The sequence below is a fragment of the Corynebacterium silvaticum genome (genome assembly GCF_004382825.2).
GTDB lineage: Bacteria > Actinomycetota > Actinomycetes > Mycobacteriales > Mycobacteriaceae > Corynebacterium > Corynebacterium silvaticum.
In genome coordinates this window covers 230,685-286,987 of sequence record NZ_SDQO02000004.1, presented here as the reverse complement: position 1 = coordinate 286,987, position 56,303 = coordinate 230,685, and the positions used below count along the sequence as shown (strand labels likewise).

The 56,303-nt window shown below is 54.1% G+C and carries 57 protein-coding genes and 1 riboswitch (2 of these 58 cut by a window edge); of the genes, 40 read left to right on the top strand and 17 right to left on the bottom strand.

The annotated features are described in order from the left end of the window. Positions 1-365, bottom strand: the 5' portion of a protein-coding gene (gene pgi / locus ET810_RS11185) for a glucose-6-phosphate isomerase (protein ID WP_134316048.1). It extends 1,279 nt beyond the left edge of the window; the window shows 365 of its 1,644 coding nt (coding positions 1-365); it begins with the start codon at positions 363-365; its stop codon lies beyond the left edge, outside the window. A 178-nt stretch (positions 366-543) separates the two neighbouring features. Between pgi and ET810_RS11180 the strand changes: the two genes are divergently transcribed. Further along, a complete protein-coding gene (locus tag ET810_RS11180; protein ID WP_087453632.1) occupies positions 544-2,031 on the top strand; it encodes an NAD-dependent succinate-semialdehyde dehydrogenase in 1,488 nt (495 codons plus the stop codon). A 37-nt stretch (positions 2,032-2,068) separates the two neighbouring features. Here the strand turns inward: ET810_RS11180 and ET810_RS11175 are convergent, their stop codons facing one another. Then, on the bottom strand, positions 2,069-2,371 hold the full coding sequence (locus tag ET810_RS11175) for a chorismate mutase (protein ID WP_046095685.1): 303 nt from the start codon (positions 2,369-2,371) through the stop codon (positions 2,069-2,071). 353 nt (positions 2,372-2,724) lie between these two features. Between ET810_RS11175 and pcrA the strand changes: the two genes are divergently transcribed. Further along, positions 2,725-5,094: a DNA helicase PcrA gene (pcrA, locus tag ET810_RS11170; RefSeq protein WP_375167318.1), complete on the top strand. Its 2,370-nt coding sequence runs from the start codon at positions 2,725-2,727 to the stop codon at positions 5,092-5,094. 111 nt (positions 5,095-5,205) lie between these two features. Here the strand turns inward: pcrA and ET810_RS11165 are convergent, their stop codons facing one another. After that, positions 5,206-5,919, bottom strand: a complete 714-nt coding sequence (locus ET810_RS11165; protein ID WP_087453634.1) for a M23 family metallopeptidase — start codon at positions 5,917-5,919, stop codon at positions 5,206-5,208. Positions 5,920-6,177: 258 nt separating this feature from the next. On the opposite strand from ET810_RS11165, the gene ET810_RS11160 reads away from it, so the two are divergent. From ET810_RS11160 to ET810_RS11125, 8 genes are all read left to right on the top strand, one after another. Continuing rightward, a complete protein-coding gene (locus tag ET810_RS11160) occupies positions 6,178-7,884 on the top strand; it encodes a cell division protein PerM (RefSeq protein ID WP_087453635.1) in 1,707 nt (568 codons plus the stop codon). 61 nt (positions 7,885-7,945) lie between these two features. Further along, entirely contained in the window at positions 7,946-8,572 is a 627-nt protein-coding gene (purN, locus tag ET810_RS11155; protein WP_087454852.1) for a phosphoribosylglycinamide formyltransferase, read from the top strand. Further along, complete coding sequence (purH, locus tag ET810_RS11150) at positions 8,565-10,142, top strand: bifunctional phosphoribosylaminoimidazolecarboxamide formyltransferase/IMP cyclohydrolase (protein ID WP_087453636.1); 1,578 nt, start codon at positions 8,565-8,567, stop codon at positions 10,140-10,142. The genes purN and purH overlap by 8 nt, the downstream gene beginning before the upstream one ends. 292 nt (positions 10,143-10,434) lie before the next feature. Beyond that, a complete protein-coding gene (locus ET810_RS11145; RefSeq protein WP_171487374.1) occupies positions 10,435-11,163 on the top strand; it encodes an amino acid ABC transporter ATP-binding protein in 729 nt (242 codons plus the stop codon). Between the two features lie 46 nt (positions 11,164-11,209). Next, positions 11,210-12,094: a glutamate ABC transporter substrate-binding protein gene (locus tag ET810_RS11140; RefSeq protein WP_134317675.1), complete on the top strand. Its 885-nt coding sequence runs from the start codon at positions 11,210-11,212 to the stop codon at positions 12,092-12,094. A 35-nt stretch (positions 12,095-12,129) separates the two neighbouring features. Beyond that, positions 12,130-12,816, top strand: coding sequence for an amino acid ABC transporter permease (locus ET810_RS11135; protein ID WP_087453639.1), 687 nt, complete (start codon positions 12,130-12,132; stop codon positions 12,814-12,816). Then, positions 12,813-13,751: an amino acid ABC transporter permease gene (locus ET810_RS11130; RefSeq protein WP_087453640.1), complete on the top strand. Its 939-nt coding sequence runs from the start codon at positions 12,813-12,815 to the stop codon at positions 13,749-13,751. Before ET810_RS11135 ends, ET810_RS11130 begins: the two co-directional genes overlap by 4 nt. An 87-nt stretch (positions 13,752-13,838) precedes the next feature. After that, a complete protein-coding gene (locus ET810_RS11125) occupies positions 13,839-14,678 on the top strand; it encodes an HpcH/HpaI aldolase/citrate lyase family protein (RefSeq protein ID WP_166741014.1) in 840 nt (279 codons plus the stop codon). 55 nt (positions 14,679-14,733) lie between these two features. Here the strand turns inward: ET810_RS11125 and ET810_RS11120 are convergent, their stop codons facing one another. The 6 genes from ET810_RS11120 to rpmB all read right to left on the bottom strand — a co-directional run bounded on the left by ET810_RS11120 (position 14,734) and on the right by rpmB (position 17,692). Next, a complete protein-coding gene (locus ET810_RS11120) occupies positions 14,734-15,417 on the bottom strand; it encodes a TetR/AcrR family transcriptional regulator (RefSeq protein WP_087453642.1) in 684 nt (227 codons plus the stop codon). A 174-nt stretch (positions 15,418-15,591) separates the two neighbouring features. Then, positions 15,592-16,488, bottom strand: a complete 897-nt coding sequence (locus ET810_RS11115) for a putative nucleotidyltransferase substrate binding domain-containing protein (RefSeq protein ID WP_087454853.1) — start codon at positions 16,486-16,488, stop codon at positions 15,592-15,594. A gap of 227 nt (positions 16,489-16,715) precedes the next feature. Continuing rightward, on the bottom strand, positions 16,716-16,964 hold the full coding sequence (gene rpsR / locus ET810_RS11110; protein ID WP_013911083.1) for a 30S ribosomal protein S18: 249 nt from the start codon (positions 16,962-16,964) through the stop codon (positions 16,716-16,718). 14 nt (positions 16,965-16,978) lie between these two features. After that, complete coding sequence (rpsN, locus tag ET810_RS11105) at positions 16,979-17,284, bottom strand: 30S ribosomal protein S14 (RefSeq protein WP_013241512.1); 306 nt, start codon at positions 17,282-17,284, stop codon at positions 16,979-16,981. A 3-nt stretch (positions 17,285-17,287) separates the two neighbouring features. Beyond that, positions 17,288-17,452 carry a 50S ribosomal protein L33 gene (gene rpmG, locus ET810_RS11100; protein WP_003858439.1) on the bottom strand — a complete coding sequence of 55 codons (165 nt, stop codon included), beginning with the start codon at positions 17,450-17,452 and terminating at the stop codon, positions 17,288-17,290. Between the two features lie 3 nt (positions 17,453-17,455). Then, positions 17,456-17,692, bottom strand: a complete 237-nt coding sequence (gene rpmB, locus ET810_RS11095) for a 50S ribosomal protein L28 (RefSeq protein WP_013241513.1) — start codon at positions 17,690-17,692, stop codon at positions 17,456-17,458. Between the two features lie 581 nt (positions 17,693-18,273). Between rpmB and ET810_RS11090 the strand changes: the two genes are divergently transcribed. The 7 genes from ET810_RS11090 to ET810_RS13240 all read left to right on the top strand — a co-directional run bounded on the left by ET810_RS11090 (position 18,274) and on the right by ET810_RS13240 (position 23,692). Then, a complete protein-coding gene (locus ET810_RS11090) occupies positions 18,274-18,540 on the top strand; it encodes a type B 50S ribosomal protein L31 (RefSeq protein WP_087453643.1) in 267 nt (88 codons plus the stop codon). Positions 18,541-18,557: 17 nt separating this feature from the next. Then, on the top strand, positions 18,558-18,731 hold the full coding sequence (gene rpmF / locus ET810_RS11085) for a 50S ribosomal protein L32 (RefSeq protein ID WP_013911085.1): 174 nt from the start codon (positions 18,558-18,560) through the stop codon (positions 18,729-18,731). Between the two features lie 143 nt (positions 18,732-18,874). Then, the gene (locus tag ET810_RS11080) at positions 18,875-19,567 is read left to right on the top strand and encodes a response regulator transcription factor (RefSeq protein WP_013241516.1); all 693 of its coding nucleotides are present in this window, start codon (positions 18,875-18,877) and stop codon (positions 19,565-19,567) included. Beyond that, positions 19,564-21,108: a HAMP domain-containing sensor histidine kinase gene (locus tag ET810_RS11075; RefSeq protein ID WP_087453644.1), complete on the top strand. Its 1,545-nt coding sequence runs from the start codon at positions 19,564-19,566 to the stop codon at positions 21,106-21,108. The genes ET810_RS11080 and ET810_RS11075 overlap by 4 nt, the downstream gene beginning before the upstream one ends. A 200-nt stretch (positions 21,109-21,308) precedes the next feature. Then, on the top strand, positions 21,309-22,772 hold the full coding sequence (locus tag ET810_RS11070) for a S1C family serine protease (protein WP_134316045.1): 1,464 nt from the start codon (positions 21,309-21,311) through the stop codon (positions 22,770-22,772). A 98-nt stretch (positions 22,773-22,870) separates the two neighbouring features. Then, positions 22,871-23,470 (top strand): MogA/MoaB family molybdenum cofactor biosynthesis protein, encoded by a 600-nt coding sequence (locus ET810_RS11065; RefSeq protein ID WP_087454854.1) that lies wholly within the window; start codon positions 22,871-22,873, stop codon positions 23,468-23,470. Positions 23,471-23,485: 15 nt separating this feature from the next. Continuing rightward, positions 23,486-23,692 (top strand): hypothetical protein, encoded by a 207-nt coding sequence (locus tag ET810_RS13240; protein WP_087453646.1) that lies wholly within the window; start codon positions 23,486-23,488, stop codon positions 23,690-23,692. Between the two features lie 66 nt (positions 23,693-23,758). Here the strand turns inward: ET810_RS13240 and mscL are convergent, their stop codons facing one another. The 3 genes from mscL to ET810_RS11045 all read right to left on the bottom strand — a co-directional run bounded on the left by mscL (position 23,759) and on the right by ET810_RS11045 (position 25,633). Beyond that, positions 23,759-24,172 (bottom strand): large conductance mechanosensitive channel protein MscL, encoded by a 414-nt coding sequence (gene mscL, locus ET810_RS11055; RefSeq protein ID WP_087453647.1) that lies wholly within the window; start codon positions 24,170-24,172, stop codon positions 23,759-23,761. A gap of 84 nt (positions 24,173-24,256) precedes the next feature. Continuing rightward, positions 24,257-25,009, bottom strand: a complete 753-nt coding sequence (locus ET810_RS11050) for a hypothetical protein (protein WP_134316044.1) — start codon at positions 25,007-25,009, stop codon at positions 24,257-24,259. Between the two features lie 15 nt (positions 25,010-25,024). Further along, positions 25,025-25,633, bottom strand: a complete 609-nt coding sequence (locus tag ET810_RS11045) for a 5-formyltetrahydrofolate cyclo-ligase (RefSeq protein WP_087453649.1) — start codon at positions 25,631-25,633, stop codon at positions 25,025-25,027. A 130-nt stretch (positions 25,634-25,763) separates the two neighbouring features. Here ET810_RS11045 and ET810_RS11040 point away from each other — a divergent pair, with 130 nt between their 5' ends. From ET810_RS11040 to ET810_RS11015, 6 genes are all read left to right on the top strand, one after another. Beyond that, on the top strand, positions 25,764-26,693 hold the full coding sequence (locus tag ET810_RS11040; RefSeq protein ID WP_087453650.1) for a UTP--glucose-1-phosphate uridylyltransferase: 930 nt from the start codon (positions 25,764-25,766) through the stop codon (positions 26,691-26,693). Positions 26,694-26,946: 253 nt separating this feature from the next. Then, positions 26,947-28,212: a molybdotransferase-like divisome protein Glp gene (gene glp / locus ET810_RS11035; protein WP_134316043.1), complete on the top strand. Its 1,266-nt coding sequence runs from the start codon at positions 26,947-26,949 to the stop codon at positions 28,210-28,212. A gap of 19 nt (positions 28,213-28,231) precedes the next feature. Next, a complete protein-coding gene (locus ET810_RS11030) occupies positions 28,232-28,951 on the top strand; it encodes a GNAT family N-acetyltransferase (RefSeq protein ID WP_134316042.1) in 720 nt (239 codons plus the stop codon). A 161-nt stretch (positions 28,952-29,112) separates the two neighbouring features. Then, positions 29,113-30,288, top strand: a complete 1,176-nt coding sequence (sepX, locus tag ET810_RS11025; RefSeq protein ID WP_087453652.1) for a divisome protein SepX/GlpR — start codon at positions 29,113-29,115, stop codon at positions 30,286-30,288. Between the two features lie 24 nt (positions 30,289-30,312). Further along, positions 30,313-30,726, top strand: a complete 414-nt coding sequence (locus tag ET810_RS11020; RefSeq protein ID WP_087453653.1) for a DoxX family protein — start codon at positions 30,313-30,315, stop codon at positions 30,724-30,726. Continuing rightward, entirely contained in the window at positions 30,713-31,396 is a 684-nt protein-coding gene (locus ET810_RS11015) for a zf-HC2 domain-containing protein (RefSeq protein ID WP_171483252.1), read from the top strand. Before ET810_RS11020 ends, ET810_RS11015 begins: the two co-directional genes overlap by 14 nt. A 64-nt stretch (positions 31,397-31,460) precedes the next feature. On the opposite strand, the gene ET810_RS11010 is transcribed toward ET810_RS11015, so the two are convergent. After that, complete coding sequence (locus ET810_RS11010; protein ID WP_134316064.1) at positions 31,461-33,197, bottom strand: dolichyl-phosphate-mannose--protein mannosyltransferase; 1,737 nt, start codon at positions 33,195-33,197, stop codon at positions 31,461-31,463. A gap of 377 nt (positions 33,198-33,574) precedes the next feature. Here ET810_RS11010 and ET810_RS11005 point away from each other — a divergent pair, with 377 nt between their 5' ends. From ET810_RS11005 to ppk2, 16 genes are all read left to right on the top strand, one after another. Beyond that, the gene (locus ET810_RS11005) at positions 33,575-35,566 is read left to right on the top strand and encodes a BCCT family transporter (protein WP_134316041.1); all 1,992 of its coding nucleotides are present in this window, start codon (positions 33,575-33,577) and stop codon (positions 35,564-35,566) included. 152 nt (positions 35,567-35,718) lie between these two features. Then, a complete protein-coding gene (locus tag ET810_RS11000; protein ID WP_134316040.1) occupies positions 35,719-37,224 on the top strand; it encodes a YkvI family membrane protein in 1,506 nt (501 codons plus the stop codon). A 147-nt stretch (positions 37,225-37,371) separates the two neighbouring features. Then, positions 37,372-38,277, top strand: coding sequence for a 16S rRNA (cytidine(1402)-2'-O)-methyltransferase (gene rsmI / locus ET810_RS10995; protein WP_087453657.1), 906 nt, complete (start codon positions 37,372-37,374; stop codon positions 38,275-38,277). Between the two features lie 20 nt (positions 38,278-38,297). Continuing rightward, positions 38,298-40,130 (top strand): methionine--tRNA ligase, encoded by a 1,833-nt coding sequence (gene metG / locus ET810_RS10990; protein ID WP_134316039.1) that lies wholly within the window; start codon positions 38,298-38,300, stop codon positions 40,128-40,130. Between the two features lie 67 nt (positions 40,131-40,197). Further along, positions 40,198-41,040: a TatD family hydrolase gene (locus ET810_RS10985; RefSeq protein WP_087453659.1), complete on the top strand. Its 843-nt coding sequence runs from the start codon at positions 40,198-40,200 to the stop codon at positions 41,038-41,040. Between the two features lie 338 nt (positions 41,041-41,378). Continuing rightward, a complete protein-coding gene (locus tag ET810_RS10980; RefSeq protein WP_087454856.1) occupies positions 41,379-42,530 on the top strand; it encodes a resuscitation-promoting factor in 1,152 nt (383 codons plus the stop codon). A 191-nt stretch (positions 42,531-42,721) separates the two neighbouring features. Then, on the top strand, positions 42,722-43,594 hold the full coding sequence (rsmA, locus tag ET810_RS10975) for a 16S rRNA (adenine(1518)-N(6)/adenine(1519)-N(6))-dimethyltransferase RsmA (protein ID WP_087453660.1): 873 nt from the start codon (positions 42,722-42,724) through the stop codon (positions 43,592-43,594). A gap of 8 nt (positions 43,595-43,602) precedes the next feature. Further along, complete coding sequence (locus ET810_RS10970; protein WP_087453661.1) at positions 43,603-44,562, top strand: 4-(cytidine 5'-diphospho)-2-C-methyl-D-erythritol kinase; 960 nt, start codon at positions 43,603-43,605, stop codon at positions 44,560-44,562. A 13-nt stretch (positions 44,563-44,575) separates the two neighbouring features. After that, positions 44,576-46,390 (top strand): ABC-F family ATP-binding cassette domain-containing protein, encoded by a 1,815-nt coding sequence (locus tag ET810_RS10965; RefSeq protein ID WP_134316038.1) that lies wholly within the window; start codon positions 44,576-44,578, stop codon positions 46,388-46,390. Positions 46,391-46,438: 48 nt separating this feature from the next. Continuing rightward, entirely contained in the window at positions 46,439-46,762 is a 324-nt protein-coding gene (locus tag ET810_RS10960; RefSeq protein WP_087453663.1) for a putative quinol monooxygenase, read from the top strand. 156 nt (positions 46,763-46,918) lie between these two features. Beyond that, a complete protein-coding gene (locus tag ET810_RS10955; RefSeq protein WP_134316037.1) occupies positions 46,919-47,356 on the top strand; it encodes a hypothetical protein in 438 nt (145 codons plus the stop codon). A gap of 157 nt (positions 47,357-47,513) precedes the next feature. Beyond that, positions 47,514-47,840 (top strand): RNA polymerase sigma factor, encoded by a 327-nt coding sequence (locus tag ET810_RS12865; RefSeq protein ID WP_225870113.1) that lies wholly within the window; start codon positions 47,514-47,516, stop codon positions 47,838-47,840. Then, the gene (locus tag ET810_RS12860) at positions 47,798-48,028 is read left to right on the top strand and encodes an RNA polymerase sigma factor (protein ID WP_225870114.1); all 231 of its coding nucleotides are present in this window, start codon (positions 47,798-47,800) and stop codon (positions 48,026-48,028) included. Before ET810_RS12865 ends, ET810_RS12860 begins: the two co-directional genes overlap by 43 nt. Next, positions 48,012-48,977 (top strand): hypothetical protein, encoded by a 966-nt coding sequence (locus ET810_RS10945; RefSeq protein ID WP_225870115.1) that lies wholly within the window; start codon positions 48,012-48,014, stop codon positions 48,975-48,977. The genes ET810_RS12860 and ET810_RS10945 overlap by 17 nt, the downstream gene beginning before the upstream one ends. Before the next feature lie 121 nt (positions 48,978-49,098). Continuing rightward, positions 49,099-49,254, top strand: a complete 156-nt coding sequence (locus ET810_RS12855; protein WP_225870116.1) for a hypothetical protein — start codon at positions 49,099-49,101, stop codon at positions 49,252-49,254. A 45-nt stretch (positions 49,255-49,299) separates the two neighbouring features. Further along, positions 49,300-50,163 carry a polyphosphate kinase 2 gene (gene ppk2 / locus ET810_RS10940; protein WP_087453665.1) on the top strand — a complete coding sequence of 288 codons (864 nt, stop codon included), beginning with the start codon at positions 49,300-49,302 and terminating at the stop codon, positions 50,161-50,163. A gap of 84 nt (positions 50,164-50,247) precedes the next feature. On the opposite strand, the gene ET810_RS10935 is transcribed toward ppk2, so the two are convergent. Continuing rightward, entirely contained in the window at positions 50,248-50,958 is a 711-nt protein-coding gene (locus tag ET810_RS10935) for a nicotinamide mononucleotide transporter family protein (protein WP_087453666.1), read from the bottom strand. Positions 50,959-50,985: 27 nt separating this feature from the next. Beyond that, positions 50,986-51,810 (bottom strand): Cof-type HAD-IIB family hydrolase, encoded by an 825-nt coding sequence (locus ET810_RS10930; protein ID WP_087453667.1) that lies wholly within the window; start codon positions 51,808-51,810, stop codon positions 50,986-50,988. A gap of 185 nt (positions 51,811-51,995) precedes the next feature. Here ET810_RS10930 and ET810_RS10925 point away from each other — a divergent pair, with 185 nt between their 5' ends. Next, positions 51,996-53,066 (top strand): enoyl-CoA hydratase/isomerase family protein, encoded by a 1,071-nt coding sequence (locus ET810_RS10925; protein ID WP_134316036.1) that lies wholly within the window; start codon positions 51,996-51,998, stop codon positions 53,064-53,066. Here ET810_RS10925 and ET810_RS10920 read toward each other — a convergent pair. Then, positions 53,063-54,313: a DUF6882 domain-containing protein gene (locus tag ET810_RS10920; RefSeq protein ID WP_087453669.1), complete on the bottom strand. Its 1,251-nt coding sequence runs from the start codon at positions 54,311-54,313 to the stop codon at positions 53,063-53,065. The genes ET810_RS10925 and ET810_RS10920 overlap by 4 nt on opposite strands. Positions 54,314-54,663: 350 nt before the next feature. Further along, positions 54,664-54,830: riboswitch (cobalamin riboswitch) on the top strand. 552 nt (positions 54,831-55,382) lie between these two features. After that, a protein-coding gene (locus ET810_RS10910; RefSeq protein ID WP_087453670.1) for a glyceraldehyde-3-phosphate dehydrogenase crosses the window boundary here: on the bottom strand, positions 55,383-56,303 show its 3' portion. 510 nt of this gene lie beyond the right edge of the window; 921 of the gene's 1,431 nt are visible here — the last part of the coding sequence; its start codon lies beyond the right edge, outside the window — the gene reads right to left on this strand; it ends in the stop codon at positions 55,383-55,385.

Sequence of the window (56,303 nt, the reverse complement as noted above, 5' to 3'; positions counted from 1 at the left end):
AGCACCTCGTAGACGTCGGCTGCCACGTCTTGGTCGTCGACAACTAAATCGGCCTCGACAGGAATCCTCAGCGCAGTATGGAGGACTGCTCGGTCTTCCGTGTTGTTTATGTGCTCTCCAGAGAACATGGCTTTAATGCGCTCGTGCAGATGCGCAGCCTTGGCGGTTTTTACAAATGCCTCGACGGTGTTGTCGTCTAGGAAGTTTTTGGAAAGGTCAACATGCAAACCGGCGGCGTCGAAGCTAAATTTCCGTGCACGGTCTGCGTCGGCAGCAAAAAGCTCTCGCAGCGACGTGGAAGCCGCTGTTTTATGGCATTGGGAAAGCTCGGTCCACTCTGGGGTAGCGGTGATATCGAAGGACATGGTTTGCTCCGTTCTTTTGGCTTTATACGAGACCGTGACCGAGTGGGCAGTAATCTGTGCCCGCTCGGAAAGTTACACACACTCAACGGTATCTAAACTACCCCGAACATGTCTTCTGCCTTAGGGCAGCGTTGGTCACATCATGGCGAGAACGTCTGAACGAGCGCATAGTGGAGGCATGAGTGATGGTTCAAAAGAGAAAAAGACTATGCAGATGACGCTGCCAGAGGGCGTACCCACGCAGCTCTTTCTCGGCGGCGAGTTCACCGATGGGCACGAAGGCAAAACCTTTGAGGTCCTCAATCCGTCCGATGGAAGCATCTTGGCGCGGGTGGCGTCGGCAAGCAAACACGATGCGGAGGCAGCCCTGGATAAAGCAGCAGCGGCGCAACCGCTGTGGGCCGCAACCTCGGCGCGCGAACGCTCAGACATCTTGTGGAACGCCTACAAAGCCCTCCTGGACAATTCGGAAAAACTAGCTGTGATTCAATCGCTGGAGCTAGGCCGTGCATTGCCTGACTCTCGCGCGGAGGTCACGTACGCTGCGGAGTTTTTCCGATGGTTCGCAGAGGAAGCTGTGAGGGTACGCGGAGATTATCGGCATAATCCCACGGGAAATGCCCGATTGATTGTGCATCAACAACCGGTGGGTGTGTCTTTGGCAATCACGCCGTGGAATTTCCCCTTGGCAATGGGAACCCGCAAGCTGGGATCCGCGTTGGCAGCCGGATGCACAATGATTCTCAAGCCCGCGTCTAAGACTCCTTTGACCATGCTGTATCTTGCGCACCTCCTCAAAGAAGCAGGGCTGCCGGAGGGCGTGGTCTCTGTCTTGCCTACAGCGGATTCTTCGGTGATCTCAGATATGTTGGACGATCCGCGGGTGCGCAAGCTCACATTCACAGGCTCGACTGAGGTCGGACAAAAACTCGCGGCACGCGCTGCTCGGCACTCCATGAAAGTATCCCTGGAGCTTGGCGGAAATGCGCCGTATGTGGTGCTGGCAGATGCAGACGTTACTGTTGCTGCTCAAGCGGTAGCGACGGCTAAGATGCGCGGTGCTGGGCAAGTATGCATCGCTGCCAACAGGTTCCTGGTGCATGAGTCGATTAAAGACGAGTTCCTGCACCGAGTTGTTGACATCATGAAGTCCTTTACCCAAGGGCCCGCAACACAAGAAGGCGTGGATTTTGGTGCTCTTTCCGGCGCAGATCAGCTAGAAAAGGTCACGATGCTTGTCGACGACGCCCTCGCCCACGGCGCCACTCGGGTCCTAGGGGACTCACTGCCGACAGGGCTCCCGGAGGATGGCTTCTACTATCCAGCGACGGTGCTAGATAATATTCCTCCGGACGCTCGTATCGCCCATGAAGAAATATTTGGCCCTGTGGTTGCCGTCTCCACGTTCCAGGATGATGAAGAAGCCATAGCGATGGCCAACGACACTCCCTTCGGGCTAGCCGCATACGTATTCAGCGAACAGATAACGCATGCGTTGAGTATCGCTGAGCGCATTGAAGCCGGCATGGTGGGCGTTAACAAAGGCGGGATCTCAGACCCATCAGCGCCCTTTGGCGGAGTCAAAGAATCCGGTATAGGAAGAGAAGGCGGTTTTGAAGGAATCCACGAATTCCTTGAGCCAAAGTTAATTGCCCTGCCGCTTTAACCTCGTAGTAATGACTCCAGCGTGCTCCTGCTCAGGCCTAGCCGAGTCTGCCTCGGCCGAGCCTGAGCAGGATAGCGGCGAGAGCTGGCCCTTCCTCGCCGATTTCCTCACGGAATTGGTTAATGATGGCTACCTCCCTGGTATGCACAAGCCGGGTGCCTCCAGAACCCATGCGGGTCTTTCCGATAGCTCGGGAGATTTCTGTGCGGCGTTTAACCGCTGCAAGAATCTCTTTGTCTAAGCGATCGATCTCCGTGCGATATTGCTGGATTTCCGCATCAGAAAGGGGATCGTCGGTGCCCGTGGGGGTTCGTACCTTAAAGTTTTTCTCAGAATTCATGGAGATATTGTGCCACGGATGCGCGTACTGGGGATAGAAAAACCAGAGAAAAACAAGAAAAGGATGATTTTCCCTGCTAGCAACTCCGAAAACAGTCACCTCAGTGGCGATGTCACAGCAACGTTGTAGGTTTGATAGCGATGAATAACTCGGACAATTTTCCTACCCAACAAGGTTTTGACTTCGGCGATTGGGCCGGTGAGCGGGCCACCGCCACAAAGACACCAGCTGAGCCTTCTCCGTTTAGTGCTCAAGCCCAGAGTCCTGCAACAGGCCAGACCCCGGCTCACGTAACGGACAAGCCTGCTGCTGGTGTGCCTGCCACCAGTGTGCCTACGACCACCGTGCCTGCGATGGCTGATGGCCTCGTACAGGGGCTTAATCCGCAGCAACAGCAAGCAGTAGAGCACAGCGGCTCACCGCTTCTTATCGTGGCTGGTGCGGGTTCTGGCAAGACGGCAGTGCTCACACGCCGTATTGCTTATCTCATGTGCATACGGGGTGTGCAGCCAGGGCAGATCCTAGCTATCACATTTACCAATAAAGCTGCGGCCGAGATGCGAGAGCGCGTGGCTCACCTTGTGGGGCCAATCGCCAGCAGAATGTGGGTGTCTACCTTCCACTCCACCTGCGTGCGCATCTTGCGGGAACAAGCCCAGCTGGTCGCTGGATTAAACACCAACTTCACTATCTATGACTCGGATGATTCAAAGCGTTTGCTTGCGATGATTTCTAAGGACATGAACTTAGACATCAAAAAGTTCACGCCGCGGTTGTTAGGGGCGGGAATCTCCAACCTCAAAAATGAGCTGATTTCTCCCGACACCGCAGTCGCAGAAGCTGAAAGTACAAAGAACCCGTATGAGACGACGGTAGCTGCCGTATACGTCGAGTATCAACGACGTTTAAGGCAAGCAAATGCCGTCGATTTTGATGACCTCATTGGAGAAACAGTCCGTATTTTCCAAGAACACCCACAGGTGACCGAGTACTACAGACGCAGATTCCGCCATGTGCTTATCGACGAATACCAGGACACCAACCACGCGCAATACGCGCTCATTCATGAGCTGGTAGGAAAAGGCCCAACAGCCAGCGAACTCTGCGTTGTTGGCGACTCAGATCAGTCCATTTACGCCTTCCGCGGCGCGACTATCCGCAATATTGAGGAATTTGAGCGGGATTATCCCGATGCCACGACCGTCCTCTTGGAACAGAACTACCGGTCGACGCAGACGATTCTTAATGCAGCTAACTCGGTGATCTCCCAAAACGAGAACCGAAGAAAAAAGAAACTGTGGACAGCACTAGGCAGCGGAGAACCCATCGCTGGGTATGTTGCAGATAACGAGCATGATGAGGCTCGTTTTATTGCCCAAGAAATAGACGCGCTCGCGGATAAAGGCGTGGATTACAGCGACATGGCCATCATGTATCGCACAAATAACTCATCTCGCGCAGTGGAAGACGTATTTATGCGTTCTGGTATTCCCTATAAAATCGTGGGAGGAACCCGCTTCTACGAGCGCAAGGAGATTCGGGACGTCATCGCCTATCTCCGGTTGTTGGATAACCCGGAAGACACAGTTTCTCTCCGCAGGATTATCAACACTCCGCGCCGGGGCATCGGCGACAAAGCCGTAGCGTTTCTCACTCTGCATTCAGAGAACCAGGGAGTGAGCTTCCAACAAGCGCTTATCGACGCCGCCGCAGGGCAGGTGAGCCTTTTAGGAGCACGCGGGCGCAACGCGATTTCCGGGTTCGTGGACATGATGGCTGGGTTGCGGGCTGGCGCCGCCGAATCCGTCAACGAGATCACCGGGATGCCGGATATTGGCGATGTGATTTCTCAAATACTTGATATCACGGGATATAAAGCGGAGCTGGAAAAGAGCAACGACCCACAAGACGGCGCACGGTTGGACAACCTTAACGAGCTTGTCTCCGTTGCACGAGAATTTTCCTCGGAAGCAGCTAACCAGGTGGCCTATGCCAAGATGGACAGCGGCGAACTTGAGGACCTAGGGGGCCAAGGTGAACCAGAACCTGGTAGTTTGCAGGCTTTCCTAGAGCGAGTCTCCCTTGTAGCTGATGCCGACCAAATTCCTGATAATGAGCAGGGCCTGGTCACCCTTATGACTCTGCATACAGCCAAGGGACTGGAGTTTCCGGTGGTCTTCCTCATGGGATGGGAAGATGGCCAATTTCCGCATCTGCGTGCGCTTGGGGACCCCAAAGAGCTCGCGGAGGAACGCCGGCTCGCCTATGTGGGAATAACGCGAGCGCGCAAGACCCTCTACATCACCCGGGCTATGCTGCGTTCTTCTTGGGGAAATCCCGTAACTAACCCGGCATCAAGGTTCCTTACGGAAATCCCCGAGGAGCTTCTCGACTGGCGGCGCGAAGAACCAGAAAGCTCTTTCGACTCATGGGGACAGCCTTCCTGGGGAAGGAACACAGGTTTTGGTTCTTCACGCGGCGACTCGTGGGGATCACCGCGTTATGGCGCTACCCCGAAGCCTAAGAAAACAATGCCAAGCTATACAAAGAACAGTGATCTTTCGTTGGTTGTTGGAGACCGGGTGAATCACGATAAATATGGCCTGGGCACCGTGACCAAGGTGGATAAAGGTAGCCCGGCGGATTCCGTAACTATTGATTTTGGTTCTTCCGGAACCGTACGGCTTATGCTGATCGGCTCAGTACCGATGGAAAAGCTGTAAAGATTAATAAAACGCCAGCCTCTGAAGTTCCAGTGGCTGGCGTTTTATAGGTCTTGGGGGCACAAAAGATAAAACAAAACCGGATAGGAGAAAACTCCTATCCGGGGACTTTTATACGCTTATGCCTTTTTCGTTGAGCCAAGGTACTGGGTCTACGGCAGCGCCACCGCCAGGGTGAACTTCAAAGTGGAGGTGCACACCGGTGGAGAAACCACGGTTACCCATACCTGCGATCTGATCGCCAGCTGCGACAGTCTGACCGGTAAAGACGTTGATGGTCTCTACGTGTCCGTAAACAGTGACTGTGCCGTCATCATGGCGTACTCGAACCCACTGCCCGTAGCCGGATGCTGGGCCCGCATCAATAACCACACCGTCCATGATCGAGTAGATCGGGGTGTGCATTGCATTGGCAATATCGATACCTGCGTGGAGGGTTCCCCAGCGCATGCCGTAAGGAGACGTGAGTGTTCCGACGGCAGGGGTGTGAACAACGATTTTAGGTTTGCGTGCCTCTTCGTCGGCAAGCGCGCGCTCTTCGTTGTAGTTGATAGCCTTTGTTAGCTGATCGGAGAGATTGGTATTTGGCTTGAACTCTTGGATCGCCAGGATCTGAGGAGCGGAATCGCCAACCTTAGCGGAAGCGTCTGCGGTGAGCTTGAAATCAGCAGTGTCATTGTGGGAAGTGGTGTGAGCTAATGCTGCACCAGTAGCGCCGGCGGTGGAGACAGCACCGGTGGCCAATGCGACGAAAGCAACTCGACCTTTTGCCTGAGAAGTTTGCTTGCGATGCTTGCCACTGACAACGTGCTGTGTCTGCTGCATGAGGCTTACTCCCTTTGACTATGTTTCTGAAGTTCATCTCGCCGCCGAATCGTTACTTCGGTAACGCTTTTGTGATCAACTTGTTATGTTCCGAGGGGTAACGATAGCGGTTTATAACAGTACGGGCAAGCTGTTTGGTCAAGATTGGGTATAAATCATGAAAAGAAGTTGCTCTAACGCCTCGTCAATTGACTTAAGTAACACTAATTAACAGGAGATGATGAGGGTTATTAACGTCGTGCCAAGCCCAAAAGTGAGATGTTACGTGGCACAGTTAATGGAATGAGTAAGAAGACGAGTCCTAACGCGGGTCCATCACGGCGACCTCGTCCGCGCCCTGTCTCTATAGGCGGCAGAGGAGATGAGCGAGGCGGGCAGGCATCCCGTGGTGCTCAACGCAAAGTGTCTGACGCCACTTCTGCGCCGGAGAGAGCAACCTTGGCAGCGAGCCTTCGCTCGCTGCTGCCAACTGTGCTCGTTCCCAACGCGATAGTGCTTATTGCGATTATCATCTTTTCTTTGATCGTGCTCATCGCAACCTCTACGCCTATGGCAGCGATGCCCGCTACGGTAGCTGAGACGTGGCTGGCACTTAACCTGGCCCCGGTATCTGGCCGAGGAATCTCTGTAGCGTTGCTTCCCATGCTCCCGGCGATTGGAGTGGTGGCGCTGGTCGCTCGACGCATCTATAAAGCCGTTAAAGATCGGATTAGCCTGCATGATCTACTAATCCTTCTTTGTGGAGCGCTGGGAATACCTACCCTTATCACCCTTACGGCCTGTGCAATGCTGTGGGATGCCTCCTCGGTTTTTGATGTGGCTTCGCCCAACGTTTTTGCGGCCGTAGGAACAGTTATTCTGTTGCATGCGTGTGCGTTCATGATCGGCATGGGAACGCGGCTCTGGAGGGCGCTGGTGCGCCGCTATGGGGTGCCCTCGTGGGTCGTCGATTCGGTGCTGCTGGCGGTGCGTGCCGTGGGCTACCTGCTGTTAGCTGCATTTATTGTCTTCCTCATCTCATTGGCTGTGCATTATCGAGCGTTTGCAGAATCGCTACAGGGGTATTCGTCGGCAGGCATTGTGGGGGTGATGGTTGTTTCCCTGGCGTATCTTCCTAATGCGGTCGTCGCTTCTTTGGCCGTTATCGTTGGTTCTTCGTTAGAGCTAGGGCAAGGTTCTGTATCTCTTTTTGCTGCAACCCTTGTTCCTACTCCGCCGGTGCCGGTGTTTGCGGCTTTGCCGACGTCGATGGTGCCTGCTGTTATGACAGTTGTGCTTGTCCCGGTTGTGGCGGTTTCCCTAGCGTTGTGGAACCGCGTCAGCGATTTCTTGAGCGCAGCGGCCACGACGGTTGCTGCGGGCATCGGAACTTTAATTCTTTCCTTTTTCGCCGGCGGATGCCTGGGTGTTTACGGCTATGTGGGGCCGCTGATGTGGCTGACTCCGCTGATGGTCATGCTGATGGTTGGTGTGGTGTCCCTGACTGCAGTGACTTTCGCGCGGTATAGAGAAGGTCGTAATATCGCCAAGCTTCTTGGTGATGCACATTCTGTTGCAGACCCGGATTTTGCAGCACCTGCAGCAGCCGCTAGTGCTCTAGGACAAACAGACGAGGGCGAGCACGAGGGTGCAGCAGATGACGGTGAAGAGGCCACAACAACGGAAAATGATCAGGTAGAAAGCTCTCCTGAGGAAGCCGACGATGAGCCTTATGAGCTCAGCGCAGACGGCCTCGATTCTGCTGAAATTTTGGAGGAAGCCGAGATCCGCGAAGCCGCGATGGAACTGAGCGCGGAGCAGGAGGCCGTGGTCGAGCTGGAGGAACCAGAGGTTGAGGGCGACGAAGAAACGGCGGACAGCGCCGATGCCCATGCCGTCCATGCCTCCGAGGCTCCTAGCAACACAGAGAGTACAGAGAGTACAGAAAGCGTTGAAACTGAGGCTCGATCGGAAAAAGAAGAATAAGGGTGAAGCCTAAAAACGGGGGTGTCTTCTGTTCGAGATGTTTCCGGCTAACATTGTTTCGGTGACCAATGAAACGCGTTTAAAAACTGACTATAAGTCAGCTGCTTTACCGATAGTTGTCATGGCCTCCGGCTCGGGGACGCTTTTGCAAGCGATCATCGACCATCAGGGGGCCTATGAGGTTGTGGGGGTGGTCGCAGATGTGCCGTGTCCTGCAATCACTCGTGCGGAAACCGCAGGAATTCCTGCCGAGGTGGTCTCGTATACCGCCGGAGATGACCGTGAAGAATGGAATGCGTCGCTTGCGGCGGCCGTCGAAAAGCATGCTCCGGCTATCGTTGTCTTCGCCGGGTTCATGCGGATTCTAGGGAAAACCTTTTTGGAGAAGTTTCCGGGGCGGATCATCAATACTCATCCAGCGTTATTGCCAGCTTTTCCGGGCGCCCACGCAGTGCGCGATGCACTGGCTTATGGTGTGAAAGTAACCGGTTCTACCGTGCATTTTATTGATGAAGCCGTGGATACTGGAAAGATTATTGCTCAGGTCCCCGTATCTATTGAGCCGGGGGAGAGTGAAGCCCACCTGCATGAAAGAATCAAGCATGTGGAGCGTAAACTCATCGTGTCCGTGTTGAACTCCGCCACAACGGAGAAAAAATCAGAAGAGGTTTTCTTCACATATGAGTGATGACCGCAAGCAGATCAAACGTGCTTTGATAAGTGTTTATGATAAGACTGGACTCGAAGAACTCGCCCATGCGCTGAACCAAGCCGGCGTAGAGATTGTGTCTACAGGATCGACCGCGGCCACAATCGCGAAGCAGGGAATCCCTGTCACTCCCGTGGAAGACCTCACCGGTTTCCCTGAGTGCCTTGAGGGGCGCGTTAAGACGCTTCACCCTAAAATTCATGCAGGTATCTTGGCTGATACCCGTAAAGACGACCACCTCGCCCAGCTCGATGAACTGGGCGTTTCTCTATTTCAATTGGTGGTAGTGAACCTCTATCTGTTTACCCAGACGGTAGCTTCTGGTGCTGATTTTGACGCGTGCGTGGAGCAAATCGACATCGGGGGTCCCTCGATGGTGCGCGCGGCAGCCAAGAATCACCCCTCTGTTGCCGTTGTCGTTTCTCCTGAGCGCTACGCGGCGGTAGCTGAGGCTATCCAGGCCGGCGGCTTTACTCGGGCAGAACGTACGGAGCTTGCTGTCGACGCTTTCCGACACACCGCTTCCTATGACGTTGCGGTTGCTACGTGGATGGGGGAACAAATCGCGGATGACTCGGAGGGGTACGCTCCGTGGATCGGCGCCTCCTACTCACGGGCGAATGTCTTGCGTTACGGCGAGAATCCACATCAGTCCGCGGCTCTTTATGTGGATCCGAACGCCCCTGCAGGTCTGGCTCAAGCGGAGCAGCTGCATGGCAAGGAGATGAGCTATAACAACTACACCGACTCGGATGCTGCGTGGCGTGCCGCATGGGACCATGAGCGCCCCTGCGTTGCCATTATCAAGCATGCTAACCCTTGTGGCATCGCAGTGTCGGACGCATCTATCGCAGAAGCTCACCGACTAGCCCATGCATGCGACCCGGTGTCGGCCTTCGGTGGCGTTATCGCTTCTAATCGTGAAGTATCCGTGGACATGGCGCAGCAGGTTTCGGAAATCTTCACCGAGGTGATTATTGCCCCTGCGTATGAAGAGGGGGCCGTGGAGCTTCTCTCTCAGAAGAAAAACATCCGCATTCTTGTCGCGCCAGAAACGCCGCAGGAGCAGGAAGAACAGCGTCAGATCTCCGGTGGCTTGTTGGTTCAGCGTCGAGACCTCGTGGATGCTGAGGGAGATGCCCCCGAAAAGTGGACACTTGTTGCAGGTGAAGCCGCTAGCCCTGAGCTGCTTGCAGACCTGGAATTTGCGTGGCGCACTGTTCGCACGGTCAAGTCTAACGCCATCCTCCTAGCAAAGGATGGGGCAACTGTCGGCGTGGGCATGGGTCAGGTTAACCGCGTCGATGCAGCTAAACTAGCTGTTGAGCGGGCTAATAGCTTGGCCGGAGAACAACAGCGCGCCCAGGGGGCTGTTGCTGCCTCGGATGCGTTCTTCCCCTTCACGGATGGTTTTGAAGTCCTTGCGCGCGCCGGTGTAAAAGCGGTAGTGCAGCCTGGCGGTTCCATCCGTGATGCTGAGGTTATTCAGGCTGCAGAGAAAGCCGGAGTGACAATGTATGTGACGGGTGCTCGCCACTTTGCGCATTAAAAACTAGAGCGAACGCCGGTCTTGCGGGGCATCTATATGGGGGAGATAGATGTCAATGCAAGGCCGGTTTTGCGTTTGCGGATAAATGTGGGAAGCGTGAAGGGGAGTCTCTTGCACATGTGGCTACCATAACCCTTTTTAGGGTGGGTGAAAGTTTGATTCTGTGCAAGTAGTTGCAGTGTGTGGGGTTTGTTCATGTGTCCGCAAAGCTGAGAATATTCCCCTCTAGGAAAGTTGACCTAGGTCATTTACTCTTCTCGCTATGACTCGGAACACAGTCAAGCGTGGCTTGATGGTATCCATGCGGGGAGTGAACAAGTACTTTGATGACTTTCACGCTCTGCAGGACATCAATCTTGACGTGCCCAGAGGGCAAGTCGTGGTGGTCCTAGGTCCCTCAGGCTCTGGAAAATCAACGCTCTGTCGCACCATCAACCGGCTTGAAACCATCGATAGCGGAGAAATTTTTATCGATGGACACAAACTACCGGAAGAAGGAAAACAGCTCGCGAAGTTGCGCTCCGAGGTCGGAATGGTGTTCCAACAATTCAACCTTTTCCCTCACAAGACGATCCGCGAGAATGTCACGCTTGGTCCGGTCAATGTGAAAAAGATGGCTAAAAAAGACGCAAGCTCGTTGGCGATGCAGCTCTTGGAACGCGTAGGAATTGCCAACCAAGCGGATAAATTCTCGGCTCAGCTTTCTGGCGGGCAACAGCAGCGCGTCGCCATAGCCAGAGCGCTTGCGATGAAGCCAAAAGTAATGCTTTTCGACGAGCCCACTTCAGCCCTGGACCCTGAGATGGTTAACGAGGTTCTCGACGTTATGGCTGATCTTGCTCGTGAGGGGATGATGATGATCTGCGTTACCCACGAGATGGGTTTTGCCAGGAAAGCCGCAGATCGCGTGCTCTTTATGGCAGACGGTCGCATCGTGGAGGATTCAGACCCAGAATCCTTCTTTGCTTCTCCACAATCGGATCGAGCAAAAGATTTTCTTGGGGAGATCCTGTCCCACTAAACCTCGTGAGATCTTATTTATCCCTCTAGCCTTAAGGAAAGAAACAATGACACGCACGACTACTCGCATTCTTGGAACCTCCGCCGTCGCCACGCTGGCACTGACCACTCTTGCTGCATGCGGCAGCAGCGGTGAAAGCGACGGCGCAGGCCTTCTTAGTCATATTGAATCTGGGAAGGTTACGCTGGGAACCAAGTTTGATCAGCCCGGTTTGGGCATCAAAGAAGCAAGCGGGACGATGTCTGGACTCGATGTAGACATCGCCCAGTACGTGGTCAATCACATTGCTGATGCCAAAGGCTGGAAGCATCCAGACGTGGAATGGCGGGAGACTCCCTCTGCACAGCGTGAGACTCTTATCCAGAACGGGGAAGTAGATCTTATTGCGGCCACGTACTCGATTAATAAGAGCCGTGCGGAGTCCGTGAACTTTGGTGGCCCATACCTGCTTACTCACCAGGCACTGCTGGTGCGTAAAGACGACGCCGGGATTAAAGAAGTAAAAGACCTAGAACACGGCAAGATCGTCTGTTCGGTCTCGGGCTCCACGCCTGCTCAAAAGGTGAAGGAATCACTGCCGGGCGTGCAGCTCCAGGAATACAACACCTATTCTTCCTGCGTTGAGGCCTTGCGCCAGGGCAACGTGGATGCGCTGACCACTGACGCAACAATCCTCAATGGCTATTCCCAGCAAAACGAGGGGTCCTTCAAGGTCGTAGAGATGTTTAAGGACGATGGCACCCCGTATACGGACGAGCACTACGGCATCGGTCTGAAAAAAGATGATGCAGAAGCAACCAAAGCCGTGAACGAGGCTCTCGATCAACTTAATTCTTCTGGCGAATTTGACAAGCTCGTCAAGAAGAATATCGGAGATGCTGCTGCAGGTGTGACACCCGGTAAGCCTGGCGACCTCATGTTTATCAAATAACGATCCCTTTTCCTTGACCAGGAAGGCATAACCTCATGGACGCCATGTGGTCCCAGCTAGGGCCTGCTATTCTCCCCGCATTTTGGGTCACCATTAAGCTCACAGTGCTCGCAGCCATTGGAGCGATGGTGGGTGGGACCCTACTCACCGCTATGCGGGTGTCGCCCGTGCGTATTCTCCGCACGCTGGCCACACTGTACGTAAACACAGTGCGCAATACCCCTCTGACTTTGGTCGTGCTCTTCTGTTCTTTCGGGCTCTATCAAACCCTCGGCCTCTCGCTGGCTAGCAGGGGAAGTGCAACATTTTTGGCTGATAACAACTTCCGGCTAGCCACTCTGGGCTTCATTCTTTACACCTCTGCGTTTGTCTCTGAATGCTTGCGTTCGGGAATAAACACTGTCGATTTTGGACAAGCGGAGGCTGCGCGATCACTAGGGTTGAGTTTCTCCCAGACCTTTAACAAGATTGTTTTCCCGCAGGCCATCCGGGCTGCCATTGTCCCACTGGGAAACACCTTGATTGCGTTGACCAAAAACACCACGATTGCGTCGGTGATTGGGGTAGGGGAGGCCTCTCTGTTGATGAAGAAGGTCATTGAAAACCACGCAAGCCAGCTCTTTGTGATCTTTGGTTGCTTTGCTCTAGGCTTCATGGCCCTTACCTTGCCCATGGGGTACTTCCTCGGCGCGTTATCTACCCGTATGGCGGTGAAAAAATGAGTGTTCGCGCGACAGTGCTTTACGACGCCCCCGGGCCCAACGCTTTACGCAGAAACGCACTGTATACGGTTCTTACCGTCGTAGTAGCTGGTGCTCTTATCTGCTGGGTGCTGTTTGCCTTGCACTCTAAAGGGCAGCTCGATGCTGTGAAGTGGACTCCTTTTACGGATGCCAGGACGTGGAACACGTATTTGCTTCCGGGGCTTGTGGGAACGCTGAAATCGGCGTTTTCTTCCGTGATCCTCGCGGTCATTTTAGGAGTTCTCCTTGGGCTGGGAAGGCTCTCCGGAAGTAGGCTGCTCCGGTGGATATGCGCAGCGATAGTGGAATTTTTCCGAGCAGTCCCAGTGCTGTTGCTGATTATCTTTAGCTATCAAGCGCTTGCGGTATACAAAGTGGTTCCGCCGCGGGAGTTGGCGTTCACCGCAGTGGTGTTCAGCTTGACCATGTACAACGGGGCTGTCATCGCAGAGATTCTACGTGCTGGAATCCGTGCTATTCCTAGGGGCCAGACCGAGGCAGCTCAAGCGCTGGGCTTAAGCCACCGGCAGACGATGCGGAAGATTCTCTTGCCACAGGCAGTCGCTGCGATGCTTCCAGCACTTATTGCTCAAGCGGTGATCGCTCTTAAAGACTCCGCGTTGGGGTATCAGATTGGTTATGTGGAGATTGTCCGACAGGGTATTCAATCCTCGGCAACCAATAGGAATTATTTACCGTCGTTGATAGTGGTTGCGGTTCTTATGATCCTCATCAACTATTCCCTGACGGTGTTAGCAGAACGGGTTGAACGGCAACTCCGTGCTGGTAGGGCACGTCGCAATATCTTGGCTAAAGTTCCGGAACATCCATACCAGGGGCTCACAACCAAAGACAACTCCTATGTGGATTGGCACGACCCTGATCACCAGGAGATCAAGAATCCAGCCGAATAAGAGTTAGTGAAGGCGCGGAGAACTGTGCCTCATATCAATGAGCATTTGGCCAGCAAGACCTTGGGTAAGGCGGTAGCCTCAGTACTTATGCGTACTGATTCTCTCAAGCTTGCTGGCCCCGCTATTCTTTTTGCCCCGGCTGATCGTGCCGAAATTATTCCCAAGGCTGCACAACGCGCGGATTTAGTGATCCTTGATCTAGAAGACGGTGCGGGGGACGTTAACCGGGAATCTGCATACCAAAATATTAGAAACGCACACCTTGATCCCACGACCACGTTTGTTCGTGTCGTAGGGCCTTCTGATGACCACTATGACCAGGACATCGCCTTTGTCCGGGAGACGGAATATCGCAACATAATCGTGCCCAAGGTGGGGGCGCGTTTGCCTGAGAACCTAGACGGTTTTAACGTTGTCCCCATCATTGAGACCCCCGCTGCGTTGGTCAGTATTCAGCACTTTGCTGAGCATCCGCTTGTTGTGGGGCTTTATTGGGGGGCCGACGACTTAACAATAGGACTCGGGGGAGCATATTCGCGGCAGCGTAACGACGAACCCGCTCCCGGACGCTACAGAGAGACCATGGCATATGCGCGCTCGCAGACATTGATTCACGCTGCTGCTGCAGGAAAGTGGGCAATGGATGCGGTGTATCAGGATTTCTCTGACGAAGACGGGCTTTACTTAGAGGCTTTGGACTCCGCACGGATGGGCTTTACTCTCTATCCCTGTATCCACCCCCGACAGGTGGACGTAGTGCGACGGGCCTTTTATCCGGGAGAAGAACAAATCACGTGGGCCCAACGAATTGTGGAGGAGTCCAGCCGTCATTCCGGGGCGTTTAAACTCGACGGGGAAATGGTGGATACTCCGTTGATTACCTTGGCCTTTAATCTGCTTCATCGCATCAAAGGCGCTGCCTCATAGTGATAAAGGTAAAGGCGCTAGAGTTTTAAGCTCCGGCGCCTGAGGAAGAGAGTTTCTACGCTTCAGAATGCTTCTTGTCCACTGCAGCTAGGAGCTCCAGGGTACGTTCTATGCGATCTGCGGGGAGTTCGGCTCCCACGACTGCCAGGGCGGCGTCGGCAAGCATAATAGCCAAAGAGGGCAGGCTGTCGTCCTTGAGTGGTTCCGGGACGATGCCGTTGTTTGGTCGCATTTCAATGACCGACATCGCGATATGGAAGGGGAGATCAACCCGAGGATCATCGGAACCAGCGATTTCTGCAGCGATATCATGGAAGATTTGCCGCAGCTGGGTGCGCTGCGCGTGGTACTCCGAGAACTCAGGCGATGCCGCAACGGGAAGCTGATAAAGCCTGCCCACATTCCACCTTGTGGATAACAACAGGCGGCATTCGGCAGCCGTAAGCGCCCACAGGCGCAGCGGCGCGGGAACCTTGGCCTCACCTAGATCTGCGGCTAAGGCAGTGGACGGCTCAACTGTGGAGTTAAGCAGCGTGAGAAAGATTTCAGTTTTGGAAGGAAAGTGGTAATACAAAGAGGCCTGACGGATGCCAACTGCGTCTGCAATCTGGTGTGTGGAGGTCGTAGCGAATCCTTGGACAGTAAAAAGCTCCGACGATGCATCCAAAATCTCTTCGCGTGCCGTACTACCACGGCGACGCGGGCTATTTTTCCGAGGGCGTCCAACAGCTCCTGCCATGTGATTACCCACTCTCCTTCCTTTTCCCTTGGTTCTGTGTCTCTGTGGCACAGAACCAACAGGTTAGTTTATACACTAAGCCGAAAGTAAACCTAGCGGCATAACTGATTCTGGCTAGTTTATTTTTGGTAGAGGACGCTCACAGAGCTTTAAAACCTTTCTAGCATGCAAAAACTAGACTAGTTGCACATCGTGTTCTGCAGCGAGAGCGCGGGCCACGTCCGACACCATGCGAGAAGACGCCCCGAAAATGCTGCGTTGGATCGCCGGGAGGCTATCTACTGTCGCTTTGTGAGAATGTACGCGATCTGTCCACCGCCGGAACTGGAGGTCGAGGCCGCTTTCCCATGCCTGACGGAGGAAATCTGCCTGGGTTTGCGACAAGAATCCGGCTTCTACACCAGCGTTAATGCGACGGCGGGTGGAGAAATCTGTGGAGCCTGCTGCAACGCCCGCCCAACGCGCGATGGCAATGATTGGGTACAAGAGGTCTTGGCGTACGTCGACAGGCGCGTCCTTGTCAGGGAGCCCCTCGTAGAGGCGTAACGCTGGTGGGCGCTGCTTGATGGCGTCGATAAGCAAAAGCTTGTGATCTGCGTGGGCAATGACTTCCTGCAAGCACCAGGAGCCCGCGTCTGCAAAGATCGCCAGTTCTAGGCCGTCTGCCTTGGAGATCATTCCAAGCCATTCGCTCTTCGCTCGGGGCTGGATTCCAAAGCGGGTGTGTTCGGTGACCAAGCCGACATCTGTGAGTAGGGAGTCGAGTGCTGTCGTAGTGACCTCCGGGGAGCCAACAGTCAGCCACTTGATGGGGGAGGACGGCAGTGCGTCGCCGCGGCCGATAGCGCCAGTGAGAATAATCTCAGCGCCTCCAGTGATTTCTGCTATTCCCTCACTGTGAAGCACATCGGAGACAAGCCGGGAGAACCATTCGACCAGGGCTTGCGGGCGCTCACCGTGCGCGACTGCGTTACGCACCAGATCTTGACTTTCTGTTAAGACACCACGTGCTGTAGGTGCGTCAGCACATTGTGGCGCTAACTCGGAAAGCTCGGTTAATGACTCGTGCAACAAGGGGCCTCCCAACGTGTAAGAACTACACAACTAAAATACCAGCTGTAAGCTTCTCGACGTTCTCGGGCAACCCTTTCCTAGTAACAACATCGGTTTTTGCCGTGTTAGAGCTCGGTGCAAGCTATACGACGAAGCGCCCATCCGAATAAACGGACGGGCGCTTAGGCTGTCATCGCACTAGGGGAGAAAACCCCAGAGCGTGTTTGTTTGTTCTCCCAGTCGATTTAGCGGCTGGTGAACGGCAGGAGAGCCATCTCGCGGGCGTTCTTAACCGCAGTTGCAACCTGACGCTGCTGCTGCGGGGTAAGCCCGGTCACGCGACGTGAACGGATCTTGTGGCGATCAGAGATGAACTGACGAAGGGTGTTGACATCCTTGTAGTCCACCTTCTCGATGCCTGCGGCCTTGAGAGGGTTCTTCTTGGGGCGGCGGGACTGCTCCATCCGCGCCTTCTTCATGTTATTGCGCTTCATTGAAAACTCCCTGATTACCAGCTGGACTTACGGACGCCCGGAAGCTCACCGCGGTGAGCCATCTCGCGCATACGGACACGGGATACACCGAACTTACGGAGGAAGCCACGAGGACGTCCATCGCGTGAGTCGCGGTTGCGGACACGTGCTGGAGAAGCATCGCGAGGCTGACGATTCAGCTCGAACTGTGCATCCATACGGTCCTCATCAGAGGTGTTCGGGTTCTTGATGATTGCCTTGAGCTCGTTACGGCGCTCCGCGTAGCGGGCGACGATTTCCTTGCGCTGCTCGTTCTTGGCGATCTTGGACTTCTTAGCCATAGATTATCGCTCCTCGCGGAATTCGACGTGCTTGCGGACCACCGGATCGTACTTCATCAAAGAGATGCGATCGGGGTTGTTTCGCTTGTTCTTACGGGTGACATAGGTGTAACCGGTGCCAGCCGTAGACTTCAGCTTGATGATCGGACGGATATCGTTACGTGCCATCTTTTAGATCTTCTCCCCACGTGCGCGAATCTTTGCAACCACGGACTCGATGCCATCGCGGTCGATGACCTTCAGGCCCTTGGTGGAAACGTTCAGGGTGATGGTACGGCCCTCAGAGGGCAGGTAGAACTTACGACGCTGCACGTTGGGGTTCCAACGGCGAGACGTGCGTCGGTGCGAGTGCGAGACCGACTTGCCGTAACCCGGCTTGCGTCCCGTAACCTGGCAAATAGCCGACATAGGTTTCTTTCTCCTAGCCGCCCACGTTCAACCTGCGGCTGCGCCGCTCCATAAGAAATGGGGCGCTGCCAGTGCTGACGGGGCGATAAACGAACAATTTCGACAACAGCAAGAGACAACCATACCGGTCTGGGGCTGAATTACCTAATTCTCTACAGGGTGAGCAACGTGAGTCACATCTTTCATTTGGGGAGTGTCGTCTGTGGGGTGTTCTGCGTGTGATTCACTGCGGCATATCTAGGGTCTATATATATGGTCTGTTTTAGCGGGCTTTAGCTGGCGGGGTATAGCTGGGGGAGATTCCGTGGGGCGGTGTGGTCGGTGCTTTGTGTATCGACTTGGCCTTGCGTTAGGAACTGCTCCGGGATTGCTTGTGGTGGAAAATTTCCTATTTCTAGTGGTAGCGGGTACAATGTTTCAAGTTGTCCTACTCCTTTATGGAGATGGCCGATATCGCGAACCCAACTCAGGCACGATCCCTGCCGGGCGAGCCATTGTTGTAATAGGTAACAATGATGTCTCTGACCTGTGAAGATGTAGGGAACCGACCTGAAGTTTCAATCCTGAGGGAATCGAGAGCTATGAAGAAAGACATTCATCCTGACTACCACCCGGTAGTTTTCCAAGATGCAGGTACTGGTCACCAGTTCCTGACTCGTTCGACCGCTTCTAGCGACCGCACGGTTGCATGGGAAGACGGCAACGAGTACCCGCTGATCGTCGTGGACGTTACCAGCGAGTCCCACCCCTTCTGGACCGGTGCACAGCGTGTTATGGACACCGCTGGCCGCGTCGAGAAGTTCCAGCGTCGTTTCGGTGGCATGGTCCGCCGTAAGAAGAAGGCTTAAGAGGAGGGTTAGAGAAAATGGCAGTACCAAAGCGTCGTATGTCCCGCGCAAACACACGCTCTCGTCGTTCCCAGTGGAAAGCTGATAACGTTGCTCTTCAGGAAGTGAAGATCGACGGCCAGACCGTACGTATTCCACGTCGTCTGGTAAAGGCAGCTCAGCTTGGTCTCGTTGAGGTTGAGCAGTTCTAATAGAGCTGTTTGGTCAGTCTTTTGACCGCTTAGAGCCGACTCCAAGTTCCGGAAGTCGGCTCTTTTTGCATATATAAAGATTCACAGGTGGTTCTAGGTGAGGCTTAAGCATCACCCTAAGGCGGAAAGGCACAATAGGACACATGAAAATTGTTGTGGTGGATGACGAACAAGCGGTTCGTGAATCCCTGCGTCGGTCGTTGTCCTTCAACGGATACGACGTATTCCTCGCTGAAGATGGTGTTCAAGCTCTCGAAGTAATCGAGAAAGAACAACCAGAACTTGTCATTCTTGATGTCATGATGCCTCGGATGGACGGCCTCGAGGTCTGCCGCACTCTGCGTAGCGCGGGCGACGATCGTCCTATCTTGGTCCTCACTGCCCGCGACGGAGTCTCTGACCGCGTGGCTGGCCTTGACGCTGGAGCGGACGATTACCTTCCTAAGCCTTTCGCTTTGGAAGAATTGCTTGCTCGGGTCAGGTCTTTGCTGCGTCGTGCGGCTGCTGATGCCGTCGGTGGCCCCAGCCAGGGTGAGCTCACCTTCGATGATCTCAAGCTGAACCCAGATACCAGGGATGTAACTCGTGGGGGACGGCATATCAGCCTGACCCGTACAGAGTTCGCGCTGTTGCAGCTGTTGATGGCTAATGCACGTCGAGTTCTTAGCCGCTCAACAATCCTTGAAGAAGTATGGGGATACGACTTCCCAACCTCCGGGAACGCTCTTGAGGTATACATCGGTTACCTGCGTCGCAAGACTGAATCTGAGGGCGAGCCTCGCCTGATTCACACTGTGCGTGGCGTTGGCTATGTTTTGAGGGACACTGCACCGTGATCCTTCGGCGCCCCGAATTTAGCCTGGGGACCGACTCCTCAGGTATTCTGGGCGTAGATGAGCGTCCTAAGACTGTCACCGGAAGTGATACCCCGCTGAAGTGGCGGATTACTCTGCTTACAGCTTCAATGGTGGCGATTGCCGTTGGAATGATGATGATCGCCGCCTACTGGAGCGTGTCTGCGGCATTGCGTGGATCAGTAGATAACTCGTTGGATGCTAAAGCATCTGCGATGCTTGAACGCTCTACTGATCCCGCTTTCTTTAATTCTCTAGAAGCTGAAGTTGAGCGTTTCAAGGATTACAATCCAGATACTCGCATTTCTATTTCAGCTCCAGGGTGGACTCACGCAGTGGGCGATAACCTTCCCGTCCTTTCAGAAAAGGCACAGACAGAAGGCTATCGGGTCAGCACTGTGAGCGGGGAACGCGTGCTTGTTAAGCGCTCTAATATTGGCGCAACTGTGATGCTGGCGCGAGATATGACGCAGACCAACAGGATGATCACTACTTTGGGCATTGCTCTCTTGGTAGTGGCAGGTCTTGGTGTGCTCCTTGCCTTTGGCACAGGAGTAGTGGTGTCTTCGACTGTGTTTCGCCCAATTTCTCGGTTGCGTAATGCTGTTCGGTACATCACGGAAACGGATGATCTACGCCCTATCGAGGTCTCAGGTAACGATGAGATCGCACAGTTGGCCAACAATTTTAACGAGATGCTGGAAGCCTTGCGTAGGTCTAGGCAACGGCAAACCGAGTTGGTCGCAGATGCTGGGCATGAGCTCAAGACCCCGCTTACTTCCATGCGCACCAACATTGAGCTGTTGATGATGATGCAGAATTCGGATAATCACCGAATCTCTTTGGAAGATAAGCGAGCGCTCCAAGAAGACGTGATTGCCCAAATGGAGGAGCTTTCCACCCTCATTGGGGACTTGGTGGACTTGGCACGCCAAGACACGCCAGAAAAAGCCTTGGAAGAAGTGGATCTGGTTGACGTCATCGATGCCTCCCTGGTTCGTGTGCGTCGCCGTCGCTCGGATGTTGAATTCGAGATGTCCACGATTCCTTGGTACCTCGATGGTGATAGCTTCGCGCTGGGACGGGCGATCATTAATCTGCTGGATAATGCGGCTAAGTGGTCGCCTAAAGGCGGTACGGTTCGTCTGAAAATGGAGCAGTACGACGCGCATACGGTGTGCATCATGGTTGCCGATTCCGGGCCGGGAATCCCCGTGGAAGACCGCGAGAAAGTGTTCGATCGCTTCTACCGTTCAGTGCAGGCTCGATCAACTCCGGGATCCGGGCTGGGGCTGGCGATTGTCCAATCAACGATTGAGCGCCACGGCGGATCCATCGTTGCTGGGGAATCGGATGACGGCGGAGCATTGATGACGGTTCTTCTCCCAGGTTTCCCTGATGACGATGAACTCTCTGAGTGCCGCAAACAGCTGATTCAGTACTCAGGGAAAATGCCTTCGACGCTGGAAGAAATGCGCCGGTTACGGCATACAAAGCATTCAGAGCGCCGGGGGAAGTGCTGAATGAGTCGATAGATCGGCACATACATAGGGGGTGTGCAACAGGGCTTGGTTTTATAACGCCAAGCCCTGTTGTCGTATGTCCGCTGCGATTCTCTTGGAAAACGGGGCGCATTTTCTCACAGCGAACTCGCAGACTTTCTAGATTCTTTCATCAGATGGGTACCAGATACAGCGCAGTTTATGGTTGCATAGTTATCACCATGACTAATCAATTTGGCACCGATAACACCAATAACTCTGGCAAGGATTCCCACGCTGCGGCGAACAATAGCGAGCAGAATCCGCAGACTGGGCAGACTAACAGCTATCAACACAATCCTTATGTTGGAGAAACTTCAGAGACTCCAACCTCTACGCATGAGACGCGAGAGTTTGATCGAGTCCAGAACCCTTATGCCGTGAACGCTTCTTCAGCTTCGGAGGAAGCTGCTGCACGTCAGTCCGTAGCTCAGGGCGTCGCAGCGCCGGCAGGGGACCCCACTCACGCCCAGGGTGCCCCGCAGTCGGCACCGCAACACATGCTGGGTGATGAACCACCGGTGACGGAGCAGCCTGCTAAGGAGAAAAAGAAAATCGGATTGGGTGCTGCAACCGCACTTGCGCTGGTTGCTGCAGTAGCCGCTGGTTCTATTACAGGCGTTTATACCTCCAAGTTGAGCACCGGAAGCTCCAAGTCGACGGTTGTTGAATCGCTGAAGCAACCCGTCGCCGATACAACAAATAAGACTGCTCCGGCAGGCTCGGTGCAATCGGTAGCTTCTAAGGTCTTGCCTTCCGTGGTATCGATCATGGTGACAACGGAGACGGGGTCGTCGGAAGGCTCCGGCTCGATCATCTCAGAAGACGGCTACGTTATGACGAACAACCACGTGGTGGCAGAGGCCAGCTCGGGACGCGCGAAGGTATCCGTGACCATGAATGATGGTTCTACTCATGACGCTGAATTTGTTGCCGGAGACCCCAACACGGACGTGGCAGTGATAAAAATTAAGGGTGTTTCGGGTCTTCCTGTGATGAATTTCGGCGATTCAAGCAAACTGCAGGTGGGGCAACAAGTTGTTGCGATTGGTTCCCCTCTCGGATTGTCAGCCACGGTGACCTCGGGCATTGTATCGGCTCTTAACCGCCCTGTGCGCGCTGGTGGATCTGAGACCGGGCAGTCTTCGCTTATCGACGCAGTCCAAACCGACGCCGCAATTAACCCAGGCAACTCCGGTGGCCCCCTCGTGGATTCTGATGGCAACCAGATCGGCGTGAACTCCATTATTGCTTCCTTGAGCCAGCGTCAGCCACAAGCAGGTGCGCCTCGGGCAGGGTCTATTGGTTTGGGCTTTGCTATCCCCTCTAATTTTGCGCGACGCGTTGCTGCACAGTTGATTGAGACGGGTAAGGCTACTCAGCCGATGATTGGTATCCAGCTGGTCTCTAACTCTGGAGTAAAGAGCGCCGTTATCGCGGATGTGACGGAAGGCGGTCCGGGAAGCAAAGCAGGACTAAAGCCCGGAGAGATCATTACTAAGATCAACGACCGCGTTGTGGATAATGCTGATGCTCTTATCGCAGCAGTGCGGAGTAGCGACTTCGGTTCCATGATTAAGCTGACCGTGGTTAATGAAAACGGCGAGAATCCGAGAACTGTAGACGTTACGCTGACGAGTGAGTAGTTTTAAAACAAGAAGTTACAAGAGAAAAACGCCTCACTTCTTTCCCCTTACAACGCCAGATATCTGCGTTGCGTGTTTTCGCTGTAAGAAAGGCCATGATGAGCACACCTATTGATGGAATCCCCACGCCCGAGCTCATTAATCGCGATATTTTAGATATTGGCGAGCCTGATGAGGAGTTTTTTCGTGCGCACGAGGCGGAAGAGGCAGTGCTTTTCGACGCTCCCCGTCGCGCTTTAATAGTCCTAGTCAGCGACCACACGATCAGCTCGGGTGAGGATACTGATCGACTTCTGACAGAGTTGCTCACTGAGGCTAGCTTTAGCGTCGATGGAGTAGTGGAGGTGAAATCAAAGGAATCGCAAATCCGCAAGGCTATTGAGACTGGGGTAGTCGGTGGCGTCGATTTGGTGCTCACCGTGGGCGGTACTGGAGTAGGGCCTCGGGACAGAACACCCGAAGCTACGCGGGATGTATTGGATCAAAATGTCCCGGGCGTTGCTCAGGCTTTGCGTTCCTCTGGTTTGGCTTGTGGTGCGGTGGATGCGTGTGTGTCTCGAGGCATCTCTGGTGTATCGGGTTCTACGGTGATTGTGAACCTTGCGCCTTCCCGCGCAGCTATTAGGGACGGCATGGCAACCTTGTCTCCGCTTGTTCACCACCTTATTGACCAGCTACGTAGCTATTCTGTTGATTAAGCGGAAGATTTAAAGATGACGGATAGGAAACGTCGGCGGGTTTTTAAAGAGTCCTCGGCTAAAGATTACGATAGGTCCGCGGACTCAGCTCCACAGGATCTCGGAAGAACCGGGAGCGCTGACGGCGAGCGTTTTGTGGCGTTGGACGGTGAGTCCACTCCGCCTAGCCGCACTGATCTAGCTTTTTGGAAAGAACAAATGCCGCCGCATTATGGGGCGTAATAATGACAATAAAAAGTGGAGCCAACCAGTTGAGGTTGGCTCCACTTTTATACGCTCTAGATATGTTTAGAGGGTACCGTTCTTCTGGTTTTTCAGGAGATCGCGGATTTCTTCAAGTAACTCTGCCTCGATGGATACAGGAGCGTCCTCTTCTTCCTGGATGCCCTTGCGCTTAGCGGCCATCTCGTTGAGCTTGTTCATAGGAGCAACGAGGATGAAGTACACAACCGCTGCGATGATGATGAAGTTAATTGCTGCGGTAATGACGGCGCCGAAGTCCAGGAAGGTGGCTGCGTTGCCGGAACGAATGTGGAAACCGAGACCGGAAACGTCTGCACCGCCGAGGGAAGCGATCAGAGGGTTGATCAGGTGGTTGGTAAAAGCGGTAACGATTGCGGTGAACGCGGTACCAATAACGACAGCGACTGCCAGCTCGACTACGTTTCCGCGGAGAATGAAGTCTTTAAAACCTTTGAGCATAATTCCTCTTTTCAAAAATTGACTCTGCTCAGGCTAATGGAAATACCGATAGTGTTCTAGCGCATATGCTTGATGGAAACTCTTTTACCCGGTTTGAGTTCGCGTTCCGGTGATAATAACTGACATAGGTTTTATTAATGCTGCTGCCGCGACTAGCTGGGCCTCAGGTTTGGGAAAAGCAATAAGAGCGCTGTGTTCAAGATGTGTTTGTTTGTTCGAGCCTGATTCGGGAACGAATATTACTAATCCACCTGCGGCGACTAGGGAAGTGGAGTCAGGTGTGGGGTCGGAGGTGATTAAGTCTACGCGGTCTCCTGGGTGCAATAACCGGCTGAGATTCGGCTGAGCGAGTCTGACAGGGACTAAGTTAAGTCCCTCTCCCTGGGCTCCAAGTGTGTTGTTTATCACGTTCGCAATGTCTTGGGCAGGTGGCAAAAAGTCGGTGTGCACTGCAATTGCACCGCGCGGACGTGCGGAAATGGCAACTCTCCGGGTGGTTTTCTCGGCCTCTGAGGAGAAAATCTTTGGGGGTGGCGTGGGTGCCTCGTGCGATGAGGAGGGATCGGATTGGTGGGAAACTTGTGTGTTCTCCACTGGAGTTAATGCGTTCTCGGGGAGGAAGCGCGTGGGAATGGAGATGGGCTGTAGATCTTTGTGCTCAATGAGATCGCCCAGATGAATATCCCGGCTGTATCGGAACACCGTTGTGTGAGGTTCATGGTGCTGACGCACTGTTATAACAGCGGCGAGCACGCAGAGGAAACCAGCAAAGAGACGGCGTAAAAGTATGCTTCGTCGAAAACTGGGGGTGCGCAATATCGTTAAGAAGGAAGTCATATCCTCTTGGACTGTTTATTGGTGGGCGCTGGTTCCTGAGGGGGTGATGGTGAAGTCGGTGCGTGCGTCGTGAGCTTCGTAGGGGATAGTGGGGTCTACCTCCGAATCGAAGAGGAGGAGAACCGTGGGAGTGCGGGAGCCTTCTAACGCTCGGTCGTAATAACCAGCGCCTTTGCCGATCCGTATCCCCTTGGGTGTGGCCCCGAGAGCTGGAACTACGATGAGGTCCAATGTGCGTAGCACATCGTGGCTATGGCGATACGGCCCCGCAGGCTCGGGAATGCCAAAAGCGCCGGGTCTAAGTGAGTTTGGATGAGTGTAGCGCCCCCACTCCAAGATCCCTTTAGGTCGGGAGACTGGTAGCCACAGTGACACTCCGAGATTAGAAAGAGCCGAGACTAGGCCAGCGCCGCCTGGTTCCTGGTGGTCTGCGCAGTAGGCAGCAATCTTCGTGGCGCCGAGCTTCTTTATTAAAGCGGTCAGCTGCTTCACGATTGCGTCGTTAAAGCTTGCCAGTTGTTGAGGCTGGAGTTGCTGGCGGGCGTGGGAGAGCTCCCGGCGTTTCTGCTGTTTTCGGGAGCTAAGCTCTTGTGCTTGATGGGCATCGAACTGTCCAGCTGACATGGGGTACATGCTAGCACAGGGACGTCGAAAAGCTACCCGTCTTCCGCAAAACCGTGAGAATGCAAAGAAACTTCTTTATCTCAGGTGGCGGAACTAGGGAGAGATCGGTGCCGGATGTACTCTTGTCTGCATGAAGCAGCCTCAAGAAGCTCAAGACAGTACGCGCGCCGCGGTGAAGACTGTCATCGTTCCTGCTGCTGGCATGGGAACGAGATTCCTTCCGGCCACAAAAACGGTTCCTAAAGAGCTGTTACCAGTGGTGGATACCCCAGGCATTGAACTGATTGCAGAAGAAGCAGCTCAGTTGGGTGCGACTCGACTCGCAGTGATTACGGCTCCTAATAAGCAGGAAGTGATGGAGTACTTTAAGCGATTCCCCGTGCTGGAAGAGACCCTGCAAAGCCGAGGGAAAACGGAACAATACGAGAAAGTTGTCCACGCCTCTGAACTTATTGAGCCAGTTTCCGTAGTGCAGGAAAAACCACTTGGCCTCGGGCATGCTGTCGGTATGGCGGAATCAGTCCTTGATCCGGATGAAGATGCCGTAGCAGTTATGCTTCCCGACGACCTCGTGCTCCCACGTGGCGTCGTGGAAAAGATGGTTGAAGTACGTGAACAACTAGGCGGATCTGTGTTGTGCGCCTTTGAGGTTCCGGAGGAAGAAGTCTATAACTACGGTGTCTTTGAGATTGGTGAGAGCGCATACGAGGGTCCTTATCACGTCAAAAAGGTCAAAGGCATGGTGGAGAAGCCTTCTGTAGACGAGGCCCCCTCAAACTTTGTGGCAACCGGTCGCTATCTACTCGACCGCGCTATTTTTGACGCTCTACGCAGGATTACACCGGGCGCCGGCGGCGAATTGCAGCTCACGGATGCGATTGATTTGCTTATCGACGAAGGCCACTCCGTGCATATCCTCGTACATGATGGAAAGCGCCATGACCTTGGCAACCCCGGGGGCTACATACCAGCTGTTGTTGATTTCGGCCTGAGCGATCCGGTGTATGGGCCACACTTAAAGAAGGTTCTCCGAAAGATTCTGGAAGAACACGGCGCATAACCTATCAGGTAAAGCCACGCTGTTGGTGGAAAACTGATTGCCCCAGTGAAGAATCGAATTGGGGCAATCAGTGCGACTTCTTAAGCCAGCGTCAACTAAAGTTGTAAGGATGTAAAAGAATATTCCGGCTAGCTTTGCGCTTCCACACTCAGATATGCTGAAACGCTACGTCTGCGGTAAAGAACGCACATAAGCGGGTTGACGGCCACATGGTATGGGTAATATTTGCAAGTCACGGTGCTAAGGAGTAGATGTGCGCACAGTTGAGCAGCAGCTAGCCCTCGTCACGGAGGCCGCAGTTGCGCCTGAGCCGGTGCGAATTGCTATCGCTGAGGCCTTAGGGCTCATGTGCGCTGAGGAAGTGCAAGCAACTCGGGCGCTACCCAACTTCAACCAAGCAGCTATCGACGGCTATGCGGTGCGTGCCGTGGACGTCGGTGGTGAGCGCGGCCTTGGCACGCCCCCAGAGCCCAGGCCAGTGCCCACGGAAACCTCCCTTCCTGTGGTGGGTGAAGTAGCCGCAGGATCGCAGCGCCCGCTACGCCTACAACCCAAACAGGCAGTGCGGGTGCATACAGGCGCACCGCTTCCCACGCTTTCAGATGCCGTGATTCCTCTGGAATGGACTGACCGCGGCCGGAAGCGGATGATCGCTAACCGACCCGTGCGTTCGGGGGAATTTGTACGCAAAGTGGGCGACGATATCCGCCCCGGAGACGTGGCAGTAAGCTCTGGTGATATCCTTGGGCCAGCCCATATCGGTCTTCTGGCTGCCGTGGGACGCTCTAAGGTGCTCGTTTATCCGCGTCCCCGCATGTCGGTTATTTCTGTGGGCCATGAACTCGTGGATATCGATAGAGAACCTAGCCTCGGCCAGGTCTTTGATGTCAACTCGTATGCACTTGCCGCCGCAGGCCGTGACGCAGGTGCCGACGTACACCGCGTCGGCATTGCGGCAGGGGAGCCTCGACGACTGCGCGACATCGTGGAATCCCACATGATGCGCAGCGAGATCATCGTGATCTCGGGTGCAGTCGGTGGATCCGGGGCAGAGGAAATACGCCGGGTTCTCAGCGACTTAGGCGATATTGATACAACGCGAGTGGCCATGCACCCGGGTTCTGTCCAGGGGTTTGGATTGCTCGGCGACCATCAAATTCCAGTATTCCTTTTGCCCAGTAATACCGTCTCTGCTCTCGTGATTTTTGAGATGTTTATCCGCCCAGTGGTGCGGTTGAGCCTAGGCAAGCGAAATGCCCAGCGTCGGACGGTGAAGGCACGTGCGCTGAATTATGTAGGCTCAAAGCTTGGGCGCAGAGGGTTCATCAGGGCACGTCTCATGCGTGACGCAGAAACACAAGATTACCTGGTAGAAGGCCTTGGTGGTGCCGATGGTACTCCGGCGCATCTGCTTGCAGGGTTGTCTGAGGCTAATGCCATGATCAAGATTCCAGAAGGCGCAGCCGACGTGAGGCCTGGCGATATCGTTGAAGTCATCTTTCTTTCCCAGAACCGCTAAGAAATAGCAGAACCTGCCCATGTCCTTTTTGCTTAACCGCTTTGGACGCCCGCACCGTCCAGCGCACGGCCCCGTCGACCCCGTACACCCCGGCTGGGGCGAATACACCGAGACTCTTGTACTTCCCGGCACTTCTGCGACTCAAGAAAAGTCGGTGCGGCTTCGACCATTGCAGCTTAGCGACGGCGCCGCCTGGCGTATGATGCGGCTTTCCGACCGAGAGATCCTTGAGCTGGTAGAACCTACCGTTGTGGACTCGTGGGAAACCGCGCATTCGTCGCGCATGTGGCGGAGGTTTTTCTTCTCTATAAAGCAGCTTGCAGATATGGGCAGCGCGGTACCTTTTGTGATCGACGTCGAAGGAAAATTTGTAGGGCAGCTTACGCTAGGCGGGATTCAGCACGGTGCTATTTCTGAATGCTGGATAGGCTACTGGGTTCACAGCTCCTCCTACGCAGGGCAAGGAATCGCCACTGCTGCATGCGGTTTGGGAGTGGATCACGCTTTTAAACGAGTGGGCCTGCATAGAGTGACAGCTACTTTTCTGCCGGAAAACGTGGCTTCCCGCAAAATTCTTGAGGCTAACGGTTTTAGGGAAGAAGGGTATCTGCAGCGCAACTTGCATATTTTTGGTGAGTGGCGCGATCACTTTCTTGTGGCGCTTACCAATGATGAATTTCACCAGGATGCGGTTACTCGCTTGATTCACAAGCGTGGTTACCGGCGTGCCTCCTCCTAGCGACCAGATAAAGCGATACTCTGAAAGACTACAAGTTGAACGTGGGCTTACTCTGATCTGCGATCATCACACTGGTCGCTCACTCTACCGTTGAGCATTGTGCGCAGGGCGGAGAATGGCCTATCGCTGCACATCGCCCAACTCATCGAAAGGCAAACCCCGTGTCCGGAACCGTGGTCATCGTCCTCATCGTCTTGGTGTGGTTGTTTGTGCTGGCACCGTGGCTGCTTCGCGGCCAAAAACCCATTAGAAAGGCCGGCGAGGCCTTCGACGACACCCGAGTGGTTTACGAGGGGGGAAGCGAAGAGCTGCAGAGGAGACGTCGTCCCCGCGTAAAATCTAGCGACGTGCGAGCGCATCACTTTGACTCCCACGAGGAGGAAGAAAAGTACGAACTCGTTCACGCGGATGACGTCGAGGATGTCTTGACCGACGAGCCCTCCGATAAAACGCTGGGTTCTATCTTTACTAACGCTGCCGGAAAATTTTCTTCCAAACAGAACAAGACTCATACAGCGATCGTGGACGATGAGTTGGTAAAAGAAATTCCAGCCGCAGACGATTCCTCTGTTGCAGTGCCGGCAGATGAGGCGGAAGAAGTCATAGAGGATACTGATGCTGCAGATGCCTTAGCCGGCGAAGCCGCAGAAACCTCTGAGATATTCGACGATGAGAACGAGCGCTACGAGATCGATGACTCCTATTATTCTCCCGACGATCTCATGTACCCGACGGAGACACCACAGTCTGCTCCCGTTGAGGTAGAGGATGAGGAGTACTTGCTCGTTGAGCACAATACTGCGGAGACTTTCGCGGATTCCGAGGACTACTTAGCAGCTGGTGATTCTGAGCTGACTGAGGAAGAGATACAGTTTGCTGCGCATAGAAGTGCTCGCGGTGGGTGGGATCCACAGGCTGACGCTTTGAAACGTGCCGATCTCTACCGGAGGCGTCGCCGCACCGTAGGCGGACTGGGAGTTGCCCTGGTATTGGCGTTGGTCCTTTCTATCTTAGTAGGAAGGTGGGCATGGGCCGCTACTGCTGTGGTTGTCGCGCTCGCTTCCTTCTACCTTTGGGCGTTGCGGCAGCAGGTCAGGGCTGAGCAACGATTGAGGCAGCGGCGTATCCGCCAGCTGCGTAGGGCTCGACTGGGTGTTCGTAACGTTGCAGACGAGGAGCTAGGGATACCTCACCGTCTGCGCCGCCCGGGGGCTGTTGTGCTAGAAATCGATGATGATAGCCCAGATTTTGAATTCCTTGAGAGCATTCGCTCGCCCCTCAATGATTCCGATCCTTCGGGACTCAATCATTATGAGCAACCGCGCCGTGTAGGCTAATTTCATCCCAAAGGCACTCTGGTAATGGATCAACCGATAGTTAGAGATATAGCTCTTTTATTGCTAAGACTCGTGCTAGGACTCGTTTTTGTAGCCCATGGCTTTGACAAGTTTTTTCGCACGGGGATTGTAGAGACAACAGGGCAATTTAGTGCGGCCGGGGTGCCGCAGCCTAAGCTATCTGCTTATCTCACCGCGGTCAGCGAACTGGTGGGCGGCTCACTATTGGTCGTGGGTATCTTGACCACTTTTGTGGCGGGTGCTCTGGCTTTGCTGGTATGCGCCGCTATGTATTTTGTGCATCTCACCGAGGGGCTCTTCGTAGCAAGTAACGGAATAGAATATCCGCTCGTCATGATCGTGGCGCTGCTCATGATCGTCGTTTTTGGAGCTGGCCGCGCAAGCCTTGATGGGGTTTTGACCCGTGCTGACCTGTGATCACGTGCAAGCGGCGTTGTCCGCTAGGCTCGACGGCGAGCCCACGGGGATCGACGATGATGTTATCGACGCGCATCTCTCTACGTGCTTGGAATGCCGTGCGTTCTATGAGGAAGCCGCCCGGTTTAACCGCTCGCTTACTTTTGGCGATGCCACGGAACGAGAAAGCGCCCCTGACTTATCTGAAGCCATTCTGGCCGGTGTGGAGCCTATGTGGCGGCAACAAGCCGCGACGAGAGCCTGGAACCTCGCTTTAGCGCGAGTGATCATGGTGCTCTTGGGCATAGGCTGGGCGGCATGGGCCATAGTTCTGCTCATCCAGTCGGGCTCACAAGCTGCCGACGCGCTAGGAAACGTAGACACTATGCATGAAAGGCTCTTGTCGGAGGCCGCCGCTACACGTTGTGCCTTAGCCTTCGGTCTTTTCTTTGCCGCATGGCAACCCCGTATTACGGGAGGGCTGCTGCCGTTATTCGGCGCCTTGTGGACTTTCAGTTTTGGCCTGGGCGCTAAAGAGCTAATACTCGGTGAGCTTTCGGGTTCTTCCGCGTTGCAGCTGGGGCTTCTTTTCTTGTCTGTGCTGTGTTTGCTGTGGTCATGGCTATCGCATAAGGGTTGGGCGATAGTCTCGCAGGGGATACGATCGCTCACGGCTTCGCCGCATTCCTAAACAAGACCACCCGTACTTGTGGCTATGAACTAGCCAGTAGGAGTACGGGTGGTCTTTTATTGTCTTATCGCCAGCTGTTTAGCCACATGAGCTGGTTAAAGTAGCTGTCAGAGATGCGGATTCCATAGATGATAGGGGAGAAATAGCAGAACATAGCCACGGCGAGGGCTAAGTAAAGAATTACTGTGAGTGACCCGACCGTGAGACGGGGGACGCCGATGCGTTGTAGTTTTCTCCACTGAAGTTCGGCGCCACGACCATAGAGCGTGCCCAGGGTGAGGGAAATGATAACGATGGTAAAAGGTACGAGCGCTGTGGCGTAGAAGAAATACATTTGCCGGTCATAGCTTGCCACCCATGGGAGGAATCCCGCTTGGAACGCCACAAAAGGAATGAGGAAGCGCAGATCTTTGTGGATCACCATGCGCCAGAGCGCCCAACATAAAACTGGCACTGTCAGCCACCAAATCGCAGGCGTGCCAAAGAGATAGATCATCCGGCGACATGTGTTTTCTCCGCACTGAATATTTGTGGAGGAGTAATACAAGATGGGGCGCGTTGCTGCGAGCCAGGACCACGGTTTGGAATCCCAAGGGTGGCTGTGTCCGTTGGACGTGGTGAGCGAGGCATGGAACACCAGGACACTCTGGTGGTAATACAACCACCCGGCGATGGCTTCAGGAAGCTGGTGCAACCAGCTTGACGTCTCGATGGTTCCGTCGGTAGCCGCGTGCCTGTACACAGAAGTTTCGGAGGCGAACCAGGCCCTCCAGCTCCACACGTAGAGTGCAATGGGCACTATGACCAGCGATAGGAAAGATGGGAGGGCGTCGAAAAGCGTAGCTTCGCTCCAGGGGTGACGCACTCCGTAGCGGCGGCGTCGAAAAGCATCGAGGATGACTATCATGACCCCAAAAAAGGCCATGTAATACAGGCCGGACCACTTTACTGATAGCGCACAGCCTAGGAAGACTCCTGCGGCGAAGCGCCACCAGCGAAACCCCGACCGGACTCCAGGTTCGGTGAGCAACCCCGCAGACCAGGCTTGATACATGCGATCTTCCATCTGTTGATGGTCACGGATCAGCGCCCAGGCGGCAGCCACAATAAATAAGACCTGGATGATGTCGAGCATCCCAAACCGAGAGGTGACAACGAGCACGCCGTCCACAACTGCAAGGAGGCCTGCGCAAAAAGCGACAAAAGGCGAGCTGCTCAGCCGGCGCGCAATCGCCATGGTGAGAAGTACCACAGCGGTGCCGCAGAGCGCCGGGACAAGACGCCAGCCCAGGGGCGAGTAACCAAAAAGCCATTCGCCGATAGCTATTAGTTGTTTTGCTAACGGAGGATGCACTACGAGTCCGTAACCGGGGTTCGATTCGATGCCACCGGTGATGGGGTTAATCCATGATTCCACTATGTCCCAGGCCTGCGGCACGTAGTGTTTCTCATCAAACACCGGGGTATGGGAAGCCGTGGCGGTTGTGATTCCCAGAAACCGAGTCAGCAAGGCTAGAGCGGCGATGATGAGGGTAGAGACCGTGTCGACCCTGCTCCAGCGATAGCTACGCGGCTGAGAGGGCGCGGGACAATGCGTAAATCTGCCGGAAAATTTAGCTTTTCGACGCCACTCCGGGGCCTGTGAATCAGCTGCTGTTACCGGATCGTCACACAGCACTCCTGCGGCAGCCGTGTCGTGTCTACAGCCCGTATCGTTGAGGGGAGGCATTCCTGATGGAGGATGCGGTGCTGTGGAGCTGCGATCGTCTGCATTATGTCTAGGAGAGGTCACGGGGGACATTCTATTGCGCATAGGTAACAGAACTAAAGGTCGCCTGCTCAATCTAGTCTGAGATTATGTCATGTTGATGACAACGAGATAGGGGGAATGCTGGTATGCGTTCCTCGGAGTTGTGCAGCGCACATATGCGAAAAGAACTATTGGGTGGTCCCCAAAAAACGACCGAGTTTTCCCGAAAAACGGGCTTTTCTTGACACAGCCTGGAATTGTTACCATTTTGTAATCTGCGAAAATGTCATAACCGCTGATTTTTGGGTGTCTTGCTGGGGCTTTGCAGGGGTATAGAGAGAGGCCGTTTGAGGCCTATCGTTCGCATAACACTGCGTATTACGGCCCTATGCATTTGATTCAAAAAATTTAACAGACATGATGGATATATGACCGATTCCGAACATTTTGATCCAAAGGATAGCGCGGCTGATCTTGGCAGCGCACAGGGTTCTGCGCGCACTTTGGCGCAGGGCGCTGATCCAGAGGAGACATCAGGTGCTTCGGCGGATCCCTCAGATTCATCCATCACTGCTGACTCTTCCGATAAAAACCACAATGCCACGAACTCCACAACAGATGCAGTGGGAAGCGGTAACGGAAAGGACCACGTGTCGAGCTCCGCAGGCGCGACTAGTGCAACCGCGCAGCTGGCAGCGATGATCTCAGGTGAAGGCAAAATCAGCGCAGCCTCGAACTTGCCAGAAGAGAAAATCACCTTTGAGGGAGAGGACTCTGAGGCCCGCATCGATTGGAAGGTCACCATCCCGGCCTTTGTCATCGTCCTTGCCGTGGTGCTGTGGGGCATCTTTGGCACCTCAAGCTTTTCCACCTTTGCCAGCAACGCGCTGAGCTTTGTCGTGAGCGACTTTGGCTGGGCATTTATTTTCTTCACCACGGTTTTCCTCGTTTTTGCCATAGTGATCGCCGTCAGCAACTTTGGCACGATCAAGCTAGGGCGTAACGATGAAGCCCCAGAATTCTCAACCGTTTCATGGATCGCCATGATGTTTGCGGCGGGTATGGGAATCGGTCTGATGTTCTACGGGGCTTCGGAGCCTTTGGGCAATTACCTCAACGGTGTTCCTAACCACGAGCCGCGCCACGTGGGGCACGCCATGAGTACCACGTTGCTGCACTGGACTTTGCATCCTTGGGCCATCTACGGCATTTTTGGTCTGGCGATTGCTTATAGCACGTTCCGACTAGGACGTCGACAGCTGCTGAGCTCCGCTTTCACCCCGTTGATTGGCGAAAAAGGTGCAAAGGGCTGGATCGGAAGAATCGTAGATATTTTGGCGATTATCGCCACTATCTTTGGTACCGCTTGTTCACTAGGAATTGGTGCTACGCAGATCAGCGCTGGTCTAGACGCCGCGGGCGTAATCACTAATCCCGGCATGAGCACCATTATTGCTATTGTCTCCGTGCTCGCCTTGGCGTATCTGCTCTCCGCTATGTCTGGCGTGGGCAAGGGAATTCAATATATCTCCAACGCAAACATGGTGTTGGCGGCTTTGGTAGCTCTCTTTGTGTTCGTGCTCGGCCCGACTGTCACGATTCTGAACCTTATCCCTGGTTCCATTGGCGCATACCTGTCTAACTTCTTTGAGATGATCGGGCGCACCGCGGAATCTGCGGACGGCACAGCTGGTGAGTGGCTAGGATCCTGGACCATCTTCTATTGGTCCTGGTGGATCTCCTGGAGTCCGTTTGTGGGAATGTTCTTGGCTCGTATTTCTCGGGGACGCACGATTCGTGAGTTCATCTTTGGCGTCACGCTCATCCCTTCCGCGGTGTCCGTCGTCTGGTTTGCCATTTTTGGTGGCACTGCTATCCATATGGAGCAGCAGGGCAAGTCCATCTACGGTGACGGCTCTGCCGAGTATCAGCTTTTTGATCTGTTGCATTCTCTTCCTGGTGGTCAGATCGCCGGGATCATCGCAGTGATGTTGCTGGCAACTTTCTTTATTACGTCTGCGGATTCTGCCTCCACTGTGATGGGATCCATGAGCCAGAGCGGTCAGACCGATGCTAATAAGTATGTCTCTGCTGGCTGGGGCATCTTGGTTGCATTGATCGGAATGACTATGTTGATCACCGGCGGCGACGATGTGTTGAGCAATCTGCAAAACATTACGATCATTACTGCTAGCCCATTCCTGATCGTCATCGTGTTGCTTATGTTCGCGATACTTAAAGACCTGCGAAACGATGAAATTTACCTTGATTACCGTGAACAGCAGCGGTTTGCTTCGCGTCTTGCCCGCGAGCGTCGAATTCACCTTGAGCATGAGAAGAAGCGACGTGCACAGGTAAAGCGCAAGGTGCGCCACGATAAAAAACGCACATCAGCTGCCAAGTCCCCCAAAACATCATAAGAACCATTACTAGGAGGCGGCGTGGACTAACGGGTTCGCCGCCTCCCACACCTGCGCGCACATAAGGTGCCGCACTAAGAATGTATTTCCGATACTCGTGCACCATGTGAGCGGAAATTTTTATCATTGTTGAAAGGAATGAGCACTTCACCATGCTCAAAAAATCAATCACCATCGCTATGGCTTTTGTCGGCATCGTCATCGGTGCTGGATTTGCCACAGGACAGGAAGTACTCCAGTACTTTGTGGCCTTTGGAACGATGGGCATTATAGGTGCTGCACTCGCTGGCCTGATCATGGCGTTGACTGGCATGGCCTCTATCCAGCTGGGTAGTTACTTCCTTGCTAACGACCACGGCTCGGTTCTCACGAGCATTTCGCACCCTATTATCGCCCGTATCCTCGATATTTCGGTGCTTATTACGCTGTTTGCCACAGGCGTGGTGATGTTTGCAGGTTCGGGTTCAAACCTCAATCAGCAGTTTGGCCTGCCCATCTGGGTGGGAACCGTGCTGATGTTGGTATTGGTGCTGCTAGCTGGGCTTCTCGACGTTGACAAGATCACCAACGTCATCGGCGCGATTACCCCGTTGATTATTATCTTTGCGGGCATTGCCATCGTGTACGCACTGGCCACTAGCGACGCCGATACGGAGTCACTCAATGCGGCTGCTTCCACCATTAATGGCGCTACGCCGCACTGGACCTTGTCTGCTTTGAACTACGTCGGCCTAGCCCTCATGATGGGCGTCTCCATGGCCATCATCATTGGTGGCAATAGCTTTGACACCCATGCTGCCGGTCTTGGCGGCCTGCTCGGCGGTCTGGTCTTTGGAGTTATGCTGACGTTCGCTGCGCTGGCGCTGTTCCGTTCCGCCGATAAGGTTGCAGGTGACGACGTTCCTATGCTCACCATCGTCAACGAGATCCATCCGATCCTGGGCACGATTATGTCCTTCATCATCATCGGCATGATCTTTAACACCACGCTGGGCTTGTTCTATGCCTTTGCCAAACGACTCACGGCTACCAAGCAGAAGCGCTTCTACTTGTTCTATGTGTTGTCCTGCCTCGTCGGCTTCGGCATGTCCTTCCTAGGCTTTAAAAAGTTGGTTGGTTTGGTATATCCCACGCTCGGATACCTAGGAATTCTTCTTGTGGTTGTTGTTGCCGGCGCATGGATACGAGGTTTTGCCAAGATTCGTGAGGAACGTGAGCGTCGCGAGAAAATTCATGATCTATTCCGTAGGAAGATGGATCCGACTCAACGATTCAGTTCCAAGCAGGCTCGTTTGCTTGATCGCTACACCACCGAGTCCAATCTGGAACGAGAAGAACTCACAGAGAGCCTTCGTGATGAATTTGTGGATGAAGCCACGCAAGATTCCGAGGCGTCCGCAGAGAAACTGTTCGAGGAGAATAGCGAGTTTTCTTATCAACCAGTGGAGTTCACAGAATCCACCATTAGCGTTGAAGAAAGCACTCTGGGATTGCCGTCGCACGCTCGTCCTATGAGCGAGCTGGAAGACCTGAGTACTTTCCAGGAGCCAGAGCAGGAAAACGCTGAAGACGGAAAGTCGCACGCAGAAGCTCCTGTAGAAACACCCCAGGAGAAGCCAGAAACTAATACTCCGAAAACAACGTTGCCCATTGTATAAAAGCACAGCGCGTTGTAGAACAAGCAGGAGATAACGGCCTCATCTGATCGTCATGGACGAGATCAGATGAGGCCGTTGCCATGCGTGCAGGGAGTGCCTCAGTAGGAAGAAGCAGAAAAGTTTGTGGTGTGTGCGAGACTAGGAAGCATGAGTATTGAGGAACCGACTTCTCAGAGTGCGTCGAGTGCGTCAGCTGTATGGGAAGCTCTAGCACCGTTACCCCGCGGGATCATTGTGGTGGCTACTCCGCTGGGAAACATTGGGGATGCCTCATTTCGGCTTATTCAGGCGTTGGCTCAGGCCGATGTGATTGCGGCAGAAGATACCCGACGGACCCGGGCGTTAGCGGCGGCACTCGGAGTGGAGATCACTGGCAAAGTCGTGAGCAATTTTGACCACAACGAGTCCGACCGCGCTCAGTACCTTGTGGATCTAGCCCGGACGCAATCAGTAGTAGTGGTCACTGATGCGGGCATGCCTATCGTCTCAGATCCTGGTTTTCCTGTCGTGGAAGCAGCGCATGAGGCGGGGGTTCCGGTGACGTGTTTCCCGGGACCTTCGGCTGTTCCTACGGCATTAGCGTTGTCGGGGCTGCACGTAGGTCACTTTGCTTTTGATGGTTTTGCCCCACGCAAGCAAGGGCAAAGAAAAGCCTGGTTAGAGTCGCTGAAAAACGAAAAGCGATCGGTGTGTTTCTTTGAGTCCCCGCATCGCATCGCAGACACTCTCGCCGCTGCAGCAGAGATCCTTGGCGACGATCGTCGTGCAGCAGTGACACGAGAGCTGACTAAAACATATGAGGAAGTAAAAAGAGGTGGGCTAGGGGAGCTTGCGCAGTGGGCTAGCGCTGGTGTGAAGGGAGAAATCAGCGTTGTTATTGAAGGGGCGCGGCAGAAAGAGGTAACGGATGTTCGTGAGATCATAGACCTCGTAGAAAGTCTTGTTAGTGCAGGTAAACGGCTAAAAGAAGCAAGTGCAACCGTGGCGCAGGAGCATGGTGTGAGCAAGAAAGAACTCTATGATGCGGTCCTCGAATCACGCGGACGGGCATAGATAAATTAAGGTAAGTAACCATGACTAACCGTGTGCTCGTTTCTGTTGCTTGGCCTTATGCCAATGGACCTCGCCACATTGGACATGTGGCAGGGTTTGGTGTCCCTTCGGACGTTTTTGCTCGTTATCAGCGAATGTCCGGCGCGGATGTTCTCATGGTCTCGGGCACGGATGAGCACGGTACACCACTTTTGGTGCAGGCAGACAAAGAAGGAGTGTCTGTCAAAGAACTCGCTGATCGGTATAACCGACAGATTGTTGAAGACCTTGCGGGCCTGGGTCTGTCTTATGACCTCTTTACCCGCACCACCACACGGAATCATTACGCGGTTGTTCAGGAACTCTTTAAAGGACTCTATGGGAACGGCTACATGATCAAAGAGACCACCATGGGTGCGGTTTCTCCTTCTACTGGGCGTACGCTTCCTGATCGCTACATTGAGGGAACCTGTCCTATCTGTGGTGCAGACGGGGCACGCGGAGACCAGTGCGATAATTGCGGCAACCAACTGGACCCCGCAGATTTGATTAATCCGGTCTCCAAGATCAATGGTGAGACACCACAGTTTATCGAGACTGAGCACTTCCTTCTTGATCTTCCTGCGTTGGCAGATGCCCTGGCTGATTGGCTTAAAGAGCGTCAAGATTGGCGCCCGAACGTTCTCAAATTCTCATTGAACCTCTTGGAAGATCTACGTCCGCGAGCCATGAGCCGTGACATCGACTGGGGAATTCCTATCCCGGTGGAAGGATGGGAGGACAACGGCGCTAAGAAGCTCTATGTGTGGTTCGACGCGGTTGTCGGCTACCTATCTGCGTCGATTGAATGGGCTTATCGCACTGGAAATCCAGATGCGTGGAAGGCATGGTGGACTGATCCAGCAGCCTCAAGCTATTACTTCATGGGCAAAGACAACATCACTTTCCATTCCCAGATCTGGCCGGCTGAGCTTCTGGGATATCAAGGAAAGGGCGCAAGGGCCGGTAAGGTGCATGCTTTCGGGGAGCTTAACCTTCCTACGGAAGTGGTGTCTTCCGAGTTCCTCACCATGTCTGGCTCTAAGTTCTCCTCTTCTAAAGGCATTGTCATTTATGTCAAGGACTTCCTGAAAGAGTTTGGACCGGATCCGCTGAGGTATTTCATTGCTGTTGCGGGTCCAGAGAATAACGACACTGACTTCACATGGGACGAGTTTGTTCGCCGCGTCAACAACGAGCTAGCTAATGGCTGGGGCAACCTTGTTAACCGCACTGTTTCCATGGCCCATAAGAACTTCGGAGAGGTCCCAACCCCAGGTGAGCTGAGCGAGTCGGATCAACGGATCCTTAATCTTTCTGCTGAAGCCTTCGAGATCGTTGGGGAAGCACTCGCGCACTCGCGTTTCAAGCAGGGAATTACTCATGCGATGCATGTGGTGGGTGAGGCGAATGCCTATATTGCAGAACAAGAACCGTGGAAGCTGGCTAAAGATGAAACTCAGCGCGAGCGCCTAGCCACTGTTTTGTGGACAGCGCTGCAGGTGGTTTCAGACTGCAACGTGCTGTTGACCCCTTATCTGCCGCATATTTCCCAGCAGGTGCACGAGACATTGGGCCGCGACGGTGTGTGGGCAGCAAAGCCGCACATCGTAGAGGTCACCGATGACATGCCAGTGAAACCTGTTGGCGTGGGCATTCCTGCTAGCGGACAAACATATCCCGTGATTATGGGCGATTATGCGTCGCAACAAGCACAGTGGGCGCGCGTCGATGCCGTCCCAGGAACCGCGTTGCCTAAGCCGAAGCTGCTGATCGCTAAGTTGGATCCAGAGCTAGGAGAGACCGGCCCAGAATGGGCGCCGATCGCTCACTAGGCCAGTAAAGGCGCTCACCATTCGCAGAACCGCGGAAGGTGGGCGCCTTCGTCGTAGACTAGTGCGCATGGCTAAAAAGAAACCTCGTCCAATACCCGTTCCGGTGGAAGGCCTTGAGGGGCTTATCGACGCCCACACGCACCTTGCTTCCTGCGGAGCGCGCACGCCTGAGGAGGTCGATGCGATTGTGGCTCGGGCGGTGGCTGGTGGCGTCGATAAGCTATGTACCGTGGGGGATGGGCTCGCGGAGGCCGAGTTGGCGTTGAGCGCTGCGCAGTCGCATGCGCGAGTGTTTGCTGCCTGTGCGATTCATCCGACCCGCGCCAATGAACTGGATGCGGCGGCGCGCGAGCGCCTTACCCAGATGGCACAGGATCCTCGGTGCGTAGCAATTGGGGAAACTGGGATTGACACGTATTGGATAACCCATGCGTCTGAGACCACGGCAAGTCTGGAAGTACAAGAAGAGGCGTTGCGTTGGCATATTGATCTTGCGGTTTCCAGCGGTAAGGCGTTGATGATCCATAATCGGGAAGGCGATGAGGAATTGCTGCGCATCCTTGCAGACGCGCCCACTCCACACGAGACCATCTTGCATTGTTTTTCTTCGCCGCTTGCCGTGGCGCAGGAAGCAGTAGACCGGGGTTATGTTTTAAGTTTTGCGGGAAACCTGACGTTTAAACGAAACGATGAATTACGAGAAGCTGTACGACGCGCACCGTTATCGCAGATTCTCATTGAAACGGACGCGCCCTATATGACGCCAGAGCCTTTCCGAGGGGCGCGGAATGAGTCTGCGCTCATCGGGCATACGGCGCTATGTGCTGCGCAGACCAAAAACCTGAGTGTGGAGGACTTTGCGGCCGGGGTGCGGGAGACTTTCCACCGTGTCTATGGAATCCCCTCCTAGTGAGGTGCAGAACATAGCGGTGGCTTTTAAGTGAGCTAGATCTTCTGATATGGCGGGTATTGGGGTATCGATGGGGGAGGTGTGAACTATGTGGTTTGATTTTTGTGAGTTGAATCAACTAGTTCACACTTTTTTGTTGCTTTAGTTCGACAAGCTGCGTTTGTTACCGTATTGTTATTTTTCGTGTGTTGGATCGATGCTGACTGAAACGTCGCCCGATCGATGGTGCTTCGCCCCCGATGGAAAATTTCCATGCGCGTACAAAGCGTGCGGAGTACTACGCAAAGCCGGCTATGGCTGGTGCGAAATGTCGTCGAAAAGCAAAGAGAAGTGAACACGTGGGAACCCGCCAAAAGTCGAGAATTAATCGAGTCAATTCTTCGAGATCCATTCCGCTGCGCCTAGCAACGGGTGGTGTTCTGGCCTCCCTGGCAGTGGGGGGTGTCGCCGTCACTCAGGTGAAGAAGGACATCACCGTTGATGTCAATGGCGAACAGCTTTCTCTTGCCACCATGTCTGGAACGGTAGAAGAGGCGCTGGCTAAAGCCGGCGTAACCGTTGGAGACAAGGACATCGTTTATCCAGGGTTGACTGAGAAGATCAGCAATCAGGACACGATTAAGGTTCGGACGTCCAAGCAGGTCTCGGTGGCCATTGACGGCGTGGAAAAGAACCTCACCACAAACGCGACTACCGTCGAAGAGCTCTTTGAACAGCTGGACGGAGTCAATGCCGCCCTATCTTCTGCCACGCTGAACATGGACAAGGACTCCAAGATCCCTCGCGAGGGGTTGGCCCTTGACGTGGTGACCCCAAAGATCATCTCTGTGACAGAGGCAGGGAAAACGGTCTTTACTCAGATCGCGGCGGCAACCGTCAAAGACGTTCTCACAGAACGCGGCATCAAGGTTGATAACGATGACATCGTGACTCCAGCCTTGGACGCGCCCGTGACTAAAAACATGGACGTCAAAATTGACCGCGTAGATATCCAAGAAGTCGTAGCCAATGAGCCTTTCGGCGAGACTGCGAACTACGTCGAAGATGCCGAACTTCCAGAAGGGGAGGAAGCTGAGGTTTCTGCGGGAACACCGGGCGAGCGCACCGTGACCCGCAAAGTGACCAAGATCAATGGTGAGGAAACCGCCAACGAAGTCATAGATGAAAAGATCATTACCCCAGCTGTCGCAGCGACCGTTAAGCGGGGCACCAAGAAGGCAGCTTCCGCTCCTGAAGTAGCTAATGGTTCGGTGTGGGACCAGCTTGCGCAATGTGAATCCACCGGTAACTGGGCCATCAACACGGGAAACGGATTCTCTGGCGGGCTTCAGTTCACTGACTCCACATGGGCCGGTTTTGGTGGTACGGCTTATGCGCCGCGCGCACATCTTGCTACCCGTGAACAGCAGATTGCCGTTGCACAAAAAGTGCAGGCTGCTCAGGGCTGGGGTGCATGGCCTGCCTGCACTTCCAAGATGGGTCTGCGCTAAGGTAGAAAAATAGATTTTACAACGTGCACGCCACTGTGCGATTCAACGTCGTCGGTTTAGTCTTCTGATGAGAAGAACGAACCGGCGGCGTTGGTGTGTTTTCACTGGCGCGGTTTTCGCAGCAAGCGTATGCCTTGCATACAGGGAGTATTTTCCTGTGATCAAACATCGGAAGGTAAGATTGTAGGACCATGGGAGAAAACGATCACGCGCGCCTTCTCGGCCCCGCTGAAATTAGGCACTTGGCAGAGAAGCTTGATGTCACACCAACAAAAAAATTGGGGCAGAACTTTGTTCATGACCCCAATACTGTTCGGATGATCGTTTCTGCGGCGGATCTTACTGCCGATGACCACGTTGTAGAGATCGGGCCCGGCCTAGGGTCTTTGACCTTGGCATTACTCGACACTGCACGCTCTGTGACCGCCGTGGAGATAGATCCGCGCTTGGCAGAACAACTTCCGATAACCGTGGCAGAACGCGCCCCAATGTTCGCAGACCGCCTTACCCTAATGCACAAAGACGCTTTACAGATAACACCGGAAGAGATCGATCAGCCTACAGCTTTGGTGGCAAATCTTCCTTATAACGTATCTGTACCGGTGCTGCTACATTTCTTGCAGATTTTCCCATCGATTCAGCGCGTATTAGTGATGGTTCAAGCTGAGGTCGCCGATCGTCTCGCAGCACAACCCGGCACCAAGGTGTATGGCGTTCCTAGCGTGAAAGCATCGTTCTATGGTGCTGTGCGGCGCGCCGGTTCGATCGGAAAAAATGTTTTTTGGCCGGCTCCCAAAATCGAATCCGGACTCGTGCGCATTGACGTTTTTTCTCAGGACGAGCAGCCCTGGCCAGTCGGCGATGAACTGCGCTCGCAGGTCTTCCCGCTTATCGACGCCGCCTTCGCACAGCGTCGCAAGACTCTGCGGGCGGCACTCAGCGGGTATTACGGATCCGGAGTTGCGGCAGAAGAAGCCCTCCTAGGCGCTGGGATTGACCCGACTCTGCGAGGAGAGAAGCTCGATGTAGCCGATTTCGTTCGCCTAGCGCAGCGCCGAGGGTAAGGAAACCCATGGTAGAAGAGAATTCTGAGCTCACATACGGCAGGCGCATCACAGCGACAGCCCACTCAAAAGTGAACCTGCACCTTGGTGTGGGACCACTGCGCCACGATGGTTATCACGAGCTTGTCACCATTTTTCAATCCTTGAGCCTTAAAGACGAGCTGGAATGCGTAGAACTCCGAGGAACCGCTACCGATCAAACGCCCGGAATCGTAGCTGAGCTTGACGCTGGTGGAGCTGAAGGAGTTCCCACCGACGCCAGCAACCTTGCGTGGAAAGCTGCCAACATGGTCTATGCTTTCCATCGTTCTGGCGGCGGTCCGCCTCTTAACAAAGTACGGATGCATTTAAAAAAGGGGATTCCTACTGCTGGCGGTATGGCAGGTGGATCGGCCGACGCTGCTGCGGCGCTCCGGCTCATGCAGGAATACGTCACGGTAAAACCAACCGATAAGCAGCTACTTACTATGGCCAGCGCCTTAGGATCGGACGTTCCTTTTACTCTTTTAGGTGGCACACGACTAGGAACGGGGCGCGGAGAAAACCTGGTCCACGTCATGTCGCGAGGCCAGTACCATTGGGCGTTAGCTTTTTCCACGCAAGGCCTTAGCACCCCTGCGGTCTTTGCCAAGCTAGACCAGATGCAACGCACTCCGCATCTGTCCGTAGATGACTTGACTGCAGCGTTGATCAGCGGAGACCCGCATCATGTAGCCGAGCATCTGCACAACGATATGCAGCCCGCGGCACTCTCTCTTCAACCAGGTCTACGAAAAACCCTGGAGATAGGTAAAGCTTCAGGCGTATTGGCAGGGATTGTTTCTGGGTCTGGCCCCACCTGTGCCTTTCTTTGTCCAGATGCCCACAGCGCCGAGGACGTAGCTGCAGAGCTGCGCCTCGTAGGAGCATCCGCGACCGCAACCGGCCCGGCGTTAGGCGCAACCCTGTCCACCAAAACGAGCCCATAGGAAAAGGACACTAGTGGCAAACCTGATAAATCTGGAAAATGTCTCTAAATCGTTTGGACTTACCACTCTTCTCAAAGACGTGAGCCTGGGGATCCAAACCGGTGACCGCATCGGCGTTGTGGGCCTTAACGGTGGAGGAAAGACCACACTGCTGGAAGTGATCACCGGAATTGAGCCACCAGACTCCGGACGTGTGAGCCACAATTCCACTTTGCGCATGGCCGTGGTGACACAGCGGGCGGAGCTGGATCCTGAAAAAACCGTAGGCGATGTGGTTCTTGGCCCGTTGGGCCTCCAAACCTTTGAATGGGCGTCGAATGCTCAGGTGCGTGAAGTGCTCGGTGGGATTGGGGTCATCGATTTAGGCCTTGATACCCCAGTGGGGCAGCTATCAGGTGGCGAACGCCGCCGCGTGAATCTCGCAGCCGCACTCGTGCGTGACCTTGACCTCGTAGTGCTTGACGAGCCAACCAACCACCTGGACGTTGAGGGCGTTCAGTGGTTGGCAGAACATCTCCTTGCACGAAAGATAGCCATCGTCGTGGTCACCCACGACCGTTGGTTCCTGGACACCCTTGCTACTCAGACGTGGGAAGTGCATGACGGAACTGTCGATTCCTACGAGGGCGGATATAACGACTGGACCTTTGCGCGTGCAGAGCGTTCCCGCCAGGCTGATGCCATGGAGCAGCGCCGGCAGAGCCTTGCGCGGAAGGAGCTTGCCTGGCTGCGTCGAGGAGCCCCGGCGCGCACGTCAAAGCCGCGATACCGGATTGAAGCAGCTGAAGCCTTGATTGCTAACGTTCCTGAACTACGTAACAAGGTAGAGCTCATGGCGTTTGCTAAGCAGCGCCAAGGGAAAGTGGTTGTGGAGCTGGAAGATGCCACTATTGCGACGACTGATGGCAAAACCTTGGTGCAGGATCTCACATGGCGGCTCGCGCCGGGAGAACGCATCGGACTTGTGGGAGTCAACGGGTCGGGGAAGACCACCTTGTTGAGGGCGCTAGCCGGAGCCTATGAGCTCAGTGAAGGCAAACGCATCGAGGGACGCACGGTTCGGCTTGGTTGGTTGAAACAGGAGCTAGATGATCTGGACCCCACCCTGCGACTTCTCGACGCAGTGGAGGACGTAGCTTCTTATATCCAGCTGGGGAAGAAGGAGCTTTCCGCTTCTCAGCTGGCCGAGCGTCTTGGTTTTTCCGCTAAACGGCAACGAACGCCGGTGGGTGACCTTTCTGGTGGTGAACGCCGTCGTTTGCAGTTGACTCGGGTGCTCATGTCCGAGCCGAATCTCTTGCTTCTCGACGAGCCCACCAATGACTTGGACATCGACACGCTTCAGGAGCTTGAGTCGCTTCTTGATTCCTGGGCGGGCACTCTCGTGGTGATCTCTCACGATCGGTACCTTATTGAGCGCATTGCGGATTCCACGTGGGCGCTTTTTGGCGATGGAAAACTCACCAATCTCCCCGGTGGGATTGAGGAGTACTTGGAACGTCGTCAAGCTATGGCGGCTCGGGAGTCTCGCGGTGCTGTGGATCTGGGAAGCGCATCCGCTGGTTCTCAGGAAAATAAGGCCGCTCCTACGCGCACGTTGACCTCTCAGCAGGAACGGGAGATCAATAAGAAGATGGCGTCTGTTGAGCGGAAGATGTCCAAGCTTGATCCTCAGATTGAAAAGATCACAAACGCTATGGCGCTAGCCGCAGAAGCAGTGGATACTGCCAAGCTGACTGAGCTTGATTCCCAGCTGCGAGCACTCAATGAGCAGCGAGAAGAGCTGGAAATGGAGTGGATGGAGCTTGGCGAGCAGCTGGAAGCATAGTGCGGGACTTTCTGCAGACACGTGATCTGAGGGCTACACTGGGGCACCATGATTTTGATTAACGTGAAATTCCAGGTCCGCCCTGAATACGTGGATACTTTTCTTGATGAGATGCAGTGGTACACGGATGCGTGCCGTGCAGAAGAAGGAAACCTCTTTTTCGATTGGTTTAAAAACCCCGAGAAGGAAAATGAATTCTTGCTGGTAGAAGGCTTCAAAGATGGCACCGACGCTGCTCACGTGGAGTCAGATGCCTTTAAGAAGGCTTGTGAGGAGACCCCTAAGTGCCTCATTGAAACCCCGGACATTATCAATGTGCACATTGACGGCAAGACCGACTGGGACAAGATGGCGGAGTTCCGGGTGGAGTAGCCTGTGGCAGAAGCCTCCTGTTGAAGCGGTAGCTGTGGCTACCGCTTTTTTTAAAAAAAAACTGCATTGCTGTGTAATGCACAGCCGGTTGGAGTCTACAAACATAGTAGATGCGGAAAAAGGCTTCCGCAGTATTCTGTGAATGGAGAACCCACTATGTCAAAAGCTTTCCTAGGTATTGCGCTTAGTGCTGTCGTTGTAGCAGGACTATCCGGAGGTGCACTTATCTATCACAACACACAAAACTCGACTGCGGACGCCGTTGCGTATATGGATGCGCCAGCCGTGACCGCAACTTTTCCCATCACCATCGATGGGTTGTTAAAGCCCAATAGCGAGATTATGATCGCAACTCCATTCCTTCCTGGCGACACAAAAGCAACGACTAAAACTTCTTTTGGCGTAGAGACACAACTTAGCCCAGCGGCTGATATGGGCCAGCTCATCGGATATATTACGGCGCCGAACGTTATCGGTCCGGGACCGGCGGAAGGCCATCACACGGTCACCGTGACCTGTGAATCTGGGGTAAGCAGTACTGCTACTTTTCCGGAATCCGGGAACGGTGCTTCAGTGACCCCAGTTGCTCTCTAGGAGAAAATGCCCGCGTTCTGTCAAGATGCATTGGAAAGCTTGTTTATACGGTGAAACGATCCGAGGAGTTCTTTTATCCCAGCTCGTACATACATGGGGTGGCACACGTGCGATCTCAGGGACACGGTGAAGTATTGCCGTGGCCTACGGAGATGACATGACTACGCAGTACAGGCGCGAGGCTTTTAGCGCGACGTATCGCAGCTGTTATTCCGCAGTGCTGTCTTATATACGGCGGAGGACAGACGGCGACAACGCAGAAGACCTGACTGCAGAAGTGTTTACGCGAGCCTGGAATCGGTGGGACAGCAGGAAAGGTGCGGACCTACCTTGGATGTATGGAATAGCACGCAACGTGGTCTTGGAGCACTATCGCGCACGTGATAAAATGCGGCGATTGAAAAAGCTGTGCAAGAAGTTTCCTCGGGCTTTTCTACACCGATGCACGAAGTCGATGCACGTTTTACTATCTGCGCGGCTCTAGAACGTTTGAACCTATCCGATCGCGAAATACTTGCGTTGCATGCGTGGGAAAATCTGGATCCTGCGGAAATAGCTCAAGTTCTGGGAATATCCGCTAACTCTGCTCGAGTCCGGCTGCACCGTGCCCGCCATCGACTTGCGAACCTTTTATACAGTACTTCTGGTAATTCTCATGGAGAGTGCTCATGACTCGCGATTTTCATCCCCGGGGTTTCCCCGACGAACAACTGGCTCGGCAGCTCTCGGATGCTTTGAAAAAGCAGATCCTGCGCCAGACCATGGCTATCAGGCGCTTTCAGAGGCAGAAAAGGCCACCGCAGAACACAACCTTGCTCGCATCATGCAATCTGAAGGCACCGTTGGCTCCAACGTGCGTGAACTATGGGGTAACAGACAACGCAGGTTTATTGCTGTGGCAGCCGCGGTCGTTCTGATCGCTGCCGGCGGTCTATTCCTGCCCAGCCTCATCGATACCCACCCGGCGCAGGCTTCTGCCGCAGAAGTTTTAAGAACAGCCGCGGTTAGCGCAGGACAACAGCCAGAAGCTGCAGCTGTAGCAGTGACTAGTAACGATTATTTGCGTCGAGTGGACAAGAACGATTCAGGGGAAGTTGTCACTCAGTATGAGGTAGCTCCGTCAGGGGAAGTCACCCCCACAGTCACGGTTAAGGGCACTATCGACGCCGCCCTCACCGCCATTGCAGATAATCCGGCCCCGGTGGTCTCACCGGAGAGTGTTAATACTCGTCCTCTTGAGTCGTTGATTCGAGAGACTTTTGGCAGTAGCGATGGAGACAAAGTTCGTGGTGCGTTATCCCTTTTGCTAGTTCCGGGTGTACATAGTCACGTTAAGCAAAAACTTTATGAGTATTTGGCGGGTATTCCCGGTAACGAGCTCGCCCATGTTAAGTCTTCGCAGACCGGAGTGCGAGGCGACGATGAAATCGTATCGGTTATCAGAGAACACGATCAGCTGAGCTTTGACCTCCTACCGGCAACCGGTCAACTTGTTCGCGTCACTGGTTTATATGCGGGGGTGGAAACCACCGTTGATGCTGCCGGAATTCTTGATTGCGTTCGGGTGAGCGGTCTTGACGGCCCAGAACATCTGACGTTGAGCTGCGCCGACGGGAACTAACTACACGATCAATGATATTTCCTGGAATAAGTGGGGAGGAGAACAGGCGATAGGGCGCGGCACCGCGTGGGTTAATGATTGCAAAGAGACGTGTGCTGAAGGAAAGTTTCATAGTTTCCCTGTGACTCTCACTGTGCACGATAAGCGTCGGTGTGGCTACAACCTGGATGTTTATACAAAGCTGGATCTGGATTATGGAAAACAAGAATCAGCACCAGACAATGAGACTATTCCGATAACCTGCGCAGCAGATTTTATTAACCAGGAAGAACACTGATTTTTATTGCACACACTGTAGCCAGAGATCAGTATCCTGGATCACATGGCAAAAGAACGCGCAGAAGAGAAGACCACCAAAGCTCCCAGAAAACTCTCTAAGAAAGCCTACGAGAAAGAACTCAAAAAGCTGCAGGCTGAACTTGTAGATATGCAGCAATGGGTAGTGGAGACAGGCGCTCGCGTCGTAGTGATTATGGAGGGACGCGACGCCGCGGGTAAAGGATCTGCTATTAAGCGGATAACGCAATACCTGAATCCCCGCACATGCAGGATTGAGGCTCTTCCCGCGCCTAACTCGCGAGAACAAGGGCAATGGTATTTCCAGCGGTATGTAGAAAAGCTCCCCTCGGCTGGAGAAATCGTTATCTTTGATCGCTCATGGTACAACCGTGCTGGTGTGGAACGAGTTATGGGTTTTTGTGACTCACAGGAGTACCGTCGCTTTTTGCATCAAGCTCCCATCTTTGAGCGACTTCTTGTAGAAGACGGCATTATGCTGCGAAAATACTGGTTCTCCGTATCTGATGAGGAACAGATTAAGAGATTTGAATCGCGCCGTAGCGACCCACTGCGGCGATGGAAACTCTCGCCGATGGATCTGCAGTCCATCATGCGGTGGGAGGAATATTCGCGTGCCAAGGATGAGATGTTCATTCATACAGACATCCCCTCAGCGCCGTGGTACACCGTGGAATCAGAAGATAAAAAGCGCTCACGCATCAATGTGATCAGCCATCTTCTTTCCACTATTCCTTATGAAAAAATTGATCGACCGCTGCCCGATATTCCTCAACGTCCGCCGCAGGATAAAGACTATGTCCGGCCACCACGCTCCGACTTCCACTATGTCCCCGACGTAGCCGCGAAACTAGAAGAGAAAAAGACAAAGCGTAAAAAGAAGAAATAGTCTGCCTTTGTCTTTGCTAAGGCATTCGCGCTTATATCGCACCGACGGCAAGCTTCCACCAGCCGTCGGTGCTTTTTCATGGCACTAATGGATAGACGCGGGGCGGAACTGAACCTTGAGCCACACAAAGAATCCCCACAGGACAAAGGCCCCATAGACCAGATACAAGATGGCTGAAGGATAGTAGCCTGCAGCGAGTAGGAGAGGGACGCCCACAACATCGACCCCGATCCAGATAAGCCAGAATTCCGTCCAGCCGCGGGCCATCCCATACGTGGCCAGCATCGAGCCGGTGAAAATCCATGCATCGGCCCAGGGGCCCCAGGACCCAAGGGCGGTAAAGACCCACGCGAAGAAAACGGTGCCGACGACGGCTACCCCCACCATCTTCCAGCGCTCTTTGCTGCTCGCCCAACGCGGCTGAACAGCAGAAGACTCCTCGGCAGGTTCGCTCACAATGGAACGTGAGGGGTCTGTTTCGGTCGATTCACGCATGCCACGTTTTTTAGCCCGAGACCATTGCCACCACCCGTAAGTGCTCACTATGAGGAACATAATCTGGCGGCCAGCTTGCCCGTATAGGTCTAAGTTCTGTGGAGTGTGAAAGACTCCTCCCAAGAAGACCGTGAACAACAACAGATTGCCCACTATCCCAATTGGCCACGCCCAGACGACGCGTTTCATGCCCCCATATGCAGAAGCCAAGCCAAAGAGGTTACCGATGATCTCGCGCCAGAGAATGGGGACTCCGCCGATGATGAGGGTGGCGTCGAGAAGCTGTGATAGAGGGTTCATAGTAGGAGGAGGGTTCCTTGGTCTCGCCTAGGCGCTAGGGGTGCGGGCTTCCAGAGCATCGAGGATGCCCGATACCACGTGGATCACGCCCTCATCCGCATGGGAGGGGGCCACCGCATCGGAGATGCTTTTGATCGTTGGATGGGCGTTATCCATGGCGTATGAGGTGCCAGCTGCTTGTAATAGGTCAAGGTCGTTGAGGAAATCACCAAATGCGAGGGTATCGCTCATATGGGTGCCAGTAGCTTCCGCGAGGGCCTGTAAAGCGACTCCCTTGTTGGCCTCGGGGTTCATCACGTCAATCCAATGACGGCCAGAAACCACCACGTTGAGTTCTTGGGCTGCTGAGCGGATAAGCGGGGCTGCTATGGATTCCGCATCAGCCTCGGTAAAGATCGCCAGTTTAACTACGGTATCGTCAACATAAGAATGCAGGTCATCGACCTGTTCTAACCGTGCGTAGTAGCGGATGCTCTCAGCCAAAAACTGTTTGTGCTTTTTATGTTTATGCATAAAGGCGCCGTCGACGCGGCAGAGGATGAGTCCCCAGGGGAGATCCGTGGCATCCATCATTGCAATGACTGTGTGCGCCAGGTCCCGATCAATGGTGGTGACAGAAACAATGGACCCCTCGTGGTAGACAACGGTTCCATTTTCAGCGATCACGGAGAGCCGCTTGGAGCTGCGCTCAAATTGATTCAGAAGCGTATACAGTTGCCTCCCGCTTGCCGGAGCAAAAATTATCTCTTGCTCATGCATCCGTTCGAGGAGCGGCCAAAAAGACTCGGGAATTTCATGCTTGTGATTGAGCAGAGTTCCGTCCATGTCCGTGGCGATAATGCGAGGGGTCATCTGTTCCTTCTAGCGTTGTTGAACCGCATGACTGCGTCTTTGCGGGACTGCGGGCATACAACCCGCATAATGTGCGTTAATAGCCTACCACTGACTACGACCACACACATTGTCGCCGTCGGCCTGTAGCACCTGATCGGAAAAATCTGCTGCAATTATTTAAGTGATGTGCAACACTGGGGGTTATGAATGCAATGGACAGCACATACCGCAATCAGGAAGTAGTCAACGTCTACGTGGAAAACACCACGGGAATTATCGAGCTGAATCGGCCCAAAGCCCTGAACTCTTTGAACCAAGAAATGATTGATCGGATCGACCAGGCCCTAGACGCATGGTGGGATGATGATGCCGTCCATAGAGTTGTTGTGTATTCCACCTCAGAAAAGGCGTTTTGCGCTGGCGGTGACGTGCGCACCAGCAGGGAACAGATTCTCGCGGGCAAAGGGTGCGCAAGTGACCAGTTCTTCGCCGACGAATACGAAATGAATAACAACATTGCGTTGTTCCCCAAGCCCTATATTTCGCTTATCGACGGCGTAGCTATGGGCGGAGGACTCGGAGTATCCGTGCACGGCTCCCACCGCGTCATTAGCGAGAAAGCTTTTGCTGCGATGCCAGAGATGGCTATCGGATTTAACCCCGACGTGGGGGTTCCCTTTATGCTTCAGCGGATGACAGGCCTCAAGGGCTTTACCTCGCTGCCCCTAGCCAATTTCCTCGTCTTAACTGGCTGGCGCATGAGTCCCGCAGACATGATGTGGGCAGGAGTGGCGACCGACTTTGTGCCAAGCGCTGCATTTGCTGAGTTCCGCGAAATGATAATCGCTGAATCCCTGGATGAAGCTCTGGAAGCTTTTTCCACAGACGCGCCGGGAGAATCGGAACTAGAAAAGCTCTACCCCAACATTGAGAAAACCTTTAACTTTGACACCTGGCCTGAAATTGAGCATGCCCTAGGCGCACACCCTGACCGGGTATTTGCTGTTCAGGTCGCTGAATTGCTCAAAGGGGCAAACCCGGAGTCGCTTGTAGCATCCACCCTTTTGATGCGAGCATCAGCACTGTGCTCAACATTGCGGGAAGAGCTCGACCACGAAGTCGCTTTGGGTGAGCACATGCGCGCAAACCCCAATTTCGCAGAAGGGGTCCGCGCGGTGCTGGTAGATAAAGATAGAGAGCCTCATTTTGACCCCAAGGACACAGCGGCTGTTGACCCGGAGCCTTTTGAAAGAATCCTTGGGCTCTTTGACTAGTTCACCCCGACGATAGCTCCATTGGCATTGAAAGATACTAGTACGCTTCCATCCGAACAGCTGAGACGAAGCGTGTAGCCATCAAACGCCGATGGGGCGATGCCGCGGAAATGCGCATAGGTGGCAATAGCCCTCTGGGTATTCACCATGGACGCCAGCGGACAGCAGAGAGTGGCTGCGATAGAAGCTTTTGTTGCAGCTGGCAATTGGAGCCGGGGCGACTGCAATAAAAGCATGACGCGGCGACCGTCCGGCAGGGAAGCCACCGCGTGGACCCACTCTCGGAGCACGGGTTTTGCCACAGACTCAAGCGCGAGTTCTTGGGCGCGGTGCAGCGGGATGGGTTGTCCTAATAGCTCGGGTATGCCGTTGTCCATCGCGAAAGCCTTGAGGCCTAGTGCTCGCGTTACACCGGGGGAGTGCATGAGCTGTTCATCGTTCCACGCCCATGTCCAGTTGTCATCTACTACAGCCAGAATCGTGGCCTCTGCGGTCGCTGATTCTCCATAAGCAGATTTGATGGTTGCAGTAGCCGTGTGGGGATCTACGGCCACATGCGCGTCGGGATAGGTTCCCTCAAATAAAAGCTGATGTTCTGCGGAAACTAACGCTGCATCTGATTGGACGTCGGAGAGCGAGAGATTCTTGCCGTTCCATTCGGGGCAGCTTACTGTGCCTCGGGCGATATCTATGCACGCGGTCTCCCCATCGGGGGAAGAGACCTCAAGATGGCCGGAATTCTCGTGAAAACTGAGCCCTCGCTGGGCGGCGTACGCCAGGACGGCTCTTCGGAGAGCATCTGGGTCAGCTGCAAGCAGGCTGCCTAGCCCCACGGTTAATGCTGCAGGCATGGATAGATGAGGGAGAACATCGCTGAGGATGACCACATCCAACGCGCCGTCGTCGAGAGGCACTAAATATGCCGGCCCATTTCCGTTGAGGGTTCGTGCAGCTGCAACAAGCTCGTCGCTTGCCGGTTGCGTGAGGGAAAGCTCCGGGATATCAAACGTGTATTCCTGAGCCCATCTCCACTCACGCTCAGAATCAATATGGGCAGCTAGCACGCCCTCATAAGTATGTAGCCCATGCCGGGTATGAAATTGGACTTGATAACCGGTGGGCGTGGCATTGAACTCGTATTCGTGTACGTATCCGAGTAGTTGAGTGAATGCCTCAGAAATTTCAGCTTGGGAAATAACGCCGTCGACGATCACATCGTTGAAATGTGTGGGGGCAGGTAAAAACATTCGCAACAACCTTTCAAGATAGGGAGACACAGTGATGGATACGCCAAGGTGAAGCGGGGCGTTGTGCTGTCGAGAGGGATACTTCACGGGTACACAAGGGAACTACAGTGATTCAATTCTCCGCGAAAGGTGAATGATCTTTAGCTCATCCTAGCGAACCTAAGAAAAACAGGTCCGGTCAGGTAATGAAACCACTGGGGCTTGCGTACTCATGGCAGGGTAATGCGTTTACATACAGGACGTAGGGGAGCAAGAACGAACAGAAGGCACATAAACATCGGTGGGCGCTTTTAGGTGTGGTTTCCCACGATTTTTTTTAAAGTGGGTGCCCTTTGCGCGAAGCCTTGCTAGAGTGATGACTTAGCTGAAGCGATCGGGAATGCCGGTGAAAATCCGGCAGCGGACCCCGCCACTGTAACTGCACAAGAAAGCCTCGTGTTCTCACTGCGCTAAGCGGGAAGGGAACAGGAATAATGGCAGCAGTAGCCAGGAGACCGGCTTCAGCACATGTACATCAGGCTTGCGGGGATTCGAGCCCAGAGAGAAAGCAGTATGCAATTATGCGCTTTAGCGTGGTTTCTAAGGGATTGAACCGGATACGGTTCTCCCATCGATACAGTCCGCCGTGGGGACATAAGACTTTGTTGTCCGTTTCCTTATAGAACTTCCCTGGTACAAGGGGTAGCTGGTTTTAATCCCAGATGAGGTTTTGGGATATAAAGACGGCGTTCACCCGCTCCTACATTGTAGTAGGTTTCTTTTCCTAGAAGAAGGTGAAGGTCTCCCCGTAGTTGAGGTGTGGAAAGATGTCAGCTTTTCACACGTGGCACAATCTCGGCTAGGGGATCTTGGGCACCGATCTTCATTCACTCTTTTGGGAAATAACGCTATACATAGGGCAATGGGGTTGAGGGCATGTGTTCATGTCTCGCAGCAGTCCTCACTTCTCGCGTGGCCGTGGCAGTCTGCGCGTGTATTGCTTGTATAGGGGCGGGTGGCGCACCATATAATTGAAAAAGCTAAAGGTGCGGACTCCTCGAAGTCCGCACCTTTAGCGCTTGTGTGGGGCTTAAATCTGATCTGAAGGGATACGCTCTGGGAGAACCTTGGGGCGTGCACCAGCTACGTGCTCGACGATACGGATAACCTGGTTTGAATACCCGAACTCATTGTCGTACCAGACATAGAGCACAAGGTGCTTCCCATTCGCAATGGTGGCAAGGCCGTCGACGATGCCTGCATGGGTGCTGCCTACAAAGTCGGAAGATACGACTTCGGGGGAGTTGATATAGGAAATTTGCTGACGCAGATCCGAATGCAGCGCTACTTTGTCCATGAGCTCGTTGACCTCATCGCGCGAGGCTTCCTTCTCTAGGGTGAGGTTGAGCACCGCCATGGACACATCGGGGGTGGGAACGCGGATGGAGTTGCCGGTGAGCTTGCCTTCGAACTCAGGGAGAGCCTTTGACACTGCCTTTGCGGCTCCTGTTTCCGTTAACACCATGTTCAGGCCAGCAGCGCGCCCGCGACGAGCTCCCTTATGGAAGTTATCGATCAGATTTTGATCGTTAGTAAAGGAGTGCACGGTTTCTACGTGGCCGTTTTCGATGCCATAGTGATCGTTGATCACCTTGAGGGTAGGCGTGATCCCGTTGGTGGTGCAGGAAGCCGCGGTGACAATCTGATCAGAATCGGAAATGTCATTGTGGTTGATGCCATAAACAACGTTCTTGAGGTCACCCTTGCCTGGGGCGGTGAGGATGACTCGTTGGACACCTTTGGCGCTAAGGTGCTGGCTAAGACCTGCGCGATCACGCCAGACTCCGGTGTTGTCCACCACGATGGCGTTGTTGATGCCATAAGAGGTGTAATCGATGGTGGCAGGATCATTGGCATAGATCATCTTGATTGCGGTGCCGTTAGCCCAGATGACTTCATTGTCCTCATCAACCGTGATGGTGCCGTTGAATGCTCCGTGAACGGAATCGCG

Excerpts from the sequence above, each read along its gene's own strand:
- ET810_RS11180 (WP_087453632.1), top strand. The coding sequence starts at position 544 with ATGAGTGATGGTTCAAAAGAGAAAAAGACTATGCAGATGACGCTGCCA.
- ET810_RS11175 (WP_046095685.1), bottom strand. The coding sequence starts at position 2,371 with ATGAATTCTGAGAAAAACTTTAAGGTACGAACCCCCACGGGCACCGAC.
- pcrA (WP_375167318.1), top strand. The coding sequence starts at position 2,725 with ATGGCTGATGGCCTCGTACAGGGGCTTAATCCGCAGCAACAGCAAGCA.
- ET810_RS11165 (WP_087453634.1), bottom strand. The coding sequence starts at position 5,919 with ATGCAGCAGACACAGCACGTTGTCAGTGGCAAGCATCGCAAGCAAACT.
- ET810_RS11160 (WP_087453635.1), top strand. The coding sequence starts at position 6,178 with ATGTTACGTGGCACAGTTAATGGAATGAGTAAGAAGACGAGTCCTAAC.
- purH (WP_087453636.1), top strand. The coding sequence starts at position 8,565 with ATGAGTGATGACCGCAAGCAGATCAAACGTGCTTTGATAAGTGTTTAT.
- ET810_RS11145 (WP_171487374.1), top strand. The coding sequence starts at position 10,435 with ATGGTATCCATGCGGGGAGTGAACAAGTACTTTGATGACTTTCACGCT.
- ET810_RS11140 (WP_134317675.1), top strand. The coding sequence starts at position 11,210 with ATGACACGCACGACTACTCGCATTCTTGGAACCTCCGCCGTCGCCACG.
- ET810_RS11135 (WP_087453639.1), top strand. The coding sequence starts at position 12,130 with ATGGACGCCATGTGGTCCCAGCTAGGGCCTGCTATTCTCCCCGCATTT.
- ET810_RS11130 (WP_087453640.1), top strand. The coding sequence starts at position 12,813 with ATGAGTGTTCGCGCGACAGTGCTTTACGACGCCCCCGGGCCCAACGCT.
- ET810_RS11125 (WP_166741014.1), top strand. The coding sequence starts at position 13,839 with ATGCGTACTGATTCTCTCAAGCTTGCTGGCCCCGCTATTCTTTTTGCC.
- ET810_RS11120 (WP_087453642.1), bottom strand. The coding sequence starts at position 15,417 with ATGGCAGGAGCTGTTGGACGCCCTCGGAAAAATAGCCCGCGTCGCCGT.
- rpsR (WP_013911083.1), bottom strand. The coding sequence starts at position 16,964 with ATGAAGCGCAATAACATGAAGAAGGCGCGGATGGAGCAGTCCCGCCGC.
- rpsN (WP_013241512.1), bottom strand. The coding sequence starts at position 17,284 with ATGGCTAAGAAGTCCAAGATCGCCAAGAACGAGCAGCGCAAGGAAATC.
- rpmG (WP_003858439.1), bottom strand. The coding sequence starts at position 17,452 with ATGGCACGTAACGATATCCGTCCGATCATCAAGCTGAAGTCTACGGCT.
- rpmB (WP_013241513.1), bottom strand. The coding sequence starts at position 17,692 with ATGTCGGCTATTTGCCAGGTTACGGGACGCAAGCCGGGTTACGGCAAG.
- ET810_RS11090 (WP_087453643.1), top strand. The coding sequence starts at position 18,274 with ATGAAGAAAGACATTCATCCTGACTACCACCCGGTAGTTTTCCAAGAT.
- rpmF (WP_013911085.1), top strand. The coding sequence starts at position 18,558 with ATGGCAGTACCAAAGCGTCGTATGTCCCGCGCAAACACACGCTCTCGT.
- ET810_RS11080 (WP_013241516.1), top strand. The coding sequence starts at position 18,875 with ATGAAAATTGTTGTGGTGGATGACGAACAAGCGGTTCGTGAATCCCTG.
- ET810_RS11070 (WP_134316045.1), top strand. The coding sequence starts at position 21,309 with ATGACTAATCAATTTGGCACCGATAACACCAATAACTCTGGCAAGGAT.
- ET810_RS11065 (WP_087454854.1), top strand. The coding sequence starts at position 22,871 with ATGAGCACACCTATTGATGGAATCCCCACGCCCGAGCTCATTAATCGC.
- ET810_RS13240 (WP_087453646.1), top strand. The coding sequence starts at position 23,486 with ATGACGGATAGGAAACGTCGGCGGGTTTTTAAAGAGTCCTCGGCTAAA.
- mscL (WP_087453647.1), bottom strand. The coding sequence starts at position 24,172 with ATGCTCAAAGGTTTTAAAGACTTCATTCTCCGCGGAAACGTAGTCGAG.
- ET810_RS11050 (WP_134316044.1), bottom strand. The coding sequence starts at position 25,009 with ATGACTTCCTTCTTAACGATATTGCGCACCCCCAGTTTTCGACGAAGC.
- ET810_RS11045 (WP_087453649.1), bottom strand. The coding sequence starts at position 25,633 with ATGTCAGCTGGACAGTTCGATGCCCATCAAGCACAAGAGCTTAGCTCC.
- ET810_RS11040 (WP_087453650.1), top strand. The coding sequence starts at position 25,764 with ATGAAGCAGCCTCAAGAAGCTCAAGACAGTACGCGCGCCGCGGTGAAG.
- ET810_RS11030 (WP_134316042.1), top strand. The coding sequence starts at position 28,232 with ATGTCCTTTTTGCTTAACCGCTTTGGACGCCCGCACCGTCCAGCGCAC.
- ET810_RS11020 (WP_087453653.1), top strand. The coding sequence starts at position 30,313 with ATGGATCAACCGATAGTTAGAGATATAGCTCTTTTATTGCTAAGACTC.
- ET810_RS11010 (WP_134316064.1), bottom strand. The coding sequence starts at position 33,197 with ATGTCCCCCGTGACCTCTCCTAGACATAATGCAGACGATCGCAGCTCC.
- ET810_RS11005 (WP_134316041.1), top strand. The coding sequence starts at position 33,575 with ATGACCGATTCCGAACATTTTGATCCAAAGGATAGCGCGGCTGATCTT.
- ET810_RS11000 (WP_134316040.1), top strand. The coding sequence starts at position 35,719 with ATGCTCAAAAAATCAATCACCATCGCTATGGCTTTTGTCGGCATCGTC.
- rsmI (WP_087453657.1), top strand. The coding sequence starts at position 37,372 with ATGAGTATTGAGGAACCGACTTCTCAGAGTGCGTCGAGTGCGTCAGCT.
- metG (WP_134316039.1), top strand. The coding sequence starts at position 38,298 with ATGACTAACCGTGTGCTCGTTTCTGTTGCTTGGCCTTATGCCAATGGA.
- ET810_RS10985 (WP_087453659.1), top strand. The coding sequence starts at position 40,198 with ATGGCTAAAAAGAAACCTCGTCCAATACCCGTTCCGGTGGAAGGCCTT.
- rsmA (WP_087453660.1), top strand. The coding sequence starts at position 42,722 with ATGGGAGAAAACGATCACGCGCGCCTTCTCGGCCCCGCTGAAATTAGG.
- ET810_RS10970 (WP_087453661.1), top strand. The coding sequence starts at position 43,603 with ATGGTAGAAGAGAATTCTGAGCTCACATACGGCAGGCGCATCACAGCG.
- ET810_RS10960 (WP_087453663.1), top strand. The coding sequence starts at position 46,439 with ATGATTTTGATTAACGTGAAATTCCAGGTCCGCCCTGAATACGTGGAT.
- ET810_RS10955 (WP_134316037.1), top strand. The coding sequence starts at position 46,919 with ATGTCAAAAGCTTTCCTAGGTATTGCGCTTAGTGCTGTCGTTGTAGCA.
- ET810_RS12865 (WP_225870113.1), top strand. The coding sequence starts at position 47,514 with ATGACTACGCAGTACAGGCGCGAGGCTTTTAGCGCGACGTATCGCAGC.
- ET810_RS12860 (WP_225870114.1), top strand. The coding sequence starts at position 47,798 with ATGCACGAAGTCGATGCACGTTTTACTATCTGCGCGGCTCTAGAACGT.
- ET810_RS10945 (WP_225870115.1), top strand. The coding sequence starts at position 48,012 with ATGGAGAGTGCTCATGACTCGCGATTTTCATCCCCGGGGTTTCCCCGA.
- ppk2 (WP_087453665.1), top strand. The coding sequence starts at position 49,300 with ATGGCAAAAGAACGCGCAGAAGAGAAGACCACCAAAGCTCCCAGAAAA.
- ET810_RS10935 (WP_087453666.1), bottom strand. The coding sequence starts at position 50,958 with ATGAACCCTCTATCACAGCTTCTCGACGCCACCCTCATCATCGGCGGA.
- ET810_RS10930 (WP_087453667.1), bottom strand. The coding sequence starts at position 51,810 with ATGACCCCTCGCATTATCGCCACGGACATGGACGGAACTCTGCTCAAT.
- ET810_RS10925 (WP_134316036.1), top strand. The coding sequence starts at position 51,996 with ATGAATGCAATGGACAGCACATACCGCAATCAGGAAGTAGTCAACGTC.
- ET810_RS10920 (WP_087453669.1), bottom strand. The coding sequence starts at position 54,313 with ATGTTTTTACCTGCCCCCACACATTTCAACGATGTGATCGTCGACGGC.